General features: G+C 63.0%; 51 protein-coding genes (2 of these 51 cut by a window edge). 26 read left to right on the plus strand and 25 right to left on the minus strand.

All coding sequences use genetic code 11. The annotated features are described in order from the left end of the window. Window positions 1–299 carry the 3' portion of an aldo/keto reductase gene (locus NE850_RS04350; RefSeq protein WP_007177896.1) on the plus strand. It extends 682 nt beyond the left edge of the window, so the window shows 299 of its 981 coding nt (coding positions 683–981); the start codon falls outside the window, past its left edge; its stop codon occupies window positions 297–299. A gap of 16 nt (window positions 300–315) precedes the next feature. Here NE850_RS04350 and NE850_RS04355 read toward each other — a convergent pair whose 3' ends face one another. The 4 genes from NE850_RS04355 to NE850_RS04370 all read right to left on the minus strand — a co-directional run bounded on the left by NE850_RS04355 (window position 316) and on the right by NE850_RS04370 (window position 8222). Continuing rightward, window positions 316–1221 carry a cation diffusion facilitator family transporter gene (locus NE850_RS04355; protein ID WP_007177897.1) on the minus strand — a complete coding sequence of 302 codons (906 nt, stop codon included), beginning with the start codon at window positions 1219–1221 and terminating at the stop codon, window positions 316–318. 170 nt (window positions 1222–1391) lie between these two features. After that, window positions 1392–6233 carry an NAD-glutamate dehydrogenase gene (locus NE850_RS04360; RefSeq protein ID WP_007177898.1) on the minus strand — a complete coding sequence of 1614 codons (4842 nt, stop codon included), beginning with the start codon at window positions 6231–6233 and terminating at the stop codon, window positions 1392–1394. Window positions 6234–6390: 157 nt separating this feature from the next. Then, the gene (locus NE850_RS04365) at window positions 6391–7191 is read right to left on the minus strand and encodes an alpha/beta fold hydrolase (RefSeq protein WP_165189033.1); all 801 of its coding nucleotides are present in this window, start codon (window positions 7189–7191) and stop codon (window positions 6391–6393) included. Next, on the minus strand, window positions 7188–8222 hold the full coding sequence (locus tag NE850_RS04370; protein WP_007177900.1) for a M14 family zinc carboxypeptidase: 1035 nt from the start codon (window positions 8220–8222) through the stop codon (window positions 7188–7190). The genes NE850_RS04365 and NE850_RS04370 overlap by 4 nt, the downstream gene beginning before the upstream one ends. 292 nt (window positions 8223–8514) lie before the next feature. Here NE850_RS04370 and phnC point away from each other — a divergent pair, with 292 nt between their 5' ends. From phnC to NE850_RS04390, 4 genes are all read left to right on the plus strand, one after another. Beyond that, on the plus strand, window positions 8515–9420 hold the full coding sequence (gene phnC / locus NE850_RS04375) for a phosphonate ABC transporter ATP-binding protein (RefSeq protein ID WP_310698475.1): 906 nt from the start codon (window positions 8515–8517) through the stop codon (window positions 9418–9420). Between the two features lie 41 nt (window positions 9421–9461). Continuing rightward, window positions 9462–10439, plus strand: coding sequence for a phosphonate ABC transporter substrate-binding protein (phnD, locus tag NE850_RS04380; protein WP_007177902.1), 978 nt, complete (start codon window positions 9462–9464; stop codon window positions 10437–10439). Next, window positions 10436–11278, plus strand: a complete 843-nt coding sequence (gene phnE / locus NE850_RS04385; protein ID WP_007177903.1) for a phosphonate ABC transporter, permease protein PhnE — start codon at window positions 10436–10438, stop codon at window positions 11276–11278. Before phnD ends, phnE begins: the two co-directional genes overlap by 4 nt. Window positions 11279–11600: 322 nt before the next feature. Next, window positions 11601–12437 carry a DMT family transporter gene (locus NE850_RS04390; RefSeq protein ID WP_310698476.1) on the plus strand — a complete coding sequence of 279 codons (837 nt, stop codon included), beginning with the start codon at window positions 11601–11603 and terminating at the stop codon, window positions 12435–12437. Window positions 12438–12449: 12 nt separating this feature from the next. On the opposite strand, the gene NE850_RS04395 is transcribed toward NE850_RS04390, so the two are convergent. Next, window positions 12450–13955, minus strand: coding sequence for a PLP-dependent aminotransferase family protein (locus tag NE850_RS04395; protein WP_007177905.1), 1506 nt, complete (start codon window positions 13953–13955; stop codon window positions 12450–12452). A gap of 123 nt (window positions 13956–14078) precedes the next feature. Between NE850_RS04395 and NE850_RS04400 the strand changes: the two genes are divergently transcribed. After that, window positions 14079–15362, plus strand: a complete 1284-nt coding sequence (locus tag NE850_RS04400) for a 4-aminobutyrate--2-oxoglutarate transaminase (RefSeq protein ID WP_035517326.1) — start codon at window positions 14079–14081, stop codon at window positions 15360–15362. 10 nt (window positions 15363–15372) lie between these two features. Continuing rightward, window positions 15373–16833 carry an NADP-dependent succinate-semialdehyde dehydrogenase gene (gene gabD, locus NE850_RS04405; RefSeq protein ID WP_007177907.1) on the plus strand — a complete coding sequence of 487 codons (1461 nt, stop codon included), beginning with the start codon at window positions 15373–15375 and terminating at the stop codon, window positions 16831–16833. An 85-nt stretch (window positions 16834–16918) separates the two neighbouring features. Here the strand turns inward: gabD and NE850_RS04410 are convergent, their stop codons facing one another. The 3 genes from NE850_RS04410 to NE850_RS04420 all read right to left on the minus strand — a co-directional run bounded on the left by NE850_RS04410 (window position 16919) and on the right by NE850_RS04420 (window position 19823). Continuing rightward, window positions 16919–17914, minus strand: a complete 996-nt coding sequence (locus NE850_RS04410; RefSeq protein WP_310698477.1) for an NADP-dependent oxidoreductase — start codon at window positions 17912–17914, stop codon at window positions 16919–16921. 476 nt (window positions 17915–18390) lie between these two features. Continuing rightward, on the minus strand, window positions 18391–18720 hold the full coding sequence (locus tag NE850_RS04415) for a DUF4148 domain-containing protein (RefSeq protein WP_007177909.1): 330 nt from the start codon (window positions 18718–18720) through the stop codon (window positions 18391–18393). A gap of 110 nt (window positions 18721–18830) precedes the next feature. Next, window positions 18831–19823 (minus strand): GlxA family transcriptional regulator, encoded by a 993-nt coding sequence (locus tag NE850_RS04420; RefSeq protein ID WP_007177910.1) that lies wholly within the window; start codon window positions 19821–19823, stop codon window positions 18831–18833. Window positions 19824–20166: 343 nt separating this feature from the next. Between NE850_RS04420 and NE850_RS04425 the strand changes: the two genes are divergently transcribed. The 5 genes from NE850_RS04425 to NE850_RS04445 all read left to right on the plus strand — a co-directional run bounded on the left by NE850_RS04425 (window position 20167) and on the right by NE850_RS04445 (window position 24703). Further along, window positions 20167–21120 (plus strand): choline ABC transporter substrate-binding protein, encoded by a 954-nt coding sequence (locus NE850_RS04425; RefSeq protein WP_007177911.1) that lies wholly within the window; start codon window positions 20167–20169, stop codon window positions 21118–21120. Window positions 21121–21161: 41 nt separating this feature from the next. Then, complete coding sequence (locus NE850_RS04430; RefSeq protein ID WP_310698478.1) at window positions 21162–22091, plus strand: 3-keto-5-aminohexanoate cleavage protein; 930 nt, start codon at window positions 21162–21164, stop codon at window positions 22089–22091. Window positions 22092–22178: 87 nt separating this feature from the next. Next, complete coding sequence (locus tag NE850_RS04435; protein WP_007177913.1) at window positions 22179–23144, plus strand: L-carnitine dehydrogenase; 966 nt, start codon at window positions 22179–22181, stop codon at window positions 23142–23144. 97 nt (window positions 23145–23241) lie between these two features. Next, window positions 23242–23742 (plus strand): thioesterase family protein, encoded by a 501-nt coding sequence (locus tag NE850_RS04440; RefSeq protein WP_007177914.1) that lies wholly within the window; start codon window positions 23242–23244, stop codon window positions 23740–23742. 1 nt (window position 23743) lies between these two features. After that, the gene (locus NE850_RS04445) at window positions 23744–24703 is read left to right on the plus strand and encodes an alpha/beta hydrolase (RefSeq protein WP_310698479.1); all 960 of its coding nucleotides are present in this window, start codon (window positions 23744–23746) and stop codon (window positions 24701–24703) included. Between the two features lie 165 nt (window positions 24704–24868). Here NE850_RS04445 and NE850_RS04450 read toward each other — a convergent pair whose 3' ends face one another. After that, entirely contained in the window at window positions 24869–25831 is a 963-nt protein-coding gene (locus NE850_RS04450; RefSeq protein ID WP_007177916.1) for a response regulator, read from the minus strand. 324 nt (window positions 25832–26155) lie between these two features. Then, window positions 26156–26830 (minus strand): HAD family hydrolase, encoded by a 675-nt coding sequence (locus NE850_RS04455; protein WP_007177917.1) that lies wholly within the window; start codon window positions 26828–26830, stop codon window positions 26156–26158. A gap of 172 nt (window positions 26831–27002) precedes the next feature. Between NE850_RS04455 and NE850_RS04460 the strand changes: the two genes are divergently transcribed. Beyond that, entirely contained in the window at window positions 27003–27794 is a 792-nt protein-coding gene (locus NE850_RS04460; protein WP_007177918.1) for a hypothetical protein, read from the plus strand. Between the two features lie 176 nt (window positions 27795–27970). Here the strand turns inward: NE850_RS04460 and NE850_RS04465 are convergent, their stop codons facing one another. After that, the gene (locus NE850_RS04465) at window positions 27971–29740 is read right to left on the minus strand and encodes a hypothetical protein (RefSeq protein WP_232064377.1); all 1770 of its coding nucleotides are present in this window, start codon (window positions 29738–29740) and stop codon (window positions 27971–27973) included. Here NE850_RS04465 and NE850_RS04470 point away from each other — a divergent pair. Then, the gene (locus NE850_RS04470) at window positions 29734–29898 is read left to right on the plus strand and encodes a hypothetical protein (RefSeq protein WP_310698480.1); all 165 of its coding nucleotides are present in this window, start codon (window positions 29734–29736) and stop codon (window positions 29896–29898) included. The genes NE850_RS04465 and NE850_RS04470 overlap by 7 nt on opposite strands. Before the next feature lie 1489 nt (window positions 29899–31387). Here the strand turns inward: NE850_RS04470 and msrA are convergent. Next, window positions 31388–32128 (minus strand): peptide-methionine (S)-S-oxide reductase MsrA, encoded by a 741-nt coding sequence (msrA, locus tag NE850_RS04475; protein WP_310698481.1) that lies wholly within the window; start codon window positions 32126–32128, stop codon window positions 31388–31390. 53 nt (window positions 32129–32181) lie between these two features. Further along, window positions 32182–34050, minus strand: coding sequence for a cytochrome c biogenesis protein DipZ (locus NE850_RS04480; protein WP_165189051.1), 1869 nt, complete (start codon window positions 34048–34050; stop codon window positions 32182–32184). Window positions 34051–34303: 253 nt separating this feature from the next. On the opposite strand from NE850_RS04480, the gene NE850_RS04485 reads away from it, so the two are divergent. The 3 genes from NE850_RS04485 to NE850_RS04495 all read left to right on the plus strand — a co-directional run bounded on the left by NE850_RS04485 (window position 34304) and on the right by NE850_RS04495 (window position 38252). Next, entirely contained in the window at window positions 34304–35050 is a 747-nt protein-coding gene (locus tag NE850_RS04485) for a response regulator transcription factor (RefSeq protein WP_165189053.1), read from the plus strand. After that, on the plus strand, window positions 35047–36543 hold the full coding sequence (locus NE850_RS04490) for a HAMP domain-containing sensor histidine kinase (RefSeq protein WP_007177923.1): 1497 nt from the start codon (window positions 35047–35049) through the stop codon (window positions 36541–36543). Before NE850_RS04485 ends, NE850_RS04490 begins: the two co-directional genes overlap by 4 nt. A 542-nt stretch (window positions 36544–37085) precedes the next feature. Then, on the plus strand, window positions 37086–38252 hold the full coding sequence (locus tag NE850_RS04495) for a porin (RefSeq protein WP_007177924.1): 1167 nt from the start codon (window positions 37086–37088) through the stop codon (window positions 38250–38252). Between the two features lie 28 nt (window positions 38253–38280). Here the strand turns inward: NE850_RS04495 and NE850_RS04500 are convergent, their stop codons facing one another. Beyond that, window positions 38281–39030 (minus strand): hypothetical protein, encoded by a 750-nt coding sequence (locus NE850_RS04500; RefSeq protein ID WP_007177925.1) that lies wholly within the window; start codon window positions 39028–39030, stop codon window positions 38281–38283. 2 nt (window positions 39031–39032) lie between these two features. After that, complete coding sequence (locus NE850_RS04505) at window positions 39033–39260, minus strand: hypothetical protein (protein WP_007177926.1); 228 nt, start codon at window positions 39258–39260, stop codon at window positions 39033–39035. A gap of 185 nt (window positions 39261–39445) precedes the next feature. On the opposite strand from NE850_RS04505, the gene NE850_RS04510 reads away from it, so the two are divergent. Beyond that, a complete protein-coding gene (locus NE850_RS04510; RefSeq protein ID WP_007177927.1) occupies window positions 39446–39766 on the plus strand; it encodes a DUF4148 domain-containing protein in 321 nt (106 codons plus the stop codon). A gap of 239 nt (window positions 39767–40005) precedes the next feature. Then, window positions 40006–40467 (plus strand): TerB family tellurite resistance protein, encoded by a 462-nt coding sequence (locus NE850_RS04515; RefSeq protein ID WP_310698482.1) that lies wholly within the window; start codon window positions 40006–40008, stop codon window positions 40465–40467. Here the strand turns inward: NE850_RS04515 and NE850_RS04520 are convergent. After that, window positions 40440–41321 (minus strand): LysR family transcriptional regulator, encoded by an 882-nt coding sequence (locus tag NE850_RS04520; protein ID WP_007177929.1) that lies wholly within the window; start codon window positions 41319–41321, stop codon window positions 40440–40442. The two genes, NE850_RS04515 and NE850_RS04520, sit on opposite strands and share 28 nt — an antisense overlap. Before the next feature lie 120 nt (window positions 41322–41441). On the opposite strand from NE850_RS04520, the gene NE850_RS04525 reads away from it, so the two are divergent. Next, window positions 41442–42194 (plus strand): TerC family protein, encoded by a 753-nt coding sequence (locus NE850_RS04525; protein ID WP_007177930.1) that lies wholly within the window; start codon window positions 41442–41444, stop codon window positions 42192–42194. An 85-nt stretch (window positions 42195–42279) separates the two neighbouring features. After that, window positions 42280–42573, plus strand: a complete 294-nt coding sequence (locus tag NE850_RS04530) for a zf-TFIIB domain-containing protein (RefSeq protein ID WP_007177931.1) — start codon at window positions 42280–42282, stop codon at window positions 42571–42573. Window positions 42574–42636: 63 nt separating this feature from the next. Here NE850_RS04530 and NE850_RS04535 read toward each other — a convergent pair whose 3' ends face one another. The 5 genes from NE850_RS04535 to NE850_RS04555 all read right to left on the minus strand — a co-directional run bounded on the left by NE850_RS04535 (window position 42637) and on the right by NE850_RS04555 (window position 48161). Next, complete coding sequence (locus NE850_RS04535) at window positions 42637–43296, minus strand: DUF2894 domain-containing protein (RefSeq protein ID WP_007177932.1); 660 nt, start codon at window positions 43294–43296, stop codon at window positions 42637–42639. Beyond that, window positions 43289–43936 (minus strand): OmpA family protein, encoded by a 648-nt coding sequence (locus NE850_RS04540; protein ID WP_007177933.1) that lies wholly within the window; start codon window positions 43934–43936, stop codon window positions 43289–43291. The genes NE850_RS04535 and NE850_RS04540 overlap by 8 nt, the downstream gene beginning before the upstream one ends. Continuing rightward, complete coding sequence (locus tag NE850_RS04545) at window positions 43933–46290, minus strand: DUF802 domain-containing protein (protein WP_310698483.1); 2358 nt, start codon at window positions 46288–46290, stop codon at window positions 43933–43935. The genes NE850_RS04540 and NE850_RS04545 overlap by 4 nt, the downstream gene beginning before the upstream one ends. Window positions 46291–46300: 10 nt before the next feature. Further along, window positions 46301–47062, minus strand: a complete 762-nt coding sequence (locus tag NE850_RS04550) for a DUF3348 domain-containing protein (protein ID WP_310698484.1) — start codon at window positions 47060–47062, stop codon at window positions 46301–46303. A gap of 154 nt (window positions 47063–47216) precedes the next feature. After that, window positions 47217–48161: an aromatic alcohol reductase gene (locus NE850_RS04555; protein ID WP_007177936.1), complete on the minus strand. Its 945-nt coding sequence runs from the start codon at window positions 48159–48161 to the stop codon at window positions 47217–47219. A gap of 298 nt (window positions 48162–48459) precedes the next feature. On the opposite strand from NE850_RS04555, the gene NE850_RS04560 reads away from it, so the two are divergent. Then, entirely contained in the window at window positions 48460–49371 is a 912-nt protein-coding gene (locus NE850_RS04560) for a LysR family transcriptional regulator (RefSeq protein ID WP_007177937.1), read from the plus strand. Between the two features lie 5 nt (window positions 49372–49376). Then, complete coding sequence (locus NE850_RS04565) at window positions 49377–50609, plus strand: FAD-binding oxidoreductase (RefSeq protein WP_007177938.1); 1233 nt, start codon at window positions 49377–49379, stop codon at window positions 50607–50609. Here the strand turns inward: NE850_RS04565 and NE850_RS04570 are convergent. Then, complete coding sequence (locus NE850_RS04570) at window positions 50590–51513, minus strand: LysR family transcriptional regulator (RefSeq protein WP_007177939.1); 924 nt, start codon at window positions 51511–51513, stop codon at window positions 50590–50592. The genes NE850_RS04565 and NE850_RS04570 overlap by 20 nt on opposite strands. A gap of 147 nt (window positions 51514–51660) precedes the next feature. Between NE850_RS04570 and NE850_RS04575 the strand changes: the two genes are divergently transcribed. Beyond that, entirely contained in the window at window positions 51661–52644 is a 984-nt protein-coding gene (locus NE850_RS04575) for an aldo/keto reductase (RefSeq protein ID WP_310698485.1), read from the plus strand. On the opposite strand, the gene NE850_RS04580 is transcribed toward NE850_RS04575, so the two are convergent. Then, entirely contained in the window at window positions 52641–54098 is a 1458-nt protein-coding gene (locus NE850_RS04580; protein WP_310698486.1) for a bifunctional diguanylate cyclase/phosphodiesterase, read from the minus strand. The genes NE850_RS04575 and NE850_RS04580 overlap by 4 nt on opposite strands. Window positions 54099–54407: 309 nt before the next feature. Between NE850_RS04580 and NE850_RS04585 the strand changes: the two genes are divergently transcribed. Next, window positions 54408–55358 (plus strand): LysR family transcriptional regulator, encoded by a 951-nt coding sequence (locus NE850_RS04585; protein WP_007177942.1) that lies wholly within the window; start codon window positions 54408–54410, stop codon window positions 55356–55358. Window positions 55359–55487: 129 nt separating this feature from the next. Here the strand turns inward: NE850_RS04585 and mctP are convergent, their stop codons facing one another. Together mctP and NE850_RS04595 are read right to left on the minus strand one after the other, a co-directional pair. Further along, on the minus strand, window positions 55488–56969 hold the full coding sequence (mctP, locus tag NE850_RS04590) for a monocarboxylate uptake permease MctP (protein WP_007177943.1): 1482 nt from the start codon (window positions 56967–56969) through the stop codon (window positions 55488–55490). After that, window positions 56966–57163, minus strand: a complete 198-nt coding sequence (locus NE850_RS04595) for a DUF3311 domain-containing protein (protein WP_007177944.1) — start codon at window positions 57161–57163, stop codon at window positions 56966–56968. The genes mctP and NE850_RS04595 overlap by 4 nt, the downstream gene beginning before the upstream one ends. Before the next feature lie 259 nt (window positions 57164–57422). Here NE850_RS04595 and NE850_RS04600 point away from each other — a divergent pair, with 259 nt between their 5' ends. After that, a protein-coding gene (locus tag NE850_RS04600; RefSeq protein ID WP_007177945.1) for a cache domain-containing protein crosses the window boundary here: on the plus strand, window positions 57423–57433 show its beginning. 1399 nt of this gene lie beyond the right edge of the window; the window shows 11 of its 1410 coding nt (coding positions 1–11); its start codon is at window positions 57423–57425; its stop codon lies off the right edge, out of view.

Here is a 57433-nt window from a genome sequence, read left to right on the forward strand (position 1 = left end):
AAAGCGCACGCTCCGAGACCGACGAATTCGGCCGCACGCTCTACGCGCAGACGGAAGACGCGGATCGGCGCATCGTCGAACGGGTCAGCGAGATCGCTAGGGAACGCGGCGTGCCGCGCGCGCAAGTGGCGCTGGCGTGGGTGTTGCAGAAGAAGCCGATCACCGCGCCGATCGTCGGCGCGACCAAACTGCATCATCTCGACGACGCGGTGGCCGCGCTCTCATTGAAACTGAGCGTGGATGAAATCGGCCGCCTGGAAGAGTTGTATGTGCCGCATGCAGTGACCGGGTTCGATTGAGCGGTACGTGTGCCCGTTAAACGCGCGGCACGTCCGGTTCGAAAAATACCCAGCGGACTTGCGGAAACGCGGCCTGCAAGTCCGCCTCGATCACGTTGATCGCATCGATCATGGCGCGGCCGCTCGGGTAGTCGATCATCTCCGCCTGCACGGCCACCACGACATGCCGGCCCCATTGCAGCGTGATCATGTTGATGATGCTGCGAATCTCGGCGCGCGCGCGCAGATGGGCCTCGATAGCGCGCCGCACTTCCGGGCCCGCCGATTCGCCGACGATCATCGACTTCACTTCACGCGCCACCAGCCAGGCGATCACCATCAGCAGCAGGCCGACGCCGATGGAACCCAGCGCGTCGTAGACCGTATTGCCGGTCACCATGGTGAGCAACACGGCAACGAAGGCCATCGCCAGACCCGCCAGCGCCGCGATATCCTCGCCCGCCACGACGAGCAGTTCGGATTCGCGCGTCTCCCGGAACCAGCGCCACATGCTTTTGTCGGGATGCGTCTTGCGAATTTCCTTGACGGCGCCCCACAAGGAAAGCGCCTCGAGTACCACGGACACGCCGAGTACCGCCAACGCGACATACTCATACTGCAGCGGCTCGCGCATGAACAGACGGTGCACGCCCTCATACACCGAGAACGCGCCGCCGACAAAGAACAGCAAAAGCGCGACGAGCAGCGAATAGAAATTGATCTCGCGCCCGCTGCCCATTGGATGCAACGGGCTCGCGGGCTTGCGCGCTTCGCGCAGGCCGAATAGCAGGAGCAGTTGATTGCCGCAGTCGGCGGTCGAATGAATGGCCTCGGCGAACATCGAGCCGGAACCGGTAAATGTGGCAGCAGCGAACTTACAGAGGGCAATGCCGAGGTTGGCGGCGAGCGCATAGAAAATGGCTTTCGGCGATTCTTCTTTCATCGTCGTGGCAGGCGTCCGTGGGTTTGCAAAGAGCTTTCGGTAGGCAACAGCCCGTATTATGGCCATGCCGGGCGCCATGCGTCCAACCCCGGTGTCGTTTGGACCGTGCGTGCTCCTGCCTGACTCGACAAACTCGCTCGACGCCTCGGTCTTCGCTCCCGTGTGCCGCGTCAAGCCCTTTCGAGCGCCGCCATCTCCCGCACGATCACCAGCAGCATCGACAGGCTCGCGCCGCCTGTGGCCCGCAGATCGATCAGCAGCCGGGCGTAGCGTTCCAGTTGCGCGGTGCGCTTCTGACGCCATGCCTCGACGAGCGCATCCGGTGTGGAGGCTTCGTTGGCGCCGGCCAGTGCGCTGGTGGTCAACGCGCGCTTCAGACGCGCGAGTTCGGCCAGCGCCGTGGCGCGCGCCAACATGTCCCAGTGCGTGGGCACCGGCAAAGCGGTGGCGCGCTCGCTGATCCAGCTGGAATTGAGCAGCGTACCGAGCGCGAAATAGACACCCGCCACCAGTTCGAGACTGCGCCCGCAGGTCGAAGCCACTTCGGCGATATCGAGCAGCGCGGCCGAGATCTCGCCGCTCGCGACCCGCACCGCCAGTTCGCTATCCACGCCGGCGTCCGCGAACACGCGTTGCCGCTCGGAGAGCGCTTCGAGGTCGGCGCCCGGCAGCAGCGCCGGCCATTGCGACGCCAGCCGTTGCGCCGCGTCCCGGCAACGCGCGAGCAGGCCGGCCACCTCGCCGTCGCTGACCGCACCCGATTGCAATTGCCGCAGGAACCACAGCGCCGAACGCTCGACGAGCCGCGCGACTTCGACGAACATGCGCGCCTGGACGTCGTCGGCAACGCGATTGTCGAGCGCGTCGATACTGCGCCAGACGTGGTCGAGATCGAACACGTCGCGGGCCATGATGCAGGCCCGCGCGATATCGCCAGGCTGGGCGTCGGTTTCCTCCATCAACCGGTGTACGAACTCGCAGCCCACCCGATTCACCAGCGCGTTGGTCAGATGTGTCGCGAGAATTTCGCGGCGCAGCGGGTGGCGCTGCATCGGCTCGCTAAAGCGCTGCCGCAACGGTTTCGGGAAATATTCGACCAGCATGTCGGCGACGAGCGGGTCTTCCGGCATCGACGATTCGAGCAGCGCGTCATATAGCCACATCTTGCTGTACGCGAGCAGCACCGCGCGCTCCGGCGTGGTGAGCCCCTGTTTCGCGGCCTGCCGTTCGGCGAGCTCTTCATCGGTCGGCAAAAACTCGATCACGCGATTCAGGCGCCCGGTCCGTTCGAGGTAGCGCATCAGGCGTGCTTCCGCATCGAGCAATTCGACACCGTACCGGCCGGCGATCGAGAGCGCCTGAGTCTGGTAGTAGTTGTCCTGCAAAACGAGCAAACCGACCTCGTCGGTCATTTCGGCGAGCAGCGCATTGCGCTGCTTCTCCGTCATCTCGCCTTCGGCAACGACCAGCCCCAGCAGAATCTTGATGTTGACCTCGTGATCCGAGCAGTCGACGCCCGCGGAATTGTCGATCGCATCGGTATTGATACGGCCGCCGCGCTGCGCGAACTCGATGCGACCGAGTTGCGTGAGACCGAGATTGCCGCCCTCGGCCACGACCTTGCAACGCAAGTCCGCGCCATTGACGCGGATCGCGTCGTTGGCGCGATCGCCGACCTGCAGATGCGTTTCGCGGCTCGCCTTCACATACGTGCCGATGCCGCCGTTGTAGAGCAGATCGACCGGCGCCTGCAAAATTGCACGCATCAATTCGGCGGGCGCGAGCGCCGGTGCGCTGATGCCGAGCACCGACTGCACCGCCTGCGAAAGCGGAATCGTCTTGGCGCTGCGCGGAAATACGCCGCCGCCCGCCGAGATCAGCGAAGGGTCGTAGTCGGCCCAACTCGATCGGTCGAGCACGAACAATCGCCCGCGTTCGGCAAGACTGACTGCCGGATCGGGATTCGGATCGAGAAAGATATGCCGATGATCGAACGCGGCCACCAGCCTGATATGCGGCGACAGCAGCATGCCGTTGCCGAACACGTCGCCCGACATATCGCCGACGCCCACCACCGTGAAATCCGTGGTCTGCGTGTCCACGCCCATTTCGCGGAAGTGCCGCTTGACCGACTCCCATGCACCGCGCGCGGTGATGGCCATTTTCTTGTGGTCGTAACCGACCGAACCGCCCGACGCAAAAGCGTCGTCGAGCCAGAAACCGTATTCCTGCGAAATCGCGTTCGCGTAGTCGGAGAACGTAGCCGTGCCTTTGTCAGCGGCCACCACCAGGTAGGGGTCGTCGGGATCGTGACGCACTACGTCGGGCGGCGGCACCACGGCCGTGCCCGCGAGGTTGTCGGTCAGATCGAGCAGGCCGCGCAGGAAGGTCTGATAGCAGGCAATGCCCTCATGCATCCACGCGTCGCGTTCGGTTTGCGGCGGCGGATTCTTCACGACGAAGCCGCCTTTGGAACCGACCGGCACGATCACCACGTTCTTCACCATCTGGGCCTTCATCAGGCCGAGCACCTCCGTGCGGAAATCCTCGCGCCGGTCCGACCAGCGCAAACCGCCGCGCGCCACGCGTCCGCCGCGCAAGTGCACGCCTTCCACGCGCGGCGAGTAGACCCAGATTTCGAACATCGGTTTCGGTTCGGGCAAGCCGGGCACCAGCGCGGGATTGAACTTGAAGGACAGATACGGCTTGGGATGACCTTCGGCATCGAAACGATAATAGTTGGTGCGTTGCGTGGCTTTGATCACGCCGAGAAATTGCCGCAGTATCCGGTCTTCGTCGAGATTCGGCACCTGGTCGAGCGCACTGTCGATTGTGCGCAGCCAGCCGTCGACGCGCGCCTCGCGCGTCTCGCCCAGCACCGGGTCGAAGCGGGCCACGAACAGCTCGACCAGCATGCGCGCAATCGCCGGATTGCCGGTCACTGCGCGCTCGATATACGCGTCGCTGAAGGTCGAGCCCACCTGCCGCAAATACTTCGCATAGGCGCGCAGTATCGTCACCTCGCGCGCATCCAGTTGCGCGCGCAATACAAGGCGATTGAAGTCGTCGCTTTCGATCGCGCCGGTCCAGACCTGCTCGAACGCTTCTTCGAAGAGATCCTTGACGCGTTCGATATCGAACTCCGCGTCGTCCGCAAGTTCGAGGCCGAAATCGTGAATCCATGCCGGGGTCGCGCCCAACGCTTCGATCAGATAGGGCCGCTCTTCATCGACACGCACGCCGAGATGTTCGAGCATAGGCAGGCTGCGCGACAGGGCGATCGGTAAACCCGCGCGATACACCTTGAAGCGAAACGCACGCGGGCCCGATTCGATCGGGCGGTACAGGTTCATGGCGAGCCGCTCGCTGCCTTGCACGCGTTCGATCAGTTCGATATCGCGCACCGCCGTGCGGGCCGGATAATCGTCGCGATAGCCGGCGGGGAACGAATCTGCGTAGTGTTGCAGCAGACGGTTGCCCTGCTCTTCGCCGAAGGCATCGAGCAACGCATCGGCGAGATCGTCCTGCCAGCGGCGTGCAACCTGCACGAGCCGCGCTTCCAGCTCGTGCGTATCGACATTGGGCATGCCGCCCGGTTTCGCATGCACGACGAAGTGAATGCGCGCCAGCGTCGACTCCGAAAGCAGCGGCGTGAACTCGACGCTCTCGCCATTGAACGCGTCGGCCAGCAGATTCGCGATACGCTGGCGCAGATCGGTGTTGTACTTGTCGCGCGGCACGAACACGAGGCACGACACGAACCGGTCGAAGCGGTCTCGCCGCACGAACAGACGGGTGCGCTGATGCTCCTGCAAACGCAGCACGCCTAGCGCGATTTCGTAGAGCTGATCTTCTTCGGCCTGAAAAAGCTCGTCGCGCGGATAGGTTTCGAGCACGGTCACGAGCGACTTCGCCAGATGACCTTTGGCCAGAAATCCGGCACGCCGCACGATATTCGCGCATTTGCGCCGCACGATCGGAATCTCCGAGGCCGACACGAAATACGCCGTGGATGTATAGAGACCGATGAACCGACGCTCGCCAGTTACCTTGCCGTCCGCATCGGCCAGCTTGATGCCCACGTAGTCCAGATAGCCCGGCCGGTGCACGGTGGCCCGCGAATTGGCCTTGGTGAGAAAGATCGGCGACGAAGCGGAAATGATCTCGACGGCGGCCGGCGGCAGGGGTGTGACCTCGGCGGCGCCTACCGGCCGCAGTGCATCGCGCAGAATGCCCAGGCCCGAGCCCGGCACCGCGCGCAGACCGTAGCCGGTATCGTGCTGCACCAGTTCGTAATCGCGCTGACCGAGAAAGGTGAAATGATCGGCCACCATCCATTCGAGAAACGCGCGTGCTTCCAGACCTTCCGGTCCCCCCTCGCCGGCTTTCATGCCTTTGATCGTGACGCGCGCGAGTTCGACGATCTTCGGCCAGTCTTCAACCGCCGCCCGCACGTCGCGCAATACCCTCGCGATATCGTCGCGCAGCGCGTCGAGTTTTGCGGCGTCGCCGCAACGGTCTACTTCGAAGTGGATGAACGAAGTCAGGTGCGAACGCGTGTCGGTGGCTTCTTCAGCGCCCTGACTCACCCGCGCGATCGTGCCGTCGGGCGCACGCCAGATGCGAAACACCGGGTGCACGACGGAATGCAGCGCGAGGCCATGCCGGTTGACCGCCATCGAGACCGAATCGACCAGAAACGGCATGTCGTCATTGACGATTTCGATCACGGTGTGATCGGAGTGCCAGCCGTGCTGTTCGAGAATCGGGTTATAGACGCGCAGCCGTTCGGCGCCGGCTACGAAGCGCTGCGCCGTTTGCCAGTGCGCGAGCGCGGCGCCGTAGAGATCGGCAATCGAGCGGCTTTGCAGATCGTCGGCGTCGACGAAATCGTAGTAGTGCCGTAGAAACGGCTCGACGACCTTGAAGGTAGGTTCGGGTAGGCGCCCCCGCGCAAATTCGACGACATCGTTCAGCAAGTGCGTGACAGCTTCTTCGTTCTTTGCTTGCATGATCAACTCCCCGGCTGGCGGCAATGGCGAGTATGGCTTGATTCGCATGCATCGTCTGAAGGGGAATTATGCACCTGCCGACCACCATGCGACGAATGACCGGACTTAGGTTATACCCGCTGCCGCTCGCCGCGCCCTGCGCAAATAATCCCGCTGCTCAAAGCACGGCTTTGGGAACCGCATGCTCCTCGCCGAGCCATGCGCGGACCTGCTCGCGGGTCCACACCGGGTCGTCGTGCGGCAGATCGTGACCGGCCCACGAATGCTCGTAGTGCAAGGCGCCCCACGCCGCCGCGAGCTTTGCCGAACACACCGGGTCGACCAGTTTGTCGGCGCGCGAAGAAAGAATCAGCAACGGGCATTCGGGTCGCGCCGCGCCTGCGGTAAAACGTGCCGCTGCCCAGAGTTGCCGCAATGCATTGCCGCGGCTCACGGGCGCGCTGCGCCGGATCCGGCTCCATGCGTCGAGATCGTCGCCCAGTGTCTCGACGTTATTGCATGTCAGCCGATGAATGCCGTGTTCCGCGCGCGGCGCGTCGCGCCAGCGCGCGGCCACGCCCAGCAGGCCCGGCCATGCCGAAGGACGCAAGCGTTCCTGCGTCAGGCTAAACGGCCGCATGCTCGTATTGATCAGCACCAGCCGTTCGATCTCGTAGGGATACCGTTGCGCCCAGTCCGTCGCCACCATGCCGCCGAGCGACATGGCCAGCACGCAATACGGACCCGGCATGCCGCTTTGCAAGGCGGCATTGCGCACGAAGCCGACCATGTCCGTGACCGTCGACGGCGCGCGCAGGTGCGCGAATTCGCCGTTGCCCGGCAGATCGAGCAGCAGCAGACGGGCAGGCGCGCCCACATGGTGCGGCGCTTCGTTGACCGCTCCTTGCAGCAAGCCGGGCAAGCGGCCCCAGTGGCGGATTTCACGCGTGAGTCCGCGCAGCAGAATCCACGTGCTCATAGGCTTTCCGGGTTATACCAATGGTCGATCGCGTTTTGCAGCAGTTGCTCGCGACGATTGCCTTGCGGCAGCCAGCGTTGCGACGAAAACGCCGCGCGCGCCAGAAAGTCGAGCAGGTTCGCGTGACGCCGCAGCACGCGCGCGGTACGGTGCGCCTTGACCGGATTGAACATGCCCTGCCGCGAAAACAACTGCCGCGGGTTCTTCTTGATCCACAGCCACGAACCCAGTTCCAGGGTCATCGGCAGAAAGACATTGGAAGCGGGCGCGCGATCATACGCGAAGTCCCACAGATCGCCATGCAACAGATATTGATGGCTCTGTGGTTCGAACGCGTAGCCATGATGAGGATGCGCGCGTTCGAACATGGTTTTCAGCATGTACATTTCCGGCAAATGCGGCATCAGCTTGCGCGTGCGCGCGTAAGGAAACCAGATGCTGTCGCTCCAGCCATAGCCCGAATGACAATCGAGCGCAATGCTCAACGGCCGATTGGCCAGTTCGGTTTCGACCACGTGCAGCAGCGCGGCGGCCTCGGGTTCCATCGGCGCACCCGCTCGGCCGCGATACCACGGCAGCCAGGCGCCCACGCGCTGACCGCCCGCCAGTAGCGGCACGCGTTCGTCCGCGTTCTGCGGCGCGTTGCGCATCAGATCGACGCCGTTCGGGTTGGCGCGCGTGGCCGCCCACATGCCGCCCGGATTGACGATCGGCATAAAGATCAGACGAATGGACTGCAGTTGACGCACCAGCAGTTCGTCCCATTCGAGCCGTGCAAGCAGCGCGCGCATGTAGTCGAGCACGAGTTGCGAACCGATCCGCTCGAGCCCGTGAATGCCGCCGAAAAAGCCGATTGCCGGCGCCTGCGGGTCGGTGGATCCGATGCTCGCGGTATGAACGGCGAATTGCCGGCCGCGCACCGTCGTCTCGCAGACGGTGCGGATTGCGAAGCTCGCGCTGCCCTGATCGAGGATCGCCCTGAGATCTTCGTACTCCGCAAAACTGTCGGGAAGGAAGCTCAGAGGCTGCATGACGAACGTCGAAAGGAATTGCAAGGTTAATGGGGACGGCACACCGATTGACGCAATATAGCCTGGCGCAGAGCGATCATGCTGAAGCAGCGTGAGCCGAGCCCGATCGTGTCACACGCATGACATTTTTCACGCCGGCGAATGACTTCGATTTGCCTTTCCGGCGACGCAAAAAAGACACGAAAAGATATAGTCGTCTAGACGTTGCGATGCCTTCACTCAACCGTCACAGACGCTTCCTAGAATGAGCCCCACACATGCCGGCAGTGGCCGGATGCATCAAGGGGTACTTATGGACGCAATTCGGGAAGCAATCCGTATCGAACGGTTGAGCAAGACGTTCAGCAACGGCCGCAAGGCGCTGGACGAAATCGATCTGCGCGTCGAGCCGGGCGAGATGGTTGCGTTGATCGGCGCCTCGGGTTCGGGCAAGTCGACGCTGCTGCGACATATCGCGGGCTTCACGGCTTCGGATGCGCAGCCGTCGCAGATCGAGATTCTGGGCCGGCCGATCCAGCAGAACGGCCGCATAGTGCGGGAAGTGCGCAGCATTCGCCGCGATATCGGCTTCGTGTTCCAGCAATTCAATCTGGTGAACCGCCTCTCGGTCGAAACCAATGTGCTGATCGGCGCGCTCGCGCGGCTGCCCTGGTGGCGCCGTCTCAGCGGGCGTTTTCCACGCGCCGAGCGGGCCTTGTCGATCGCCGCGCTCAACGAGGTCGGCATTGGCGAACATGCGCGCGAACGCGCCGCCAATCTTTCCGGCGGCCAGCAGCAGCGTGCCGCGCTCGCCCGTGCGCTGGTGCAGCGCGCGCGTATCGTGCTCGCCGATGAACCGATCGCCTCGCTCGACCCGGAATCGTCGCGCCGCGTGATGGACATGCTGCGCACGCTGAACATCGAGCATCGGCTCACGGTTCTGGTGTCGCTGCATCAGGTCGAGATCGCCATGCAGTATTGCCCGCGCACGATTGCGCTGCGGCGCGGCAAGGTGGTCTACGACGGCCCTTCCGCCGCGCTCACACCGGCGCTGCTCAAAACGCTCTACGGCGACGAGGCGCGCGAACTGATCGATGAAGCCGCCCAGGGCGCGGACGATATCGAAACTAAAAACACGGCGGACAACACGCCGCTTCAGGACGCTGCACCCACCTCGGGCCGCTACGCGTTCGCTCTCAATCCGGCGCACTCGAACTGAGCGCGCCCATTCATTCTGCTAACTCAACCGGGTCTCAAACAATGACATTCCTGCGTTCATTGATCACGCTGGCCGTCGGCGCGGCTGCCTTCGCCTGTGTCGCCACCGCGCAAGCCGAAGACATCAACCTCGGCATCATTTCGACCGATTCGTCTTCCGTGCTGAAACAACGCTGGGAGCCCCTGATTCAGGACATGAACAAGCAGACCGGGCTGAACGTCAAAGCCTTCTTCGCGACGGACTACGCCGGCATTATCGAAGGCATGCGCTTTAACAAGGTGCAGGTCGGCTATTTCGGCAACGCGTCCGCAATCGAGGCAGTGGACCGCTCGCAAGGTGAAGTGTTTGCGAAGGTCCAGTACGCGAACGGCGACGCCGGTTACTACTCGGTGCTGATCACCAACGTGAACAGCCGCTTCAAGACGCTCGACGACGTGTTCAAGAACACGAAGGACGTCACGCTCGGTTTCGGCGATCCGAACTCTACCTCGGGCACGCTGATTCCCGGCTATTACCTGTTCGCAAAACACAATACGCCGGTCAACACCTCGTTCAAGGCCGTGCTCCCGTCGAGCCACGAAGCCAATCTGCTGGCCGTGGTGAACAACAAGATCGACATCGCGACCAACAACACCGAGATGCTCGACACACTGAAGAAGGAGCATCCGGACAAGTTCGCGCAAGTGCGCGTGCTGTGGAAGTCGCCGCTGATTCCGTCGGACCCGCTGGTGTGGCGCAAGGATCTGCCGCAAGCCACCAAGGACAAGCTGCGCAACTTCTTCCTGAACTATGCGAAGACCGATCCGCACGAAAAAGCGGTAATGGCCGCGATTACCGGTTACGGCGGCTTTGCAGCATCGTCGGATACGCAGTTGTTGCCGATCCGCCAGGTCGCGCTGTTCCAGCAGAAGCAGAAGATCGAGAGCGACGCGCATCTCTCCGATGACGACCGCAAGACCCAGCTGGCCGCGCTCGATGCGAAGCTGAGCGCGCTGAACACCGCGCAATCGAAGCAATGAACACGGTCGATCTGCTCACGTCGCCGGCGCGTGCGAGCGAAGCGCTCGTCGCGCAGGCGGCGCGTCATCCCGCGCCGGAGGCCGGCAAACGCAGCTGGCTGTCGCTGCTCGGCTGGATCGCCGTGCTTGCGGTGTTGGGCGGCGCATGGCACGGCGCCGATATGCGTCCGCTGGATCTGCTCAGCGACTCCGGCAACATGGGCCAGTTCGCCAAAGACTTCTTTCCGCCCGACTTCACCGAATGGCGCAGCTATCTGCACGAGATGTACGTGACGCTCTCGGTGGCGGTGTGGGGCACCGCCCTCTCGCTCGTCTGCGCGGTGCCGTGCGGACTGATGTCCGCCCACAACATCGCGCCGATGTGGATCGTCCAGCCCATGCGCCGCATGATGGACGCGTGCCGCGCGATCAATGAAATGGTCTTCGCCATGCTGTTCATCGTAGCGGTCGGACTCGGTCCTTTTGCGGGCGTGCTGGCGCTGTGGGTGCACACCACCGGCGTGCTCGCGAAGCTTTTCGCCGAAGCCGTCGAGGCTATCGATCCGCGTCCGGCCGAAGGCGTGCGCGCCACCGGCGCCACCAGTCTCGACGAAATCATCTACGGCGTGCTGCCCCAGGTGCTGCCGTTGTGGATCTCGTTCGCGTTATATCGCTTCGAATCGAACGTGCGCTCGGCGATGGTGGTCGGCATGGTCGGCGCGGGCGGCATCGGCGTGGTGTTGTACGAAGCGATCCGCTCGTTCAACTATGCGCAAACCGCCGCGGTAATGATCATGGTGATCGTGGTCGTGACGGTGATCGACCTCGCGTCCGCGTGGCTGCGCGAGCGCGTGACCTGAGGTTGCCTGAAGTTGCCCGACGTCGTTGCCTGAAGTCGTTGCCTGACCTCGCCGGCGTGACGGCCCGGCGCGAAGTCTGGCGAAGCAGCGTTTCGTCGACTTCTTGTCGGCCGTCGCGCCGCGTTTCAATTTGCGTTTCCACCAGAATGCGTCGCAGCCCGCCCGTCCTGGCAGCGTCTCTTTGACGCCACAAATCGCCGCATTTTTCCAAATAAAACCCCTTCAATCAGGTCATCCACTGCTCCGTTCCGGCGTTCTGCTGGAATAATCACGGGCTTGCGGCCCGGCCCCGGGCCTTCGCTTCCCCTCCTCCCGGTCTTCGATGGAAACCTTTGTCGTTTTGCTGGTGCTGCTCTCTGCGCTGCTTCACGCCACGTGGAACGCGTTTCTGCATCTTTCGGAAGATCGCGTCTGGCTGCTCGGCATGATGGCGATTCCGTATCTCGCCGTGAGCGCGGTCGGCGTGGTCGTGCTGCCCATGCCCGCTCCGCAGGCGTGGCCGTATATCTTTGCATCGGTCGTGCTGGAATTCGGCTATCTGCTGGCGCTGATTCGCGCCTATAAAAGCGGCGACTTTGGGCAGATCTATCCGATTGCGCGTGGCCTCTCGCCGATGCTCGTATTCGCTGGCGCACTGGTCTTCGCGCATGAAGCGCTCAAGCCGGTGGCCGCTATCGGCGTGGCGCTGGTGTCGATCGGCATCATCTCGCTGGCGTTTCGCCGCGGCATGCGCTTTTCCGGCGAGAGCGTGCCCTTCGCGCTCCTGACCGGCCTGTTCATCGCGGCGTATTCGGTGGTCGACGGAATCGGCGCGCGCGTAGCGGGCAATGGCCTGAGCTACATCATGTGGGTCTATCTGATCTGGAATATCCCGCAGTTTCTGTTCGCCTGGCATTGGCGCGGCGGCGTGAAGGGGCTTTTCATCGGCCGTGCGCTGGTGCTCAAGGGGATTGCGTCGGGCGTGCTCGCGTTGAGCGCTTACTGCCTGATCATCGAGGCTTACCGCTATCTGCCGATTGCAATGGTCTCCGCACTGCGCGAGATGAGCTCGATCTTCGCGGTGCTGATCGGCTGGCTGTTCATGCATGAAAAACTAACCACACGGCGTATTGTTGCGTGCGCGCTGGTGACGTTAGGCGCAGTGCTGATCAGGATTTGAGCCAGCCCTCCCTCACGCAAACTCCGGCAACGTCACATCGATCGCATCGGCCAGCATGTTGAATGCCGGCGCGATCTCCTCATCCGGCACGCACGCGTAGCCGATCAGCAAACCCGACGGCGCCAGCGACGGTTGCGCGTAATACCCCGACAAAGGCCGCACGACGATATTGCGCTCCAGCGCCGCAGCCGCCACCCGTCGGTCGTCGCTGCCTTCGGGCAACTGCATCACGAGATGCAGGCCGGCGTCGCCGCCCACGGCCGGCAAGGCGTCGCCGTAACGGTGCGCGGCGGCGTCGAGCAGCGTCTGGCGGCGCTGTCCGTAAAGCGTGCGCATCCTGCGGATATGCGACGTGAAATGCCCTTCGGCAATGAACTCCGCGAGCATCGCCTGCTGCAGCAACTGCCCCTCGCGATACAGCTCGGCGCTCGCGGTGGCAAAACTCTCCGCCAGCGCTTCCGGCACGACGAGATAACCAATGCGTAAACCCGGAAACAGCGTCTTGCCGAAACTGCCCACGTAAATCACCTGCCCCGACGTGTCCAGGCCCTGCAATGAGGCGAGCGGCCGGCTGCCGTAGCGATATTCGCTGTCGTAGTCGTCCTCGATGATCCAGCACTGGTTCTGGCGCGCGTATTCGAGCAACATGCGGCGCCGCGCAAGACTCATCACCATGCCGAGCGGGTATTGGTGCGAAGGCGTGACGAGCATCAGCTTGGGCGGCTGGGCGAGGTCGTCGGCGGAAGGATTGATCCCTTCCTCGTCCACGGCGATCGGTCGCGATTGCAGACCGGACACGTGCATCACGCTACGCACGCCCCAATAACAGGGGTCTTCGGTCCAGATCACGTCGCCCGGATCGGACAGCAGGCGCACGGCAAGGTCGACCGACTGGTGAATCCCCGTCGTGATGATGATCTGTTCCGGCGTGCAGCGCACCGAGCGCGAGGTGCGCAGATAGTCGGCCAGCGCGTGCCGCAGCGAAGCCAGCCCGCCGCCCGGCGCATACGTGAGCAGGTCTGGGCGCAACCGCCGCCAATACTTGTTGTGCAAGCGGCTCCATACGCGCGCCGGAAACTTCGTGACGTCCGGCACGCCGGGCATGAACGCGCCCCACTGACGCTTGGACACGCCCGCGCCTGCAATCAGCCGCGCACCGCGCGTGGAAAGCGCACGCTTTGCCTGCAGCTGCGACGACTCTGCGCGCATATCGGGCGCCTCGGCATCGGGCACGCCGACGATCTCGTCCGGGGCGCTGTCGGCAACGAACGTGCCACGCCCGGTGGCCGAACTCACATAGCCTTCGAGCACGAGTTGCTCGTACACCTGCGTCACGGTATTGCGCCCGATGCCCAACTCCTGCGCCAGTAAACGCGACGACGGCACCTTGCTGCCCGGCGGCAATTCGCGCGACAGGATCGCCTGCTGCAACAGCCGATGCAGCTGGCGATAGATCGGCTGGCCATTGCCGCGATCGAGGCGCTGGGCCAGCCAGTCGGACAAAACGCTCGCGCGCATTGATTGGCTCCTATATTTTTATTGAAATGGCTCTGAAGTTAAGAGCCAAATCTCATTATAGTCGTTGCATGTGCCGCGCTGTCGGCGTGGCGTCCGCAAAACCGAGGAGCGAAGGAGATGACCATGAAGAATGCCGAACTGAAGAGCCGCAAAGACGCAGCCACGCCGCGCGGCGTCGGAGTGATGTGCGATTTCTACGCCGAGCGCGCTGAAAACGCGGAGCTGTGGGATATCGAGGGCCGCCGTTTCATCGACTTCGCGGCCGGTATCGCGGTGTGCAATACGGGCCACCGTCATCCTAAGATCGTCGCCGCGATTCGCGACCAGCTCGATCACTTCACCCACACGGCGTATCAGGTCGTGCCGTACGCGTCGTATGTCGAACTGGCCGAGAAGCTCAACGAACGTGCGCCGGGCGACCATCCGAAGAAAACCGCGTTCTTCACGACCGGCGCCGAAGCCGTCGAAAACGCGATCAAGATCGCCCGCGCCGCGACCGGCCGCCCCGGCGTGATCGCCTTCACCGGCGGTTTCCACGGCCGCACGTTGATGGGCATGGCGCTGACCGGCAAGGTCGCGCCGTACAAGATCGGCTTTGGTCCGTTCCCGTCGGACGTGTTCCACGCACCGTTCCCGAATCCGCTGCACGGCGTGACCACCGCCGATTCGCTGAAAGCCATCGAATTCCTGTTCAAGGCCGACATCGATCCGAAACGTGTGGCCGCGATCATTTTCGAACCGGTTCAGGGCGAAGGCGGTTTCTATCCGGCGCCGGCCGAATTCGTGCGCGCCTTGCGCAAGCTGTGCAATGAGCACGGCATTCTGCTGATCGCCGACGAAGTCCAGACGGGTTTCGCACGCACCGGCAAACTGTTCGCCATGAATCACTACGACGTGGTGCCCGATCTGATGACGGTCGCCAAGAGTCTCGCCGGCGGCATGCCGCTGTCGGGTGTGATCGGCCGCGCGGATGTGATGGATGCGGCGGCGCCGGGCGGCCTCGGCGGCACGTATGCGGGCAATCCTCTGGCGGTGGCCGCCGCGCATGCGGTGCTCGATATCATCGACGAAGAGAAGCTGTGCGAACGCGCCACGCTGCTGGGTGACCGCATCAAGGCGAGGCTGATCGCACTGCAAAGCGACGTGCCGCAGATCGCCGACGTGCGCGGCCCCGGCGGCATGGTCGCGGTCGAGTTCTGCAAGGCAGGCACCACCGAGCCGGATGCGGAGTTCACCAAACGCGTACAGACGCGCGCGCTCGAACGCGGCTTGCTGCTGCTGGTGTGCGGCGTCTATTCGAACGTGGTGCGCTTCCTGTTCCCGCTCACGATTCAGGAAGCGGTCTTCGACGAAGCGCTGGCGATTCTCGAAGACGTGATCAAGGACAGCGTCGCCATCACGGCTTGAGGAACGACACATGACCACGTTGACCTTGAAAGACCCGTCGCTTCTGAAAACGCACGCGTACATCGCAGGCGAATGGCAAGGCGCGGACGACGGCTCGACCTTCGAAGTGAAGAACCCCGCCACGGGTGAAATCATCGCGACGGTGCCGCGCATGGGCACGGCGGAAACCCGCCGCGCGATCGACACGGCCAACGCCGCGTGGCCCGCCTGGCGCGCCATCACCGCGAAGCAGCGGGCGGTGATTTTGCGCAAATGGCACGACCTGATGATGGAGAACGCCGACGATCTGGCGAAGATCCTCACCACGGAACAAGGCAAACCGCTCGCCGAAGCCAAGGGCGAAATCCAGTACGCCGCTTCGTTCCTGGAATGGTTCGCGGAAGAAGGCAAGCGCGTGAACGGCGACACGATCCCGACGCCGGCCAACGACAAGCGCATCGTCGTGACGAAAGAACCGATCGGCGTGTGTGCCGCGATCACGCCGTGGAACTTCCCCGCGGCGATGATCACGCGCAAAGTCGGTCCGGCGCTGGCGGCAGGCTGCCCGATCATCGTCAAACCGGCTGAAGCCACGCCGCTCTCCGCGCTCGCCCTCGCCGTGCTGGCCGAACGCGCCGGCGTGCCGCGCGGCGTGTTCAACGTCGTGACCGGCGAGCCGAAAGCCATTGGCGCGGAAATGACGGGCAATCCGATCGTGCGCAAACTGTCGTTCACCGGTTCGACGCCGGTCGGCCGTTTGCTGATGGCGCAGTGCGCGCCCACGGTCAAGAAGGTATCGCTCGAACTCGGCGGCAACGCACCCTTCATCGTATTCGACGACGCGGATCTGGATGCCGCGGTGGCCGGCGCGATTGCATCGAAGTATCGCAATAGTGGCCAGACCTGTGTGTGCACGAACCGTTTCTATGTGCACGACAAGGTCTACGACGCATTCGCCGAGAAACTGCGCGTCGCCGTCGAACAGCTCAAGGTAGGCCGCGGCACCGAAGACGGCGTGACGCAAGGTCCGCTGATCAATGAAGCCGCCGTGCTCAAGGTCGAGTCGCACATCGAAGACGCTCTTGCCAAAGGCGCGCGCATCGTCACCGGCGGCAAGCGTCATGCGCTCGGCCACGGCTTCTTCGAGCCGACCGTGCTCGCCGATGTCACGCCGGCCATGAAGGTGGCGCGCGACGAAACCTTCGGGCCGCTCGCGCCGCTGTTCCGCTTCTCGTCGGACGAGGAAGTGATCCGCCTCGCCAACGATACGGAGTTCGGCCTCGCGTCGTACTTCTACAGCCGCGATATCGGCCGCGTCTGGCGAGTGGCCGAAGCGCTCGAATACGGCATGGTCGGCATCAATACGGGCCTCATCTCGAACGAAGTCGCGCCGTTCGGCGGCGTCAAGCAATCGGGCCTGGGTCGCGAAGGTTCGCATTACGGTATCGACGACTATGTGGTCATCAAGTACATGTGCGTCGGCGGGATCTGAACGCATAGCCTGAAGCGAGAAACGGCCACGCCGGCATGTCCGGCGTGGCCGTTTTATTTGACCTGCAGAGTGCGTAGCGAGTTTTTCACTCTTGCGACTGCGACTGAGACTGCGACTGCGACTGAGACTGCGACCGCCCGAGCATCTCCGACACCTCGACAACGATCTTGCCGCGCACGTGACCTTTCGCGAGCCTGGCGAGTGCGTCTGCCGTCTCATCGAACGGGTAGGTTGCCACCACTTCCACGCGCACCTCGTCCTCGTCGATCAGCGAAGCGATCCTGCCCAACTGCGTGCCGTCGGGCCGCGCGGTGTAGCGCCCCGCATGGGCGCCATGACTGGCCGCCTCGGTTTGCGACGGCTCGTTGAGTGTCGAGATCAACGCACCGCCGGGCGAGACCACGGCCCATGAACGGCGCTGCGTGTCGCCGCCCACAAGATCGAAAACGAGATCCATATCGCGCGCCACCTCTTCGAATCGTTGCGCGTGATAGTCGATCACGTGATCGGCACCGAGCGAGCGCACAAATTCCACGCCGTCACCGGACGCGGTGACGAAAACCTCTGCGCCCTTACGCTGCGCGAATTGCACCGCGAAGTGGCCGACGCCGCCCGCGCCGGCATGAATCAGCACGCGCTGCCCCGCCTCCAGGCCGCCGTGATCGAATAACCCCTGCCATGCGGTCAATGCCGCCAGCGGCACCGCGCCGGCCGTCACCGCGTCCGCGGTGGTGGGACGGCGCGCGAGCGCTTGCGCATCGACGACGACAAATTCCGCGTAAGCGCCCTGCCCCTGTCCGACGAAGCCATACACCTCATCGCCGCGTGTCCATTCCCCGACGCCGGTGCCGACACGCTCGACCACGCCGGCAAAATCGCGGCCGAGCGTGTACGGCAGCCTGTCTTCGCGAATCAGCGGATACTCGCCTGCGCGCGTCTTGATGTCGACCGGGTTAACGCTTGCGGTCTGCACGCGCACGAGTACTTCGGTGGAGCCCGGTTCAGGCACCTCTATCTTTTCCGACTGCAATACCTCAGGGCCGCCGAAGCGATGAATTCGATAAGCGAGCATGGTGCTCATGGTTGCCTCCGTGCAAAGTGCGGTATCAGCTTGCGGGAAGCGCCCGATGCAGGCGCCTTCGATAATTCCCGTCGCAGACCGCGCGCAAGCGGCGTTCCTCGTTTTGAACGGTGTTGGGCATGCAGTCGAACGAGCATCGCTCCCGCCAGTTGGCCAAGCGCTGATGCGCCGCTCAATCCCGGCGTATGGGATCCCGCGCGGGTTCATCGCCGCAGCGATAAAGAGACAAAGTACCGACACGCCGTTCTAATCGTGTCGACTTGTACCAGGTAATGTTGGAGAGTTTTGCGAGGACACTTCGCAGACAAACAGGAAGACTCGCTTATCGGATAGATACTTTCCGGCGTAGCCGGAACCACACTCCCGTCAGTACGAAAGCCGTCGTGATCGCCGTGTGCCGGCGGCCGCCGTTCCGGTCGGCCGCTGCACACGCGGATGACGCGAGCTACTGCGTACTGACAGGTACCGACATCGCATCAGTTGTGGCTGTAGTTGACGACAGGAGCCGAGTACGAGCTATGCGTCGTTTCCGAACGGACGCCAGCCTGCGACGAGCCATTCGTAGCCGAACCATAACCGCTGGTTTGAGCAGCGCCATTCTGTGCTGCTACACGTGCCTCGGCAGCCTGAATATCCGCCGGGTAATCAGTGTCGCTCGCGGTGGCCGGGTTATAGCCGGCCTTTTCCAGCTGAACCAGTTCGGCACGCACTTGAGCGCGCGTAACCGGCTGATTCGATTGAGCAAAAGCGGCGAGCGGCGCGGAGATGAGGGCGGCGATAACAGCGGCTTCGATCAGGGATTTCATGATAACTACCTCCAGAGATTGTTTTTGCCACGCTGCAAACCTGTTTGTCTGCAGCGGATGTAGACAGTCTAGGAGTCAGGGTATCTAGGGTAAACCCCCGATCAGCCAATTCACTGTTGCGGTAAACGGGACAATTGCGCTTCAACGCCTCTACGCGGATCCATGCAAGGCTGCCGGTCGCTTCTCGGGCTCGCGCCGAAGCGCGCGCGATACGTCCGCGAAAAGTGCGAGGGCGACTCGAATCCGCACGCCACACAAATCGACGTAATCGACATGTCGGTCTGTTGCAGCAACTCGCGCGCACGCGCGAGACGCAACTGCTGGTAGAAATGCGTCGGCGTGTCCTTCAGCAAAGCGCAGAAGAGCCGCTCCAGTTGCCGCCGCGTCACGCCGATCTCCTGCGCGAGCCGATCCGGCGTCAGCGGTTCTTCCATATGCTGTTCCATCACGCCGATTACCTGAATCAGCTTGCGGTTGTGCACGCCATAACGTGCGGCAATCTCCATGCGCTGATGATCCGAGCGTTGGCGGATCCGGCTCACCACGAATTGCTCTGAGACCGCCGAGGCCAGCGCGGCACCATGCTCGCGCCCGATCAGGTCGAGCATCATGTCGATCGACGCCGTGCCGCCCGCACACGTAATGCGCCGCGCGCCGATTTCGAACAGTTCCTGACTCGCGTCCAGCGACGGATAGCGCTCGCGAAACGCCGACAGCGCTTCCCAGTGCACGGTCACACTGTCCGCGCTCCCCAACAGCCCGGCTTCCGCGAGCACGAAGCTGCCGGTGTCGATCCCGCCGAGCGTCGCCCCCGCGCGGTCGAAGCGCTTCAGACAATCACCCAGCGCGCGCGTATAGCAGGCGAGAGGCTCGAACCCCGCGACGACGAACAGCGTTTGCGCCGCGCCCACGTCGCCAATGGCCGCATCGGCATTGATGGAAATGCCGTTGCTGGCGGCCACCGGCGCGCCGTCGAGACTCAGAATGCGCCAGCGGTACAGATCGCCCTGAAAGCGGTTCGCCACGCGCAACGGCTCCACCGCCGACATGAAGCCGATCGCCGAATAGCCCGGCAGCAGGAGGAACGACATATCTTCGGGCATCGTGCAAAGACTCGATCAGGAGACGGAAACGCGGCGGACTTGGGTTCCGGCGAGCGTAGCAAGCAGCACGCAAGCCGGCAAGGCACGCCAAAATTCGCGCCTCGACCGCTGCTGCACGCAAGGCGAAGCAACGCAGGTTTTCCCTCATTGTCGCGTGGAAGCAAGAACGGGTCGCTGGCGGTCGCTTTGGCCGGAATATGGGGCATTAACGTTACGTCATCGTGCAGTTCAGGCATCACACAGGCCGTATCGCATGTCCGGGGGCCGCTCCGTCCGGTTTTCATCTGCTCAGGCGCGGCCCGGTTCGAAACACGCTGTTGAACGTGTCAGAAGAGGGAACATCATGAAGTTACGCATCAAAGCCGTGCTTGCCCATCTTGCGTGCCTCGCGGCCGCCGTCGCTGCGCCACTGGCCTTTGCCCAGGATCCGGCCGCCTGCCGCACGGTGCATTTTGCCGATATCGGCTGGACCGATATCACCTCGACCACCGCGCTCGCTTCGACCGTGTTCGAAGGGCTCGGCTATCAGCCGGTGACGACCGTCGCCTCCGTGCCCATCTCGTTCGCGGGCCTGAAGAGCAAACAACTGGACGTGTCGCTCGGCTACTGGTGGCCGGTGCAGGAAAAGGCGATCGCGCCGTTCGTCGATTCGAAATCGATCCAGGTGCTGCAACCGCCTAACCTGACCGGCGCCAAGGCCACCTTCGCCGTGCCGAGCTACGAATACGACGCAGGACTGAAGACCTTCGCCGACATCGCCAAACACCGCGAGCAGCTCGACGGCAAGATCTACGGTATCGAACCCGGCAGCAGCGCGAACGCGGCGATCCAGAAGATGATTGCCAGCAATCAGTTCGGCCTTGGCGGCTTCAAGCTGATCGAATCGAGTGAAGCGGGCATGCTCGTCTCGGTCGATCGCGCGATCCGCGAGAAGAAATGGGTGGTCTTTCTGGGCTGGGAACCTCATCCGATGAACATCCAGATCGATATGAAATACCTCACCGGCAGCGAGGGCGTATTCGGTCCCAACGACGGCGAAGCACGCGTTTATACGCTGACGTCCCCCGACTTTCTGACGCGTTGCCCGAACGCGGGCAAGCTCGTGAGCAACCTACGCTTTTCGACGCAGCTCGAAAACGTGGTGATGCAATCGGTCATGAACAAGGAAAAACCCGCCGACGCCGCCAAGGCGTATCTAAAGAAGAACCCCCAGATACTCGATGCATGGCTTGCCGGCGTGAAGACCTACGACGGCAAGGAAGGCCTGCCCGCGGTCAAGGCTTATCTGGGTCTTTGATCCCGGCAGTCGCGCATTTCAAACCACAGGAATTAGCACGCATGAATCATGAAGTCATCGTGACCTGCGCGGTCACCGGAGCAGGCGATACCGTCGGCAAGCATCCGGCCATTCCCGTCACACCGAAACAGATCGCCGAGGCCGCCATTGAAGCCGCCAGGGCCGGCGCCACCGTTGCGCATTGCCATGTGCGCGATCCGAAAACCGGCCGCGGCAGCCGCGATCCGCAACTGTATTGCGAGGTGGTGGACCGGATTCGCTCGTCGGGCACGGACGTGATCATCAATCTGACGGCCGGCATGGGCGGCGATCTGGAGATCGGTTCCGGCGAAGACCCGATGCGCTTCGGCGCGGGCACGGACCTGGTCGGCGGCCTGACGCGACTCGCGCATGTCGAGGAGCTGCTGCCGGAAATCTGCACGCTCGATTGCGGCACGCTCAATTTCGGCGACGGCGACTACATCTATGTATCGACGCCCGCGCAATTGCGAGCCGGCGCGCGGCGCATCCAGGAACTCGGCGTAAAACCGGAACTGGAGATCTTCGACACCGGCCATTTGTGGTTCGCCAAACAATTACTCAAGGAAGGTTTGCTCGACGCGCCGCCGCTGTTTCAGATTTGCCTCGGCATTCCGTGGGGCGCGCCCGCCGACACCACCACCATGAAAGCGATGGCCGACAACCTGCCGCCCGGTGCGCAATGGGCCGGCTTCGGCATCGGCCGCATGCAGATGCCGATGGTCGCGCAGGCCATGCTGCTCGGCGGCCACGTGCGCGTCGGCCTCGAAGACAACATCTGGCTCGACAAAGGTGTGCCCGCAACCAACGGCACGCTGGTGCAACGCGCGGTGGAAATCATCGAACGGCTCGGCGCGCGCGCGCTGACGCCCGCCGAAGGACGCCGCAAGCTGGGCCTGCCCGCGCGCGGCGAGCGTCAACTGGAGCGGCGCGCGGCGGGACAGTACGCGTGACCGTGCAGCAGACGCGTTGCATGCATGGCAACGCGCCTCGGAATCAGACAACAATCAGACAACACACAGGCAAAGGAAACGTCAGCAATGGCAGTGATCGTCGATATCAAAACATTCGCGGCAATCGGCGTGGGCGTGATCGGCAGCGGCTGGGTGGCGCGCGCGCTCGCGCACGGGCTCGATGTCATCGCGTGGGATCCGGCGCCAGGCGCGGAAAAGCAATTGCGCGAGAACATCGCGAACGCCTGGCCGGCGCTGCAGCGCGCGGGCCTCGCCGCGGGCGCGTCGCCCGAGCGCTTGCGCTTCGTCGACACGATCGAAGCCTGTGTCGGGCAGGCGGATTTCATTCAGGAAAGCGCGCCGGAACGCGAGGAACTGAAGCTCGCCTTGCATGAGCAGATCAGCCGCGCAGCGAAGCCGGACGCGATCATCGCTTCGTCGACGTCGGGTCTTTTGCCGACCGACTTCTACGCACGGGCGGTGAATCCGCAGCGGTGCATTGTCGGCCATCCGTTCAATCCGGTGTACCTGCTGCCGCTCGTCGAAGTGGTGGGCGGCGAAAACACCGCGCCGGCAACCATCGACGCCGCGCTGCAGGTGTATCGTGCTCTTTCGATGCGGCCGTTGCGCGTGCGCAAGGAAGTGCCCGGCTTCATCGCCGACCGCCTGCTCGAAGCGCTGTGGCGCGAGGCGCTGCATCTGGTCAACGAAGGCGTGGCGACCACCGGCGAGATCGACGACGCGATCCGCTTCGGCGCGGGCATCCGCTGGTCGTTCATGGGCACGTTCCTCACCTACACGCTGGCGGGCGGCGACGCGGGCATGCGCCACTTCATGCAGCAGTTCGGACCGGCGCTGGAGTTGCCCTGGACTAAACTGATAGCGCCGAAGCTGACGGACGAACTGATCGACCGGGTGGTGGACGGCACGGCTGAACAGATCGGCCCGCGGTCGATCAAACAGCTGGAACGTTACCGCGACGATTGCATCACGAGCGTGCTGGCGGCGATCGCGGAAGCGAAAACGCGGCACGGCTTACAACCTGGCGATTGATGCGATAAGTCGCGAGGCGCGCCGCCTGCGCCGAAGCGTGGGCGGCACGTCGGCCTGTGGCCGATGCCTTTGATACGAATGACGGAGAGAATTGCCGATGCCGCAACCTGCTGCCCTGCCCTACTATCGCGATACCGTGCGAGCCGAATGGGTCGATTACAACGGCCATTTGCGCGACGCGTTCTATATGCTGATTTTCAGCTTTGCAACCGACGCACTGATCGACCAGATCGGATTGCCGGACGCAGTGCGCAAAGAACGCCTGCGCTCGATCTACACGCTCGAAGCGCATATCAACTATCTGCATGAAATCAAGGAAGGCGCACAGGTGCGCGTCGACATGCGGGTGCTCGGGCACGATGCGAAGCGGCTGCATCTGTACCTCGAAATGTTCGCCGACGATGGCGGCGAGCCGGTCGCCGCGGGTGAGCAGATGTTGCTGCATGTGGATACCGGCGGGCCGCGCGCCGCCGCGTTCGACCCGGATGTCGCGGCGCGCGTGCACGCATTGGCCGACGCGCACGCCGCACTTCCACCAGCCACGTTTGCCGGCCGCGTGATCGGTCTGCCCGCCGGCACGAAACCGGGCGGGACTTGACATGCTCGAGCCAGAAATTGCCGCGTTCGTCGAAAGAACTGCCGCGATATACCCGGGGCAGTCGGCTTCGCTAACGCCGCCCGAACAGCGCGAGATTTACGACCGGTACGCGGCTGCGTTCACGCCCGCGCTACCCGTTGGAATCGCGACTCAGGACGCTGCGTTCCAATCCGGCGCGGGCCATCCGATCGCACTGCGGCTGTACAGCAACCGCGCAAGCCACCACGAAGCGGCGCGTGGCACCGTGCTGTACTTTCACGGCGGCGGCTTCGTGCTCGGCTCGCTGGACAGCCATCAGATCGTGACCGCGCGCATTGCCGCGGACACCGGTCTTGACGTGATCGCGGTCGACTACCGGCTTGCTCCCGAACACCGCGCTCCCGCCGCGCACGAGGATTGTCTGGAAGTCACGCTCGCCGCGCTGAACGGGCGCTTGCCGTTCGATCTGCGTGCCGACGCCGCACTGCAACTGGCAGGCGACAGCGCCGGGGCCACGCTCGCCGCCAGTGTGGCGATGCGCTTGCGCGACCACGGCATTCAACGCCTACGCGGGCTGGCGCTGGTTTATCCGATGCTCGGCACCGACCCTCAGTCGCCCGCGCGCGAAACCGAAGCGCACGCACCCATGCTCAAGCTGGCGGACGTTCATGCTTTCCGCGATCTGTATTGGGGCGCCCACCCACCCTATCCGGCATGGACGATTCCGCTCGAGGCGACACACTTCGACGGACTGCCGCCGGTGCTCGCGATCGCCGCCGAACATGATCCGTTGAGAGACGACGCGCGCGTATTTGCCGAGCGTATCAATGCGGCTGGCGCAGAAGCGCGGCTCTGGATCGGCGCAGGACTCGTGCATGGATGCTGGCGCGCTATGGAATCAAGCCCCGGCGTGCAGAGGTTGCACGCGGAGGTGTGCCGTTTTCTGTCCGCCCGTGCGGTGCCGGCGTCTGCCGACGGCTAGCCCGGAGGCGCGCGCGGCGCCGTGCGCATCACGATCAATGGCATGAACAGACGCGTCGCGCCCTGCCTGATCAGTACGTGCAGCCCGACCGAACACCATGAATGTCGCGGGCACGAAGGCAACCGGAATGGCTCACATGCATGTGGCTCGACGTGCCGGCAAAACTCAGCGATTCCGCTCATTCCGCCATTGCGCGAATGTCACGAGATCCAGGCCTAGGTCGGCCGCGTCGATCGGGGTCCAGCAGTAGAAAACGTCATCCCAGTCCGGAATGGCCTGCGGTGTCAGCGTCCTGAATTCGACGCCGGAACGGTAGGCCAGATTCGGCCAGAATACCGGCATCACCTCGCGCACCGCCATCTGCTTCAACAGGTCGGCCGGGCCGTCTTCGTCCGCCACGATTTCGCCCTGGGAGATCCAGTCGTTCTCGGCCCACGCGACGAAAACGCTCGGGCTTCCGGCACGGTCGAACATGAGAATGGCGTCCTGTTCCGGGCGCCAGTAGTATTCGACGATACTGTGCGCCGCCACCAGTTCGTCGATGACTTTGCGCGTTCTGGGATCGCAATACGTCACACCGTTCTCGCCCAACGCCAGCCAGCCCGCTTCCGAACAATGCCTGTTTTTGGCATCTTTCAGGAAATGGGCCAGCCGGTTGGCGGAATCGATATCCGTTTTTCGCAGATATAAATCGACGATTCCGGCATTGAAGGCTTTGACCGCGACGGTTTCGTCCGCCACGCCGGTCAGCAGCACCTTTGCGCAGCGCAGATTGGAGATGGACGAAAGGAACTCGACGCCGTTCATGCCCGGCATGTCGAAATCCACGACCACCGCCGCCACTTCCGCAAAGCGGGAACTGCGGGCCAGAATGTCCCGCTCCGCCGAGCTTTCCACGTAGCGCTCGAAACCCGTCTCGCTCACACAGGCCGACGCCGGCGCAAACTCCAGCGAATTCTCGCGAGCATGCTGGCGGATGAAGGCAAGCGCGGTTTGAGGCCGCGTGAAAAACAGATTGGTGGCGGGATCCGGAAAGAAACGCCGCAAGGCGTCCAGGTAGCCGTCGTTGTCATCCACGAAAACAACCGTTGACGGATACAGAACAGGTGGTCGGATAAAGTTGTTCATATTTTCACGTGGTTCGTCGTCGCGCCGCCGCTCGAGGATGACCGCGGCAAGTCAGCAGCCGTAAGACAAGGCGAGTCCGTAAGCCACGTCGCGGCGAAGCGGCCCCTGATATGAGGGGCGGCCGATGCCTCGACGATTGCCCTGGACGCCCGCACCCACCTTGCCGCGTCAGGTTTTCCGTGTGTTCGCATATGGAACACGCCGGCGTGCCTCATACCCGCTTATGGGGCAGATTCTCTCATGCTGGTCCCACGAGCCGGTATTCCGCTGAACTATATAGTACCAACGGCAGTGCTGGGAAAATCCGCGAGATACAACCCGTTTTTACGGCCGCGACGCCACCTCGTCCAGATGCTCCAGCAGATCGGCCGGATCGTCGTAGACCCGCAGCGCACCGGCACGTTCGAGTTCCTCCGTGCCGTATCCGCCCGACAGCAGGCCCACGCCCAGCGCACGGCAGCGCCGCGCCGCCAGCATGTCCCAGATACTGTCGCCGACCACCACCGTATTTTCGACGGGCACGCCGAGGCGCCCAGCCGCGGCGACGAACAGATCGGGATCCGGCTTGGCATATTTGACGTCGTCGCGTGTCACGACAACGGCCTTCGCAGGATCGACGCCCAGTGCCTCCAGATTGAGCGCCGCCGTCTCCATGCGGCCGCTGGTCGCGACGGCCCACGGCGTTCCGGCCTGCGTCAGCGCGTCGAGCAAGGCCCGCGCGCCCGGCAACGGGCATACCTGTGCGCGCAATCGCTGATAAGCCGCGGCGTGAGCATGACGAAGACGCTCGACCCGTTCGGCACTGATTTCACCGTGCGTCTCGCGCAGAAGCTGATGAGTGAAGAGGCCGCCGCTCATGCCGATCTTGCGGTGAATTCGCCACACCGACAAGGGAATCCCTTCGCTGTCGAGCGCTTCTTTCCAGGCCAGAACGTGCTGGTAGACGCTGTCGACCAAGGTTCCGTCGAGATCGAAGAGGAAAGACGTCTGGATTCGCATGGTGAGCTCCTGTTGATGACCACGTCCTCCAATATGCCATGTCCCGGGTTCCGCCGGTCGCGCGATCAGGCCTCCTGCTTCGCCGCTTCGAACTTCCAGACGCGACGCGGGCGACAATCCACCCGCAGTGCCGTTCATGCTAGCCTCGTGACTTCCGCTAATGGGACGTTGCATGAAAACACCTCGATTGCGCCTTCATGGCCTGACCCGGCGACACACGATTGCGATGCTTGCTGCTCTGTTGACGTTCTCGATGAGCGCCAACCACTCTGCCCTCGCACAGACCGAAAACACGACCGGGGTCACGTATTCCGGCACCGTCGGCGAAGCGAAGGTCGGCATGACGCTCGTTTTGCACGGCAAAGCCATAGGCGAGGGACATTACTTCTACTATCGCTACCTCAAGGACATTGCACTGACCGGCCAACAGTCCGGCAGCAATCTGACGTTACAGGAAGCGAACGGCACCTTCAATCTGCACTTTGTAGGCAACGGATCGAATGGCGAGAAGCCACTCGATTTTCCCAATAGCGTGGGCCTTGCCGGCACCTGGAGCGGCGGCGGAAAAACTTTGCCGGTCAAACTCGCACTCGAAGGGATGTCACCAGCGGATGCGAATGCGGGGCACCTTTACGCGATGATCACCGACGAAACGGATGAGACATTCGAGGCGCGGGCTCAGGGCTTTTATTTCGCCGCGCTGAAGGGCGATCCGAAGCAGGCCGCGCGCTTCGTTCACTTTCCGCTGCGGGTGAACTGGGGCGCCGCGCGCCACGAGACGATAGATTCGGCGAATCAGCTTGCCGCCAACTGGCATCGCATATTCATGCCGAGGTATCTTGCGGCGCTACGCGATGCGGTTCCGCACGATATGCCGGTTATCAGGAGCCAATACGCCATGCTAGGTGCCGGGCTTGCGTTCTTTACCGATAAGGGTGTCGAGGTTTTGAACGCGAAGCAGTAGGGATCGCTCGCGGATCCGGATGAAGTACTGTCGAATGTGATCGGCTTCAGCGACAGCGTCAGCGCTACACATCGTGATGGTTCGGCATTCCGCCAATGCGAAAATCGACGCGCCGCCATTGATACCGGCGGCGCGTCGATCGCTTTCAGCGCTGGCTGGACTGCTTGCCGGGCTACTTACTGGCCCGTGTAACCGAGCGGAACAGTAGCGTTGGCCTTGGCAACCGTCGCGTTGTTCGACACGATGTACTGCGGCACTTCGGTGAGGGTCAACGCGACCCGGCCGTTGGTGTACGCAAGCGTGCTGACATTGCCGTAACCATCGATCCTGGTCACGTTGCCCGAGGTGCCGGCGTTGTCGACCTGCAGCGAATAGCTGGTCGAATAGGTCTGGCTATACGTGCCGTTGCTCGCCGGCCACTGCGCGTTGTTGTGCGTCCACGCCGCCGTCACGACCTTGCCGTTCCCCAATTGCTGGAACGCATACGCGAAGACTCCCGACGGTGCGCCCTTGATCCGGCCCAGCGTATTCGTGCCGTCGAGAGCCCGGGTCATCGTCGCGAAAGCCATTGCTTCAGGTTTCGGCGAAAGGTTCGTCGCCCCGAACGCGCCTTGTGCGTCGTTCAGATCGAAGAACGAGCCGTAGCCCACTTCACCAGGATAGTCGGCACCGTAGAACAGCGTCGTGACCTGAGCGCCGCCGCCAAGCACGATGATGTGCGCCCGCACGCCAACCGCCGCATGCGCGAACAACTGGTTCTGCGAAGGTACATTGGGACCGTAGTTAAGGCCCGGATCGTAGCTCACGCCGGCTTCGGTGAAGAAGAGCTTCATGTTCGGCTTGCCTGCCTGCATGACCGAGCGCAGCTGCGTCATCTGATTGTCTAGCGCGTTGGCCTGGTTCGCCGGATCCGGATCCGAGTCCTGCAACTCAGGCGGATGGGACGGGTACGTACCCGCATTCCAGTAGCCATGCGTTGCGACCGCGTCGATGTAATTCCACAGACCGAGTGCGCCGAACTTCTGCAGATAACCCGTCGTGCAGGTATCGCAATTCGCGGCAAACGGATTGCCGGTGCCCATCACGACCGCATTCGGATCGGTCGAGTGAATGCCTTGATAAGCAGCCTTGTACATGGCGACGAAGTTCGCGTCGCTATCCGCCCAGCCGAGGCTCGGCTCCCAGGTCACCTGATAGTAGTTCTTCTGCTGGTTCGGATAATTAGCGGCACGAATCAGGCTGGTATCGGTACCGACCTTCGCCATGAAGCTCTGGAATTCAGGCATGTTGGAAGGAGCGTAGTAGCTGTCGTTGAACTGACCGGTTTTCGAATCCCACGCCGGCAGTCCGTCGAGACGCACGATACGCATCTGGTCCGGATTGGCTTTATAGAACGGATCGAGGTCATTCACGCTCGGCGTATAGGTGTTCGGACCGTTGGGTTCCATGGCTGACACCTCGCGATCGTCGATCGTCCAAGAAATGCCCAGAGCGTGCAGCGCGGCGATGTTGCCGTTGAAGCCCTGCATACCGAAGCGGTGCTGATCCTGATGCGCATACGTCACGGTGCCCAGTGCCGAACCCAGATTCGGCAGTACACCGAAGGTCGCGATGCCGACCGGGCGCGTGCCGCTTCTCGGCAACGTACCACCGTTCGAACGCAGCGTGGCGGTGAGTGCGCCATAGCCGGACCACGTCGACGTACACGGAATCGTACTGGTTTGCACGCCTGCCTTGACTGCAAAACTTCCCTGTGTCTTGATCGCGCCAGTCGAATCCGCTACTGACCAGACGACGGTATCCGCGCTCGGTGCGTTCGTCGTAATCGCCAGCTTGAACGAGGCGTTGTTCTGGAACACGCGCAGACCGTCGGTGGTGGGCGTATCGGCGCTGATCACGCCGTTCGCGGTTCCGCCGGCCGTTTGCGTCGGCGTGCTGCATGACATGGTCGAAGTGCCGGGAGCCGGTGCGGGCGTGGGCGTGGGGGTCGGAGTCGGAGTCGGAGTCGGAGTCGGAGTCGGAGTCGGAGTCGGAGTCGGAGTCGGAGTCGGAGTCGGCGTGGGAGCCGGAGTTGGAGTCGGCGTCGGCGCAGGCGCCGGCGTAGGCGCGGGAGCCGGAGTAGGAGTCGGGGTCGGTGTTGCGGCGACCGCCTTAATCCAGCATGACTTGCCGTAGCCGTACGCCGGGTCTGACTGCGACACCGCGCCGACATAGCAGCCGACGCCGTTGCTGAACGTACGCGGCGCGGTCAACATCACCGAAGGCGCGTTGGGTGGAACCGCACCGAACACCACCGAGGCCGTTCCGAGGAAAGAGCAATTGCCATTCTCCTGTGCGCACAACTTGTATTGCTGTCCTGAGACCGTGATGGTTGCCTGAGCTTGCGCACTTTCCGCGGCAAACGATGCCAACACTGTCGCTGATGCAACTCCCAATAGTTTCAAGTATCTCGTCATTGTCCGTAAGTTTCGCTAAAAGCAGGTTTTCCCCGAGAATTCAGCAAGATCGATCAGTCGTCCCGCTTTGGCGTTATTGAGTACAGAGAGAGAGGTGAAGCTGGGAACGCGATGACCGCGTTCATTGCTGATGAAACTGAAGCCTTGATGTGCCGCTATTCAGTGGCAATCGCACTATCCGTCCGCGCGCATGCTGACTATCGCCAACAACAGCGCGATCAGCGTTGCTACCCCTCGTGTCGGGCAACCATTCATTTATTACGTGATACTTACCATTTTATCGAACGATGATTTCTCGACAAATCGCTATCAACATCTGCATATGAAATTTCTACGCAGTCGATCGGGCATAGCGCGCACCAAAATCAGACGGCACGCACCGATTGCGTGAAAATTCCCATCGGCTTCCTGATCGCTGCAAAGCATTTCACCGATCGCCTGACCGGGAAAACGTCACAAGGGATTCATGCATGCCGCCGACGCGACTGGAACATCTGCCGAGGCTCGCTGACAGTCCGGCGCACCTCATTTTGACAAACAGGTTTCGCACCAACAGTTGCAATTTCTAAATTCAGGATGACGAAGAATTAACCCAACTTCTTTTCGTTCACCGTTGACAGTCCGCTATTGATGTGAACTCGTCGGCTCGACAGCTATCGAGGTGCGCCCTCGCCTTGCGAGTCGGGTTCGGACCCAAAAATCCGACTGGTCCGCGATCAGCCCGTCCGCTCGCACTGCAACCAGATGCGTCGCATATGAAGCGTAGCGCTTTCCGCCACGCCCGCTTTACGTACAAAAGCAGCCCAATGGCGAACAACAACCATCGCCGTAACTGTTACATGAGCGATGGCGTTTAGCCAGATCTCCGGTATTAGTTACAGAAGGTTTTTGGCAGACGAATTATAAACGTTTCATCCGCGTAACGTGCCGTGTTTTCAGGCGATAAGTGATAACTACGAGAAAGCCGGAAGCGAGGCGGCCGGAGATTTTCCAAACAGGCGTGAATGGAAAAACTCCGCCTCGTGCTGAGGCGGAAAACGCACATCTTTGATTCGTCAGTCGATTACTGACGCTTTTTTTGGTCCGCGTTCCGTGCGTGCAATTTATATTAGTAATACGAATTCGTTAACCGACGTTCTATTGCGTCGAGGTAGCGAGCAAAACGGGATCGTTGCGATAAATATCCGGGAACATGCGCTTCAGGTCGGCCACCTTCGGCAGATCGTTAACAGCGATATACGGGTAGTCCGGATGCAGTGCGAGGAAGTTCTGGTGATAGCTTTCGGCCGGATAGAAGCCCTTGAAGTTCTCCACATGCGTCACGACCGGCGCTGAAAACACATGTGCGTTATCGAGTTGTGCGATATACGATTGCGCGATGCCGCGCTGCGTCGCATTCACGGGAAAAATCGCCGAGCGATATTGCGTGCCGTGGTCGGGGCCCTGATAGTTCAGTTCGGTAGGATTGTGCGCGACCGAGAAGAATATCTGCAGCAAACGCCCATACGTGATCTGCGTCGGATCGTAAGTAATCTGCACCGACTCCGCGTGTCCCGTGTCCCCTTCACTGACGGTCTCGTATTGCGCCGTGGAAGCCGCGCCGCCGCTATAACCCGAGGCGACCTGCTTCACGCCGCGCACGTGTTCGAACACGCCTTGCACGCCCCAGAAGCAGCCCCCCGCGAATACCGCCGTTTCGCTGTGCGTCGCGGCGGCCTTCTCGTCCTGCACGGGAGCCGGAATCTTTGTGGCGGCCTCAGCCGAATGCGCGACGTGCTGCGCGGCCACGACGCCCAAAGCAACGACGACGAGGCCTGTGAGCCGAGTGACGGAAAAACGCTTCCGCAGCGACGATGGGCCAGTGGGTATCGTGCGCATGATGGTCAGTCCTTGAGATCAGGTTAGTGTCGAATGAGGCCGCTTGTGCCGGCTTATCCGAACGTGAAGGCAAACGCCTGCACCCCCGGGTTGAGAAATTCGATCGAGAAGGTATGGTCCGCAACCTCGCCGCTTTGCCGCACCAGTTGATACAGACGCTGCCCGGTCACAGTGCCGCTACCATCGGGCGCGATGTCTGTGCCGTGCGAGGCGCCGGGCGCGGCACCGTCGAGGCTCACGCGAAACTGCACTGGCTTGCCGTCCTTACCCGGACCGAGCACCAGATGCAGGTCGCGCGCATGAAAGCGATACACAATCCGTCCCGACGCGGCGGCGAGCGTGGCGTGCTCCGCGCCCACATTCCATGAACCGGCAAGACCCCATTCGTTGACGCCGGGCAGCGACGGTGCCGCATAGGTATGCGTCTTGCCCTCGACTTCCCCGCCCGGCGACGCGAAGTTCTCCGCCCGCTGATAACCGACATAGGTTTCCGGCGATTGCATGTCGGCGTTGTCCGCGGCGGCCTGTACGCCTTGTGCGCCAGCGCTCGCAATACCGATTGCAACCTTCGACGCATTCGCGTGACCCGCTTCGGTCAGCAATTGCTGGATCACCCTTTCGGATTCCGCATAGTCGCCTTCGCCGAAATGGTGATAGCGGATCTGACCTTTGGCGTCGATGAAATAGTGTGCGGGCCAGTACTGGTTATTCAGCGCGCGCCAGATCGCGTAGTTGTTGTCGATCGCCACGGGGTAGTCGACGCCGAGGTCATGCGTGGCCTTCTTCACGTTGTCGATATTACGCTCGAAGGCGAATTCCGGCGCGTGCACGCCAATCACGACGAGCCCCTGATCCTTGTATTTCTGCGCCCACGCTTTGACATACGGCAGCGAACGTAGACAGTTGATGCAGGAGTAAGTCCAGAAATCGATCAGCACGACTTTGCCGCGCAGATCCTGCAATGTGAGCGGTGGCGAATTGAGCCATTGGACCGCGCCGTCCAACGGGGGCAGCACGCCTTCGACCGGCAGCGGCGCCGCATCGGCGACGGTGCGCATCATCGCGCCGCCGGACATCGTGGCAGCGGCGGGTTCGGTGTCAGCGGTCGATTGCGTCGCCGGGTCGGCGCTTTTCATCGCGCCGCTGCCGGATACGTCCGACGGGTTTCCCGCAACAGACGACTTGCTCGCCGCCGCTGTCGGCGAAAGCTTGTCGACGAGTCTCTGTTCGAGACCGCCGGTCGCGACCGTCGAGACACGGGCGAGCACGCCGGTGTCGAAACCGAGCGCGATCGCGGCCACGCCACCCAGCATCGCAACGCCGATCCCGCGGCGAATCCACTCGCCCGCGCCCAATGAACGCTTCATTGCCGTGAACACCTTGCCGCCGATCAGCAGCGCCACTGCCAGAGACGTCGCCGCGCCGGCCGCATAAGCCGCCAGCAGCAGCGTGGTGCCGACGCTCGCGCCGCGCAGTGCCGCGCCGGTCAGCACGAGACCGAGAATCGGACCGGCGCACGGTGCCCACAGCAGGCCGGTGGCAATGCCGAGCAAGAACGACGAACCCGCGCGAACCTGCTGGCCGTCGGCCTGCGCGAAATCGGACAGGCGATTGCCGGCGCTGACGAGCGGCCGCATCAGATGATCGGCGAAGCGTGGGAACAGCAACGTCAGCCCGAAAATCGCGAGCAGCGCGATAGCCAGCCAGCGGCCATACTGGTTGGCCTGCGTAACCCAGCCGCCGCCCACGGCGGCCAGCGTCGCGACAACGGCGAACGTCAGCGCCATGCCGGCGAGCAAGGGCAAGCCGCTGCGCACGAAAGGCTGATCGGCGCGCGCGAAAACAAACGGCAGCACCGGCAGGATGCACGGGCTGAGAATGGTGAGAGCGCCGCCGAGATAGGCGAGAACGATGAGTAGCATGGCGATTCCGAACGTTCGTGCAGGTCGGTTACAGTAGGCACGCGGGCTCGGGCGGCAGCCGGCGTACAGCTCATCCAGGGCCTGATATTGCGGAAAGTGCCCACATGCTAGAGCGCCACCGATCCCGAAGTCCTCACGGAAAGTTAAATTAAATGTGATAACTCGCCGCCGGGAAATTTTGCACAATGACGCAATGGCCGCCTTTCCCGGTCCTGCTTTTGAACCACGCCCCGAACTGCCGCTGAAGCCAGCCATGGACAATCCGAAGCGCATCCTGATCGTCGAAGACGACGTCGACATCGCCAACGTGCTGAGCCTTCATTTGCGCGACGAGCGCTATGAAGTCGTGCACAGTGCCGACGGCAATGAAGGGCTGCGCCTGCTGGAACAAGGCGGCTGGGATGCGCTGATTCTCGATCTGATGCTGCCAGGCGTCGACGGACTGGAAATCTGCCGGCGCGCCCGCGCGATGACACGCTATACGCCGATCATCATCACCAGCGCGCGTTCGAGCGAGGTGCACCGCATTCTCGGCCTCGAATTGGGCGCGGACGACTATCTCGCCAAACCGTTCTCCGTGCTGGAACTGGTGGCACGCGTCAAGGCTCTGCTGCGCCGCGTCGACGCTCTCGCGAAAGATTCGCGGATCGAAGCCGGCAGTCTGCGGCTTGCCGGGCTCTCAATCGATCCGCTCACGCGCGAGGCGGCCGCCGACGGCAAGCCGATCGAACTCACGCCGCGCGAATTCGACCTGCTGTACTACTTCGCGCAGCACCCCGGCAAGGTGTTCTCGCGAATGGACCTGCTCAATGCGGTGTGGGGCTATCAGCACGAGGGCTACGAGCACACCGTCAACACGCATATCAACCGGCTGCGCGCGAAGATCGAGGCCGATCCGGCCCAACCCGAGCGCATCCTGACCGTCTGGGGACGCGGCTACAAGCTCGCTGTGCCTGGCGAGACAGCCGCGCCCAACGGCGCACCGAAGGACGCATCGTGAATCTGACGCTGACCCAGCGGCTTTCGCTCGTTTTTTCCGTGCTGTTGCTCGCGTGCTGCGGTGCGTCGGCGTTCCTGCAAATCCGTTCGAGCGATCTGCACGAAAAAGAAGTCATACAAAGTCTGTCGCGCAACCTCGCCGACCATATCGCTCATCGCACCACGCTGATGGATGCCAACGGCTTGCGGCCCGACGCGGTCCGGCAACTGTTCGGGCAACTGATGATGGTGAATCCGAGCGTCGAGGTGTATCTGCTCGACGACCAAGGCCGCATTCAAGGCGACGACGCGCCCGCCGGACACGTGAAGCGCGCGCAGGTGGATCTGACGCCGATCCACCGATTCATTGCGGGCGAGCCGCTGCCGATTCTCGGCGACGACCCGCGCAGCCTCGACGGCAGGAAGGTGTTCAGCGCAGCGCCGCTGCAACTGGGCGGGCAGGCACCGTCCGGGTATATCTACGTGGTCCTGCTCGGCGAAGAACACGACGCGCTCGCCGCGCACGTGGCGGCCAGTTCGGTGCTGCGCACGACGTTGTGGTCGATGGCGCTGGTCGCGCTGTTGGGATTGCTCGCCGGTTTGACCGCATTCGGCCTGATCACGCGGCCGCTGCGCCGCCTCACCGACGCCATGCGCCGCTTCGATGCGGAAGGTGAGCCCGATATCCAGCCGAGTGTGCCGCGCTCGTCGGTGGCCGGACGGCGCGACGAAATCGCGGTCCTCGAAGCCACGTTCGCGCAGATGGCGAACCGCATCGGCGATCAATGGCGCGCGCTGACGCGTCAGGATCAGCAGCGCCGCGAACTGATCGCCAACATTTCGCACGATCTGCGCACGCCGTTGACCTCGCTGCACGGCTACCTCGAAACACTGTCGCTGAAGGCCGACACGCTAGGCGAAACGGAGCGCAAACGTTATCTGGCCATCGCGCTCGCACAAAGCGTCAAGGTGGGCCGGCTCGCACAGGCGTTGTTCGAACTGGCCAGGCTCGAACACGGTAATGTGCAACCGGCGTTCGAACAATTTTCGCTGGTCGACCTGGTGCAGGACGTCTTTCAGAAATTCGAGTTGCCGGCCGAGGCGCGGCACATCCAGTTGCGAGCGGTCATTGCGCCGCGCCTGCCGAATGTCTGCGCCGACCTGGCCATGATCGAGCGCGTGCTGACGAACCTGCTCGACAACGCGATCCGCCACACACCCGCCGAAGGATCGATTGAGATCGATCTCGCGCACAAGGACGGCAAGGTGTCGATCATGCTCAGCGACACGGGGCCCGGTATTCCACAGGAGCAGCGCGAGGGGCTGTTCGAGCGCCCATTCAGCTCCGGCGGCATGCATCGGGGCGGCGGACTCGGGTTGCTGATCGTCCAGCGCATGCTGCAATTGCAGCATAGCCAGATACGCCTGCTCGATAAGGAAGGAACGGGCACGACCTTCTGTTTCGAGTTGCCGACGGCTGTCGTCAGAGCGAGTGCCGCCGGCATCCCTTTGTGACGGCTCGCGCTGGAACTCGCTGCGAGATGCCATGTGCGAGACGGCTCAGACCAGCAAGTCGTCATAAACCGAGCCGAACGACCGTCGGCGAGCGCCTGCTTCGACGCTGCTTCCCGCCCCCTTCTTCGGCCATATCTGCCTGGATATAGCGAACGAAACGCCCGCTGTCCATGACACACACCACCTTACTGTGTGTCATAAAGACGACAAATAACCACTAAATCGTTTACGGACAGATAACGTACCGATATATTCCGCAAGACATAACGGTCAAGGCGGTGCGCTTTTCTCAACGACGCCCACGCTGCGAAATTATTCGCCGATGCTTCGACGCGTCCGTCGTCAGGCAGCGGCGATCACGCACAGCGTGTTCGTTGTCTCGCCCCCCCGTTCATTCGCGTTCTTCAGACATCGATCTCCGCTTGCGCGACCTCGCGCCGCCTTGTCGCGGGTGCCCGATATGTCTGGTGTCGTTTGCAAACCCCGGTCGCGCGCCGCCCCGCAACACGCGCTGCGCCGCCATCCTATAAAAAGAAGGAAAAATGAAAAAGACTCTCCTCGCAACCGCCGTCCTTGGGAGCGTAACGCTCAACGCGCATGCGCAAAGCAGCGTCACGCTGTACGGCCTGATCGATGCCGGCATCAGCTATGTGAACAACGCTCGCGCCGGCACGAGCCACGACCGCCTCGTCAAATATGACGACGGCGTGGCGTCGGGCAGCCGTTGGGGCATTCGCGGCACGGAAGATCTGGGCGGTGGCCTGAAGGCGCTGTTCGTGCTGGAAAACGGCTTCAACAGCGGCAACGGCACGCTGGGTCAGGGCGGCGCCATGTTCGGCCGTCAGGCGTTCGTCGGACTGTCGCAAGACGGCGTCGGCGCGCTGACGTTCGGCCGCCAGTACTCGTTTTCGACAGACTACCTGGGCGGCACGTATTCGAATGGTAGCCAGACCGTCGCGGGCAACTACGCTTATCACATCAACGACGTCGACCAGTTGACGTCCAGCCGCATCAACAACGCTGTCAAGTTCAGCAGCGCGAACTTCTCCGGCTTTACCTTCGGCGCATTGTATGGCTTCTCGAACCAGGCGGGCGCTTTTGCGGGCGCACCGGCAAGCGGCACGGGCGCGGCACCGGTCGCGGGTTCGTCGCGCGCATATAGCTTCGGCGCGAACTATGCGAACGGTCCGATCAGCGTCGGCGCGGCGTACACGGACATTCGCTTCCCGAGCCAGGCTGTCCCGACATTCTCGACCACGATTGCGAACGTCACGACGGGCAACGTGCGCGATCTGCGTACGTACGGTATCGGCGGCCGCTATACGATCGGCGCGGCCACGCTGTGGGCGCTCTACACCAATACGCGTTTCGAAACGCTGACCGGCGCGGCGACCACGTTCACGGCTTACGATGCGGGCGCGAAATACGCGTTCACCGCAGCACTGACGGTCGGCGCGGGCTATACGTACATGCATTTGAGCAACGCGAATACGGGCCACTGGAATCAGGGCGACCTGAGCGTGGATTACGCGCTGAGCAAACGTACCGACGTGTATGCGCTGGGTATCTATCAGATCGCTTCGGGCCACAATACGGCAACGGGCGACGTGCAGGCGCAGATCGGCTCCAGCACGAGCTTCTTCGGTCCGTCGGGGTCGGGCGCGGACAACCAGTTGGCGTTCCGCGTGGGCATCCGCCATCGCTTCTGATTCCCCGGCTTTTCGGGAGTCTCGGCAATCAGACGCCGATCGCCGCCCTCCGAAGCCGCCGACGCTCCAGCCAGTTGCGTAGCTGACCGGCCACGAATGCGCTTATCAGCAGCGACAGGTACAGCATCAAGATGTCGTGTCGCCATGCATCGAGTGCCGGTTGATGCGCAACCAGTTTCGGGTCGGGCCGCAATGGCCCGACACTGGCTGCCATGACCGCCTGCTTCATGTGGATGAAACCGGCGGCGGACAACAATGGCATCAGAACAAGCATTCCTGTCAACACGGGTTTCGCGCGGCGTGCCATAGCGTGATGGCGCATACGCAACCACAGTCCAAGGCAACCATGCAACCAGCCGGGTGCAAGGAGTGCCAGTTGCAAGCCTTGCGTGCCGCTCGTGACTAGCGATATCACAATGCGCTCATAGTTCGGTTCGAGGCCGTAGAGTGAGGCGGCAAGGCGGGTGGACACCGCATGCCGGATCAGCAACAGGGGAAGGCTCAGACCTGCCCACAGCCGAACCCATTCGGTGAGCGGCAACGCCCAGTAGCGGCGCCCGTAGATGGTTCGCAACGCCAGCGAAAAATGCAGCAGGGCCGCGCCATATAGAAGCACCGTTCCCGGCATGCTGTGCCACAGTCGCAGCGCCAGCACGAGACCTCGCCCGGCAAGATCCAGAGACCAGATCCCCAGCGCGTGATTGACCAGATGCAGCAATAGATAGACGAGCAGAACGACACCGGACACGAACTGGAAACGGCGCAGCAAAGTGGGCACGGTCAGTTCCTCGACACAGAACGCACAGGCCGTCTCCCGTACCCGTCACCCGGCTTAGGGTTCGCCGTCTTATCGCGCACCGCGTCGGCAAATTTCTGCAGAGCAGACAGCGAACCGCAAACGCTAAGGTATTCCTCGCGGCCAATTCTGCCGTCGAGGATAACCGCCATCCCCGACTGACGAGCCATGTCGATAATGTCCATTTGAGCACCCCAAATTCGTGTCTTCATGACTCCAAGACTCCGGATTTCGAGCGTTTATTCCCGCCTTTCTGCTCACGCATCCCACCTTCGGCGCGCTGACGCATCGACGCCGGGAATAAGACATTCACTCCGATGGTTTACCGGTGCAGAGCGCGCTGCTGCCGACCTATGTCGAGTTCAAGCATTGCGCTCGTACATTCAGGAGTATCGACATGAAACTGCCCTCGCTGAACCTGCTCGCGATCCGCGCCGTGCCTAAAGCGCTCATCGTGAGCACGGCTTTTCTGGTTACATCAACCGGTGTCTATGCGCAAGCGTCGCCGGAGTCCGGCACGCACCAGATTACGCGTGCCGAAGTGCGGCATGAACTCGAGGAGTTAGAGGCGGCGGGATACGACCCTTCTCGCGGTGACGAAAGCGACTACCCCGCTGACATTCAAGAAGCCGAAAGAAAAGTGGCCGCCATGCATACCGCCCAAATGAATGCGCTAGCGGGCGGCCAACCTGCCATGCAGAGCATGCCAATGCATTGATGGCGATCCTGTGTGTGAACGCGTGGATCGCGGGCTCCCCCTTTGAGCGTCGATCGTCTTTGCGATTGACGCTCTCGTTTATCGGCGACAGGTCGACCATGTCCGGTCTTGACCGCCTACGGGAAAGCTTCGTCTTTTCCGAACCTTCGCTTCGCAATTAACAGATTTATCCGATCCGCAACATACCGCAGACTGGGGCTCATCTTCACTACGGACATCGTCCGCGAAAGGATCTCATCATGCGCACCTATCCGCGTAACAGCCCTCAAGCCGCAGCACGCATCGTCGCGCTGGCCCTCACCTCCGACGGCCACGTCAGCAGTTCGGAAGAACGTGTGCTGGACAGACTGAACATTGCCGGCGAACTCAGTCTCGCACCTGCGCAATTCGAGCAGATCGTGCAGACGTTGTGCGAAGACCACTCGGTCGCACAGCCTTCGCTCGCGCCGCCGGTGGGTCATCTCGACCCGGCCATGCTCACGACCTTGATCGACGAGATCGACGACCCCGTGCTGCGCCGCAAGGTCATTCGCCTGTGTGTGGCCGTGGCGGTCGCCGACGATTATCTGGCGGACGGCGAAATCGCGCTGCTTGCCGCGGTATTGAACGCGTGGGGCCCCAATCTCACGCCTGTTGCGGCTCGTCTGGGTCTCCCGTCACACGTGCTGCGCAGTTATAACCGCGCGGCGGCCACCACCTGAGACGCGAGCCCGTGATGTTGCCCACGACGCGAGCGGATGGCGTGGATCTCCTCGATCACGCCGTCCGCGCGGCCGAGCCAGCGCAGGCCCCGCAGCAGCGTGAGATCCTCCGCGCCCAGTTCCGCGAGCGGAAACACGCCGAGACCGCGCGCGGCGAACACCGCCATCAGCGCACTGTCCTCGAACTCGCCGACGATTCGCGGCCGGATACCCTGCGCCTCGAACCACCGGTCGAGCCGCGCGCGCAACGCGGCGTGCCGAGTGGGCAGAAGCAGGGGCACGTCCGCGAGGCATTGCGGAAAGCCCGCGCGGGCAGACTTGCGGACGATCTCCGTGGGGCCGTACCAATCCACCGGCGAGCCGGCCAGGCGCTGGCTCAAGACGCGCAGATCGGCATTGTGCGGCGCCGGCTGGCACGCGAGCACGAGATCGAGCCGGTGCAGCGCGAGCTCCGACATCAACTCCGCATGCTCGCCCTCGTGACACAGCAGCCTGAGCGACGGCGTACCGAGCACCGGCGCCAGCAGCGCGTGTGCCGCGAGCTTTGAAATGCCGTCGGAAAGACCGACGGCGAGCCGCGCCACGCCTTCCCCGCCCGCCTCGCGCATTTCGTCGAGGAGCGCCTCGCCGAGTTGGAAAATCTGCTCCGCGCGATTGAATGCCGTTTCGCCGGCCTCCGTCATCGTGACGCCCCGCCCCGCCGGTTTCAGCAATTGACGCCCGATTGATTTTTCCAGCTCCCGCACCTGCGCGCTGATGGTCTGAACCGCCATGTCGAGCCGCTCGGCCGCGCGCGCAAAGCCGCCTTCCTTCACGACGATCCAGAAATAGTACAGGTGACGATAGTTGAGCATGGCATGACAGTTCGAAAAAACCGATATGTTACTCAGGGTATCACTGATTTATCCGAACGGGAGAGACAGCGATCATGACGCTATTCCGAGGTTACCCACATTCATTCGACAACCGACACTATGGACTTCCTGCTCGCACTCGCTACCGACCCTGCCGCATGGGCAGCGCTCCTCACGCTGGTCGTGATGGAAATCGTACTCGGCATCGACAACCTGATCTTCATCTCGATCCTCAGCAACAAGCTGCCGGAAGCCCAACGCGCCCGCACGCAGCGCCTTGGCATCATGCTCGCGCTCGTGCTGCGGCTAGGCCTGCTCGGTACGGTCGCGTGGATCGCGCAGTTGACCGCGCCCGCCGTCACGCTGTTCGGCCATGCGTTTTCGTGGCGCGATCTGATCCTGCTCTCCGGCGGTCTGTTTCTCGTCTGGAAAGCGACACGTGAGATTCACCATCACGTGGTCCATGCCGAAGAAGAACGCGACAAAACGGGCAGCACGGTGCAGTTGACCGTGGCGGGCGCGATCGGCCAGATCCTGTTGCTCGATATCGTGTTTTCGGTCGACAGCATCATCACGGCGGTGGGCATGACGGACCATATGCCGATCATGTTCGTCGCGGTGATCAGCGCAGTGCTGGTCATGCTGTTCGCAGCGCGCCCGCTGTCACGCTTCATCGATCGCAATCCGACCATTGTCACGCTCGCGCTGAGTTTCCTGCTCGTGATCGGCATGACGCTGATTGCGGAAGGTTTTGGCTCACATGTGCCGAAGACGTACATCTATGTGGCGATGGCGTTCTCCGGGTTCGTCGAGGCGATGAACATGCTGGTACGCCGCGCGAAATCGAAGCGCACGCTCGGCACCGGGCAATGATCGATAGCGGCAGACAGTTTTTTCCGGATCGGGCGGCTCGCCGGACCGAGCGTTCGATGCCTTTGTACTCTTGAGGAGCGACACCATGAAATGCCCTGTATGCAAGACCACCGACCTGCTGATGACCGAGCGCCGCTCGATTGAAATCGACTACTGCCCGGACTGCCGCGGCGTGTGGCTCGATCGCGGCGAACTCGACAAGCTGATCGCGCAGGACACCGCGAATCTCGACGCGCCGGCCGCCACGCGCGCAAGCCGTGAGAGTCACCGGGATCGGGACCACTCGTACGACAGTCACCGTGGCTACGACGATCATCGAACGGGCTACCGGACGCAAAAGAAGAAGCGCTCGATTTTCGACGTATTCGATTTCGACTGAGCACCGTCTGCCATGATGAACGGTGCTGAACGAAGCGCCGGAAGTATCCCGGCGCATATCACGTTAGCGTGCTTTGCCGCGAGCGCTCTTGCCGGCATTGCCGGCGCGCGGCGTATCCTTACCCGCCGGCGCCGCGCCACCGTTGATCTGCTCCATCCACGACAAGGCGTCGACATAGGATAGAAACTGCTTCAGATAACCCGGCGAAACCTCGCGCATGAGCGAGAGCGCCCGGTGCACGAGGCTGCTCGAATTGAGCGGACCGGCATTCCCAGGCACTTGCTCCAGCGACTGCCGCATCTGCTTCTCGGTACGGACTTTGGACCAGACTTCCCTGAAGTAATCGAGCTCCGCCAACTCTGGATACGAGGCGGATCGCGGCAAGCCGATCGTCGAGAGTGCGGGTTGCCTTGCGATGGAGTCGACCAGGCTCTTCAGCGTTTCATGCGCAGGCTCGTTTGCCGACACCGCGCTGTGCGTGCGTGCGTCGGCGTAGGCAGTCGCGGATGCCGCGCCTTCAATCTGCCTGGCATAGGCTTCCAGCAAACCGGCCAGCCTGTCATCCAGAATACGTCGCGCCTCGCCGCTATGGCCGGCCGCGCGCCGCGCCAGCGCGTTGATGAAATGGAAGCGGACAGGCTCCAGACGATCGGCGCCGCGCTCGCGCCAGGCGTCGAGCGTCGCGCGGGCTGCGCTGATCGGGTCGCTCTCGTCGTTACTCATGAGGCTTCACCGTGGAGGTCGAGGGGCGCGGGACCGGTGCGATTTCCACGCGCCGGTTTTTGGCGCGCCCCTGTTCGTCCGCATTCGAACTCACCGGCTGCCCGGAGCCGAACGCTGCCGCAAAGAGCGACGACGCGGGCACGCCGTCGTCGATCAACGCGCGCGTCACCGTCAGCGCGCGTTGCGCGGACAATTCCCAGTTGTCGGCAAAACGACGATTGCCTTCACGCAAGCGCTGGTCGTCGGTAAAACCGCTCACCATCAGGATTTCGTCATTGGCGCGCAGATACGCGGACAGCGGCCCGGCCAGACTCTTCAGCAGATCCCGGCCTTGCGGCTGCAATTGATCCGAGTTCAACGCGAACAGCACATTGCCGCTAATGCCGATGCGACCATTCACCAGCGTCACGCGCCCGGCTGCGAGCGGGCCGGCCAGCGCCTGCTCCAGCGTCTTGCGGCGCTGCGTTTCCAACTGACGCTGCTTGACCTCCTGCTCCAGTTTGCTCGACAACTCCAGCTGCACGCCGATCACGCCCACGAGGATCAGCACGAAAGCGCCCAGCAGCACCGACATCAGGTCGCCGAAAACCGGCCAGATCGGCGCGACCTGCTCCACGCCGCCGTCGATGTCCTCGCTCATGCCGCTTCAGCTCCCGCCGACGCGCGCCGGCCGGCGAGTTGCTGCAGGTCTTCGACGATCTGCTTCTGCGACATCACGCTCAGATCGATCACCTCCCGCGCCTGCGCCACGTAATAAGCAAGCTGCTCGTCGCTGCGTGCGAGGGATTTGTCGAGCGCGGTTTCGATACGCTGCAGGTGCGCGACCAGCTTGTCGTTCGACTCGCCGAACACTTGCACGGCGGCGCCGAACGCTTCGCCGAGACTCGCCACTTCGACGGCACTGCCGGTGACCTGCGCGGCAACCGAGCCCAGCTTGCCGGTTTCGAGTTCGATCCTGTCGGTGAAGCGTGTCCCCACGCGTTCCAGCAAATCCGCCGAGGTGGCGACGAGCGCGTCGACGGCCGTGCGCTGTTCCGTGGACGCATGATTGACCGCGTCGAGCAGGGTTTCCAACGTTTCCAGCAGGCGGCTGCGCTCCTGCAGCATCGCGGTGTCGCGGACCATGCTGTCGGAGAGCTTCTGGCGCAGTTCGGCGACGACTTCGGCGGCGGCCTTCGGCGCTTCCGAGGCGGCTTGCACGAGTTGGCCGACCTCGGCGATCGTGCTGCTGGCGTGCGCCTGGGTCTGGGCCGATATGTCGCGCGCGGTTTGCGCCAGCGTCTCGCAGATTTCCTGCTGACGGCTCGCAGTGCGCGCGCCCGCCTGTTCCCACTCCTTGCTCAGCGTCGTAGCCATCGCACCGAGTGTCTCGGTCCAGGCTGCCAACCGTTGCTGATCCCGCGAGGCCAGTTCCGCCTGCAGGTTCGCCGCGGCCTTGGGCGCTTCCGCCGCGGCCTGCACGAGCCGGTCGATCCCGGCAATCGTATTGCTCGCGTGCGCCTGGGTCTGGGCCGAAATATCGCGCGCGGTTTGCGCCAGCGTCTCGCAGATTTCCTGCTGACGGCTCGCGGTGCGCGCGCCCGCCTGCTCCCACTCCTTGCTCAACGTCGCGGCCATCGCGCCGAGCGCTTCGGTCCACGCGGCGAGCCGCTGTTCGTCCTTCGAAGCCAACTCGGTCTGCAAGTCCGCATGCGACTGTCCCACGCCGTGCAGCAAAGACGCCGCGTGCTGCTCGAAGGTGGCGGCAGCTGCCGCCAAGGCTTGCTGGTTGCTCGCCGCAAGCTTCTCGCCGACGCTTTGCTGGCGCGACAGCGCCTCGTTCCAGGCCTGCGATACGCCACCCGCCGCACTTTCCAGCCGTGCGGCGACGCCGTCCAGCAAACCGGCCGAACGTTGTTCGAAAGTGCCGGTGAAGCGATCCAGCGACGCGCGCAGGTGCTGCGCCAGTTCCTCGCTCGAACGCTGATGTTCCGCCAGCGCCTTGTTCCAGATGTCCGCGACGGTCGTGGTGCTCGCTTCGAAGCCGCTCGACAGCCCGTCCAGTTGCCGCTGCACGGCTTGCGTGACGGTGTCGTGCAACGCGGCCGTTTCGCGCGCGAGGCCGGCCATCGTGGCTTCCATGACCGGCTGCAATGCCGCGCCGGCGGCGCGCGTGCTGTCGGCCACGCTCGTCTTCAACGACTGCTCGACCGAACTGGCGAGGCGCGTGTAGGCGGCCTCGGCCCTGCCGTGAAAAGCCTCCTGACTCGCGATCTGCCGCTCGTTCAACGCGAGGCTCTGCTGTTCGATGGCCGCCATCATCGTCTGCAGCCGGTCGACCAGCATGGGCATCACCTCGGTCTGACGCTGCAGCAGCCTGAAGGCCTCTTCGCGCTGATGCGTCTGCGAGTAGATGCGCAAGGTCGTCGCGATCTTCACGTCGAGCATTTGCGCCGCCTGCAGACGCTCGCGCCGGCATAGCGCGGACAACAGGCCCAGCATGGCGGAACTCGCCACGCCCGCAATCGAGGTGCCGAACGCAAAACCCAAGCCCTTGACCGGCGCGGCCAGCGAGGCGCGGATCGCCTGCAGGTCGGTCGCGCTTTCCAGCGCCATGCCGGTGCCGCGCAAGGTCGCCACCATGCCGAGGAGCGTGCCCAGCATGCCCAGCAATACCAGCAAACCGACCAGGTAAGGCGTCAGCGCCGGCCCCGGCAAGGCCACGCGCTCGCCCTCCACGCGCAGGCGCACCGCGTTGCGCAAGCTGGGATGCAAAGGATCGAGCCACGCGCCGAGGCTCGGCGGCGGCGCGGACAGCCCCGCGACGGCGCGCGTCAGCGTGCCGGTGGCCTCGCGGTAGCGATGCAATTCGAGCGCGCCCGCCACGTAGCAAACGCCGATCAATAAGGTGACGGCCAGCGCCAGCGGGTTCGAACCAAGGTAGCCGGCGGCGATCCAGCACACAGCGGCCAGACCTGCCAGAAACACAACGAGATCAATACGATATCTGGACATAGCGTCCCAGTTAGCTGGAGCGAAGGGCGGCGAGCAACCCTTCGACCGGTTGTAAACGAATCTCCAGTTCGGCAAGCAACACGCTCTGCATATCCTGGCGAAACAGGTTCAGCCATGCGCCGGGCGTGGGCGCCGCTGCGTCGCTTGCAGTCTCGCTTGCGGCCTCGGCAGCGGCCAGCGCCGCCTGTTCAGCGGCGCGCAAGCGCTCGAAGTGCCCAGCGAGCAGCGCGGGCACGCCGGCCAGCAGACTGCGCTCGCGCTCGCTCAGCGCGCGCTCCATCACCGCGTCCACCACCGCGAGCCGCGCCATGTTGGGCGTTCTGGCCGCCAGCATGGCGCGCAGGCGGCCACGCAGATTGCCGATACCCGTTTCCATCGACTGCTGGATGGCGAGATAGCGCTGCCGAAAAACGGCGTAGTCGGCTGCCGGCTCCGTGGGCACACTCTGGGAGGACGCGTGCATGGAGCCGTGCCGCCTCGCGACTGCGAACACGCTATCGCCCGTAATGGCTTTGGCCAACGAGCTGCGCGCGCGGAGGTAGTCCGCCTCTTCGGCGCTGCCGAAGGCTCGCGCGCCAGCGGCAACGGCAACGGCAGGCGGATTGCCGTTCAGCGCCGAGGACAGCGCGATGGCGTCGGTCCAGCCGAACCATTGGCTGAGCCGGTCCGAAAGCGATTGCCGGGATTCGGGAACATCGACATCCGCCAGGCGCGCCAGTAAGCGAATGAGCGCCGGGCCGCTGAGCGCAGTGCGCTGGGGGGTTTGCAACATACCACCGGAGGCAAAAAAGTCAGCAGTTTACACGCTGACGGGACCGCGGCGGTTGCCGCCCGCTCCGCGGGCCGCGCGCGAGAGGCGTTTCAATGTCGCGAATGCCCCGTCCGGCGGCCTTTCCAGCCCGCTGCTCCGACCGGTTGCGCAACAATTATTGAGGCGACACGCCTTCGCTCGTCAGAAGGTGCTCGCGCATCCATTGCTCCATGCTGCACACGGCCAGGCCGCGCCGCGCGTTGAACGTGCGATCCACGCTCCACGACACGCCCGCGCCCTCGGCGAACACCACGCGGTACTTTCTGAGCGAACTGTCGGGCTCATCGGCCAGTTCGGTTTTCAAATGCGGCACGCTCCATTCGACGCGGCGGGTCTTCCGCCCAAGCATTGCATCGACGCAATCGGCCACCTGGCGATAGCTCACCGTGTCGCCGGCGACGAACACCACCTCGTTGGCAATGCGTGGTTCTGCGAACACGATCTCCGCGGTCAGCATGCCGATGTCGTCGGCCGTGGTGACCGTCACCGCGTTGTCCCAACTGCCGAGCGCATGCACGGTGTTCCGTTCCAGGTCGACCACGCCGAAGGACGGCTCGAACAGAAAAGTCGTGAACATGCCGGTCGACACGATCACCCATTCGGTCCGGTCTTGCGCGCGCAGCAGGTCGCGGACGTCGAGCTGTTCGTCGAACAGATCCTGCGCGCTGCCCCGGCCGATGACGTCATAGTCCACGCCGAATTGCCACGGGAAATAACGCGCGACGCCAGCCTCGAGCGCAGCACGGGCGATCTTGAGCTGCACGCCCTTGCCGCCGACAAACCCGGTGCAGGAGATGACCGTGTCGAAGCGCCGGAACAGCGCGGCAAGCGAAGCCTCGGACTGCGCGGCCAGGTCGCCCGGCACGAGTTCGATGGCAAGCGCGCGCAGTTCGGCCAGCTCCTTTTGCCTGGCGGCATCGTGCGATTGCAGGGTCGAAGGGCGCAACAGAACCGCGACCGACACGCCAGGCGCCGATGCGGTCCGGCGCGCGAGACTGCGCAAGACGGCCATGCCGAGTTCACCGGCGCCGAGAACGAGAATGGATTGAGTGTGCGACATGGGCGGAGCCTTTTCGAAGTTCGGAACAGTGTGAGTGGCGTTCGCCCGCGCGATCCGCCGTCACCGGCAAGACGCTGCGCAGTGGCGTCACGCAGAACGCCGAACGCAGGAGTCAGCCGGACGTTCCGGAGTCTAGGCGCGCGAGTGGCCGGCATTGTTCGCCCGCACGGAATTGATAAAGCGTCCGCGTCGAACCAGCCGGCTTCGACCTGCCATGCGGACGACTCCATGTAAGATGAACGCCCACCTCGACGCGCCTGTGGATGGCGCTGCGCGAACCCGGACAGGTGCCCCGTTCATGGACAAACTTCAAGCAATGACGACCTTCGTACGCATCGTCGAGGCTCAGAGCTTCAGCAAGGCTGCGGAGACGCTTTCGCTGCCTCGTTCGTCGGTCACCACGACCATCAAAAGTCTCGAACGGGAGCTGGGTACGACACTGCTCCGGCGCAGTACCCGTACGCTGAGTCTGACCGATGCGGGCGAGCGGTACTACGCGTCCTGCCGTGCGATTCTCGCGGAGATTGCACGCGTGGAAGGCGAGTTGTCCGCCGACACCGCTTCCCCGCGTGGACGTGTGCGCGCCGACATGCCGGGAGTCATCGGCCGCGCAATGGTCCTGCCGAGGCTGCACGAATTCGCACAGCGCTTTCCCGGCATCGAGCTCGTGCTGGGTCTGAGCGACCGGCCCGCGGATCTGATCTACGACGGCATCGATTGCGTGATCCGCACCGGCGAACTGGCGGATTCGAGCCTGACCGCCCGGCGGCTGGGCGAGCTGAGCTGGATCACCTGCGCTTCGCCGCGTTATCTGACAGCGCATGGCGAGCCCGCAACCGTCGGCGCGCTCACCGATCACCATGCCGTCAACTACATCTCGAACGCGACCGGCCGTCCGCTCGACTGGCGCTTCCATGTGCAGGGCGAAGACCTCACGATCGCCATGCAAAGCCGCTTTGCGGTGAATGAAACAGAGGCCTATCTGCAGTGCGGACTGGAAGGACTCGGACTCATCCAGCTCTCGGAGTTCGTCGCGCTGCCCTATCTGAAATCAGGACGTCTGAAAGAAGTGCTGGCAACCGCGCGATCTTCGGCGGTGCCGGTCTCGATCGTGTATCCGCATGGTCGAAATGCAAGCGGCGCGACCCGAACGTTTGTCGATTGGATCGCGGAAATCTTCGAACAAAGTGACTTCAAGCGAGGCACGTAAATAGAATGAAATTCGATACCGTTGTGCTCGGGGCGGGCATTGTCGGCGTGTGCATTGCCGTGCATCTGCAGAAACGCGGCCGCCAGGTCGCGCTGGTCGATCGCAAGCTGCCCGGCAATGAGACGTCGTTCGGCAATGCCGGGCTGATCCAGCGCGAGGGCGTTTATCCGTACGCGTTTCCTCGCGGGTTCGGCACGTTGCTTCGCTACGCGCGCAACCAGTCGCCGGACGTTCGCTACCATGCCGACGCCATCTTCAGGACGGCGCCGTTCCTGTGGCAATACTGGCGCAACTCTCACCCGGCGAGACACGCCGCCATTGCGAAGTCGTACGCTACATTGATCGAGCATTGCGTGAGCGAGCACCGCGCGCTCGCCGCCGACGCCGGCGCGAGCGCGCTGCTGCGCCCGATCGGCTGGATGAAAGTGTTCCGCACGGAAGCGGTTCGGGATGACGAGACACGCGTTGCCGAACGGTGGCATCGGGAATACGACATCGAGTTCGAAACGCTCGACGCCGCGCGCCTGCAGCAGCTCGAACCCGATCTCGACAAAACGCTTCTCGGCGGCGTGCGCTATCCGGAATCCGATTCCGTGAGCGACCCGAACGCGCTCGTCACCGCTTACGCGAAGTACTTCGAAGCGCTGGGCGGACGGTTTTTCATCGGCGATGCGGACACCCTTCGCGATGGCTGGCAGGTCGATACGGAAGCGGGAACGATCTCGGCTTCATCCGCGGTCGTGGCGTTGGGGCCGTGGTCGGATCGCGCCACTGCGCGATTGGGCTACCACCTGCCGCTTGCGGTCAAGCGCGGATACCACATGCACTACGCGCCGCAGGGGGCGGCCTGTTTGCATCACCCGGTGCTCGACGCGGAGAACGGCTACGTGCTGGCTCCGATGGCGCGCGGCATCCGCCTGACGACGGGCGCCGAAATCGCCGATCGCGACGCGCCGAAAACGCCGACGCAACTCGCCGCCGTCGAGCCGATTGCCCGCACGCTGTTTCCGCTGGGCGAGCGTCTGGACGACGAACCCTGGATGGGCCGGCGCCCTTGCACGCCGGACATGATGCCGATCATCGGGCCCGCGAAAAAACATGACGGCTTGTGGTTCGCGTTCGGCCACGCCCATCATGGTCTGACGCTGGGTCCGATAACTGGCCGCCTGATCGCCGAAATGATGACCGGTGAAGCCACCGTGGTGGACCCGCGGCCGTTCAGCGTGGAACGGTTCTAATGGCGGGCTCGCCATTCGCCCACTCCCGCACTGCCTGCGCGAATAGCCTGAGCGCAGTCGGCGGATGGCGATTGGCGGGGTAATAGAGGCACAGTCCCGGAAACGAAGGACTCCATTCGGCAAGCAGCTGCACGAGCCGGCCCGAAGCCAGATATTCCGCGGCCAACTGGTCCGACACCCAGGCAATGCCGATGCCGGCCAGCGCCGCCTCGACCATCAGGTTCAGATTGCCCAGCGTCATGGGACCATCGACGTCGACACTGGCGCTTTTGCCGCGATATTCGAGGTCCCAACGGTAGAGCGCACCGCTTTCGAAGCGGAAGCGGATACAGCGGTGCTGCGCGAGATCGTGCGGCGCTTCCGGCTTTCCATGGCGCGCGACGTAATCCGGTGAAGCCACCGCGATGAACCGCATGTCCGGGCCGAAGCGCGTGGCGATCATGTCGCGCGGCACGTCCTGCAAGACACGAATGCCCGCGTCGAAACCCTCGGCCACGATATCCACGAGCCGCGTATCCACGACGAATTCCACGTGAATGTCCGGATACGTCGCGAGGAAACCGGGCAACACGTGCTGAACCAGGGGTCTCGCCGCGGATTCGGATGCGCTGACGCGGATCGAGCCCGACGGGCGATTGCGCGCGGAAGCCGCTTCGTTCACTGCGTCTTCGAGATCGGCGATCGCCGGCCCGACGCGCCGCAGGAGTTGCTCGCCCGCTTCGGTCAATGCCACCGAGCGGGTCGTGCGATTGAAGAGCCGCACGTCGAGACGCGCCTCTAGGCCACGCATGGCATGGCTGAGCGCCGATGGCGACACGCCCAGCGTGCGCGCGGCCGCGCTGAAGCTGCGCTGGTGGGCAATCGCGATGAAAGCAGTGAGTTCGGACAGACCGGCGCGCAGCATAGATGAATTTTCCTCATAACCCTTTGCGATTCTAGCCGTATTGTTGAGCGGAGCACATCACCCTAAGCTTGAGGCCGTGAACGTCGCGCGACGCGTCCGCCCCTCCCGGCGGAGCGGCACGCGCGGCATCCGCCAAGGAGAAAGAACGTGCAAAAACGCAAACTGGGCAACGCTGGTCTCGAAGTGTCGGCAATTGGTTTCGGCTGCATGGGTTTGAGCTTCGGCTACGGTCCCGCCACGGAGAAAGCCGCCGGCATCAAACTGATTCAGGCCGCTTTCGAGCAGGGTGTGACCTTCTTCGACACCGCCGAGTGCTACGGGCCGTTCGTCAACGAGGAACTGGTCGGCGAAGCCGTGGCGCCGTTCCGTGACCACATCGTGATTGCCAGCAAGTTCGGCTTTCAGGACGGCGACACGAAGAAGCCGACCGACAGCCGGCCCGAGAATATTCGCGCCGTCGCCGAGGCCTCGTTGAAACGCCTCAAGACCGACCGCATCGACCTGTTCTACCAGCATCGAGTCGATCCGAACGTGCCGATCGAAGATGTCGCGGGCACTGTCAAGGATCTGATCCGGCAGGGCAAGGTGAAGCACTTCGGTTTGTCCGAAGCGGGCGAGCAATCGATCCGCCGGGCGCACGCGGTGCAACCGGTGGCCGCATTGCAAAGCGAATATTCGTTGTGGTGGCGCGAGCCTGAGCAAAAGGTGCTGCCCACCCTGGAAGAACTGGGTATCGGTTTCGTGCCGTTCAGTCCGCTCGGCAAGGGCTTTCTGACCGGCGCGATCGACGCGGGCACCACCTTCGACGCAACCGACTTCCGCAACCTCGTGCCGCGCTTTTCCGAGGAAAACCGCAAGGCCAACGCGGGCCTCGTCGAAGTGCTGGGCCGGCTCGCCGAGTCGAAGGGCGCCACGCGTGCGCAGATCGCGCTCGCCTGGCTACTTGCCCAGAAGCCGTGGATCGTGCCGATTCCGGGGACGACCAAACTGCGTCGCTTGCAGGAAAACGTCGGCGCGGCTGCGCTTGACCTGTCGGCCGACGACCTGAGCGCGATCGAAGCCGCGCTGCGGCCTATCGAAGTGGTGGGCGATCGCTATCCGGCGCAATGGCAGCAGCGTGTGGATCGCTAAGGATTGCTTTGCGGCACGGCGCACCATTTATTGCCGAGGTCCGCGTCCGACAACGCGTCGGCAAAGTCAGCCGGACTGGCGGGATGGCTGAACAGGTGGCCCTGCAACATATCGCAACCCATCTCGAAGAGAACCGTTGCCTGCTCGCGCGTTTCCACGCCCTCGGCTGTCGCCGTCATACCGAGGGCGTGCGCCATTGTCACCACTGCATGCGTGATCGCGACCGACTCGCGATCGTGCGGCAGACCCTGAATGAAAGAGCGATCGATCTTCAGGTTGTGCAAGGCGAAGCGCTTCAGATACGACAGCGACGCATAGCCCGTACCGAAGTCGTCGATAGAAAGCTTGACGCCAAGCTCCGCAAGCGCCGTCACGGTTGCCGACACAGCCGGGTCGTCCGGCATCAACACACGCTCAGTGATTTCCAGTTGCAGCGCCGATGCATCGAGCCCGCTGCGTTCAAGGCACGCGGCAACGTGCCGCACGAGATGTTCGTTGAACTGCAGTGGCGAAATATTCACGGAGACAGCGACATGCGGCGCGAAGCTCCAACGCCATTGACCGGCCTGAGCGCAGGCCTGTTCCAGCACCCAGTCGCCAATGCTCTCCATCAGGCCGCCCTCTTCGGCAACCGGGATGAACTCGGCGGGTGCGACGTCGCCCAACTCGCTGTTGCTCCAGCGCAGCAGCGCTTCGGCGCCAACCGTCTCGCCCGAAGCACTGTCGACTATCGGTTGATAAACGAGCTTCAATTCACCGGCGGCGCGCGCGTGGCGCAATAACGCTTCGATCCTGAAGCGGCGTTGCAACTGGCATTGCATATCTTTCGTAAAAAATTGCGCGCGGCCGCGGCCGTACTGCTTTGCATGACGCATTGCCGAGCCGGCGTCGCGAATCAGTGCGGAAGCGTCGCGAGGTTCATGGACAGAGAGGGCAATGCCGATCGACACGCTCACGTAATACTCCGCGCCGGCGACCTCGAACGGCGCCGTGAACAGGTCGAAGATTCGCCGCGCGAATGCGCCAGGCGCAAGCGGGTTGCCGTGGTCATCGACGACGATAATAAAGCCCTCGCCACCAATCCGGCCCAGCAGACCGTGTTGGCCGATCAATCCGGCGAGCCGGCTCGCGGCGTCGCGCAAGACGCTGTCCCCGAGATCATAGCCGCCGATATCGTTGATCCTGCCGACGCCATCAAGATTGACTGACAGTACGGTAATGCGTGCGGCACGCGGCGATTTCAGCAACTGCTGAAGGCATTCGGCAATGTAGACGCGGTTGTGCAAACGGGTGAGCGAATCCAGTACCAGCGCGTAGCCCGAGTGGTGAATAGCGTTCGGCCGGACAGTATTCGAACTATAGCGCACAGGAAGTGCAGCCTCCTCGTGAGGCAAGCAGGAGACTGAATCCTGCGCACTCGCTTTCATACGCGCAACGGTCGCTGGGTCGATCATCTTGGCACTCCTGTGCTTAACCCTTCGTGCAGGGAGAATAGCCTGAAAGGCGTCGGTCAATTGCAACAGTGCCGACCGCCTCGGCCGCCGTACATGAGCGAAAAGCTCGAATACGCATAGCGGATTGACAGATGGAACAGGAGCATGGAGACTTCGGCGAACGGCATGATACAAACACCCCGGGGGCGGGAAGTCGTGATAGTGCTGTCACGATATCCCAGCGCCGTCTGTGCGCAAATGGCTTGCGTGAGTGAACGCGTAAAGCAAAGGTGAACACGTGGCCGTATGCCGCACGAACCACACAATCAAATGAAAATTCATCAGTTACGTGCGCTTGTCGCCATCGCCGACGCGGGCAGCGTCCGCGGGGCCGCGAAGCTGCTCAATTCCTCGCCCGCCGCCATCACTCAAAGTCTTCAATGTCTGGAGGAAGCCGTACGAATGCAACTCGTCGCACGCACTTCATCAGGCGTGACACTGACGGAATGCGGGCAGGCACTGCTGACACATGCGCGGCTTATCGTCGCGCAAATGACGCGTGCGCATCAAGCCGTCGACGCGATGCGAGGCGATCCGCACGGACGCCTCTCTATCGCCGTGACGGCATGGGTTGCGATGACGTTTCTCCCGGAGGCGGCTGCACGCTTTCGCGAAAGGATGCCGGACATCCAGTTGGAAGTATTCGAGGGCCTGCTCGCAATCGCCAACCCGCGTTTGCGCGACGGCAGCCTCGACATCTATGTCGGCAGGCAAACGCCGGGAACGGCTAACTACGAATTCAATTACCAGCCGCTGTTTTCTTCGAGCCTGGCGGTTGTCGCGCGGCAGGATCACCCGCGCGCGGACAGCCGGTCGCTGACCGATCTGCTCGATCTCGACTGGCTCGTCACACTGGACCCCGAAACAGAAGGACAGGCGCCATACAGGATGTTCGCCCGGCACGGCTTACCCGCTCCGCGCAGCATTCACTTTCTTCACTCGTTGACCGTCGCCGTGCCGTTGCTCAAGCGCATGGACATGGTCAGCATCTTTCCGTGGCCGCTCATCGAGCTATGCGCAGCCCGCGACGGCCTATGCGCGATCCCTGTGCGAGAGCAGCTCGACGAGTCGACGGTCGGGATCATCACGCGCGCGGGTCAGCCTTCGGACGCGGCAGCGAGTTGCTTTACCGACTGCCTGATCGAGACGATCCGCGACGAATCATGGGTCCGAACGCCGGACATTCTCCGCGCAGCGCATTCGGTGGAAATACTGGTTTAGCGGCCGACGCGCAACCCAGGTCCGGTGGGACCGGCGGAGTTGAGCGCTGGGCTCGGAGAAAAGCGCCCACAATAAAAAACGCCGCGAACAACGAAGTTCGCGGCGTTCTTCCACCTGGCCGTCAATCCGTCAGGCAGCAGCCACCACCCTGCGCGGCGACAGAACCGACACGACAAAACTCACGACGATATTGGCCACCAGCGCGATCAGGCCGATATACACCGGATAGACCGCCTCGCCGAAATGCAGCGCGAACACCGGCTTGAGGCCTTGGGAAATCGCCAGCCCGGTGCCGATCACAATCCCGACCAGCCAGCCGAGGAACAGACCCGGCGTGTTCAAACGACGCGTGTACAACGAGAACACGATCGCCGGGAAGATCTGCAGAATCCACACGCCGCCCAGCAGTTGCAGGTCGATCGCGTACTGCGTCGGCAGGAACACGATGAACAGCAGCGCACCGAACTTCACGACGAGCGAAACGATCTTCGCCGTGGAAGCCTCGCCTTCAGGCGAGATATTCGGCGAAACGAGCGGACGCCACAAATTGCGCGTGAACAGATTGGCTGCGCCGATCGACATGATGGCTGCCGGCACCAGCGCGCTGATCGCAATCGCCGCCGCTGCAAAGCCGACGAACCACGACGGGAACAGCGTGTTGAACAGCGCCGGCACCATGTCCGAAGCCGACTTCACATGCACGCCGGCCGCGATCGCCATATAGCCGAGCAATGCGATCAGACCCAGCAGCAACGTATACGCCGGCAGGAAGATCGCATTCTTGCGCACCGTATTCGCCGACGAGGACGACAGCACCGCAGTCATCGTATGCGGATACATGAACGCCGCCAGCGCGGAGCCCAATGCCAGCGATGCATACGCGGTGAATTGCGTCGGCTTCAGTATGATGCCGGTCGCGCCGCCCTTGGCCTTGAAGTACGTATCGGCCGCGTCGAACACATGCGCGTAGCCGCCGAGCCTGGCCGGAATCAGCCACACCGCCGCGATCACGACGATGTAGATCATGATGTCCTTCACGAACGCGATCATTGCCGGCGCGCGCAGGCCGCTCGCATAGGTGTAGAGCGCGAGAATCACGAAGGCGACGATCAGCGGCATTTCGCCGGTCACGCCGAGCCCCTTGATCACCACCTGCATGCCCACCAGTTGCAGCGCGATATACGGCATTGTCGCGATAATGCCGGTCAACGCGACCGCTGCCGGGAACCACTTGCCGCCATATTCGCCCTGCACGTAGTCCGCTGCCGTGATGTGGTTTTTCGCGTGAGCGATCTTCCACAGTTTCGGCATCACCGCAAACACGAACGGATAGACGATGATCGTGTACGGCAGCGCAAAGAAGCCATACGCGCCCACCGAATAGACCAGCGCGGGCACCGCAATCACCGTATAAGCGGTATAGAAGTCTCCGCCCACGAGGAACCACGAAATGACCGTGCCGAACTGGCGGCCGCCGAGACCCCACTCGTGCAACTGCGTGAGATCGCCCCGTTTCCAGCGCGCGGCAAAGAAGCCGATCACCGTGACGAGAACGAAGAACGCGATAAAGACGGTCATCGCAACCGGATTAACAGGATTCAGATCGTTCATTTGACACCTCGGTACACGACGTAAATCAGTAGCGAGGTCAACGGCACCCACAAGAACTGATACCAGTAAAAGAACGGAAAGCCGGCGAACGAAGGACGCGTGTCGTTATAAAACGGCAGCCACAACAACGCGATGTACGGGATCAGCAGGATCAGCCATAGCCATGAACGGCCGGCAGGTTGGGAGGTCTCCACAAACTTCTCCTAAGTCTATTATTGAAGCCGCGCGCCGCGACTCGTGGTCCGGCACGCGGAAACCGGTTACCTGATATTAGCCGGCAAAACCGGAATGTGCTCTTTGCGCCGCGCAAGCGCGCGACGACAGGCGCAACCGCCCGCAAGGCGCACTACGCCGCGGGGATGTAGTATTCGCCTTCGTAAGCGTCCTTACAAGCGCGCAACTACGTAAGTCGGATACGTAATACTACGTAGCCCGTCGGCCGTTTTTTCAACGATGAAACTCAA

The organism is Paraburkholderia sp. USG1, assembly GCF_031570135.1.
GTDB lineage: Bacteria > Pseudomonadota > Gammaproteobacteria > Burkholderiales > Burkholderiaceae > Paraburkholderia > Paraburkholderia dioscoreae.

What these genes read in the sequence shown, in the direction of transcription:
- NE850_RS04355 (WP_007177897.1), bottom strand. Translation starts at nt 1,221, where the DNA reads ATGAAAGAAGAATCGCCGAAAGCCATTTTCTATGCGCTCGCCGCCAAC.
- NE850_RS04360 (WP_007177898.1), bottom strand. Translation starts at nt 6,233, where the DNA reads ATGCAAGCAAAGAACGAAGAAGCTGTCACGCACTTGCTGAACGATGTC.
- NE850_RS04365 (WP_165189033.1), bottom strand. Translation starts at nt 7,191, where the DNA reads ATGAGCACGTGGATTCTGCTGCGCGGACTCACGCGTGAAATCCGCCAC.
- NE850_RS04370 (WP_007177900.1), bottom strand. Translation starts at nt 8,222, where the DNA reads ATGCAGCCTCTGAGCTTCCTTCCCGACAGTTTTGCGGAGTACGAAGAT.
- phnC (WP_310698475.1), top strand. Translation starts at nt 8,515, where the DNA reads ATGGACGCAATTCGGGAAGCAATCCGTATCGAACGGTTGAGCAAGACG.
- phnD (WP_007177902.1), top strand. Translation starts at nt 9,462, where the DNA reads ATGACATTCCTGCGTTCATTGATCACGCTGGCCGTCGGCGCGGCTGCC.
- phnE (WP_007177903.1), top strand. Translation starts at nt 10,436, where the DNA reads ATGAACACGGTCGATCTGCTCACGTCGCCGGCGCGTGCGAGCGAAGCG.
- NE850_RS04390 (WP_310698476.1), top strand. Translation starts at nt 11,601, where the DNA reads ATGGAAACCTTTGTCGTTTTGCTGGTGCTGCTCTCTGCGCTGCTTCAC.
- NE850_RS04395 (WP_007177905.1), bottom strand. Translation starts at nt 13,955, where the DNA reads ATGCGCGCGAGCGTTTTGTCCGACTGGCTGGCCCAGCGCCTCGATCGC.
- NE850_RS04400 (WP_035517326.1), top strand. Translation starts at nt 14,079, where the DNA reads ATGAAGAATGCCGAACTGAAGAGCCGCAAAGACGCAGCCACGCCGCGC.
- gabD (WP_007177907.1), top strand. Translation starts at nt 15,373, where the DNA reads ATGACCACGTTGACCTTGAAAGACCCGTCGCTTCTGAAAACGCACGCG.
- NE850_RS04410 (WP_310698477.1), bottom strand. Translation starts at nt 17,914, where the DNA reads ATGAGCACCATGCTCGCTTATCGAATTCATCGCTTCGGCGGCCCTGAG.
- NE850_RS04415 (WP_007177909.1), bottom strand. Translation starts at nt 18,720, where the DNA reads ATGAAATCCCTGATCGAAGCCGCTGTTATCGCCGCCCTCATCTCCGCG.
- NE850_RS04420 (WP_007177910.1), bottom strand. Translation starts at nt 19,823, where the DNA reads ATGCCCGAAGATATGTCGTTCCTCCTGCTGCCGGGCTATTCGGCGATC.
- NE850_RS04425 (WP_007177911.1), top strand. Translation starts at nt 20,167, where the DNA reads ATGAAGTTACGCATCAAAGCCGTGCTTGCCCATCTTGCGTGCCTCGCG.
- NE850_RS04430 (WP_310698478.1), top strand. Translation starts at nt 21,162, where the DNA reads ATGAATCATGAAGTCATCGTGACCTGCGCGGTCACCGGAGCAGGCGAT.
- NE850_RS04435 (WP_007177913.1), top strand. Translation starts at nt 22,179, where the DNA reads ATGGCAGTGATCGTCGATATCAAAACATTCGCGGCAATCGGCGTGGGC.
- NE850_RS04440 (WP_007177914.1), top strand. Translation starts at nt 23,242, where the DNA reads ATGCCGCAACCTGCTGCCCTGCCCTACTATCGCGATACCGTGCGAGCC.
- NE850_RS04445 (WP_310698479.1), top strand. Translation starts at nt 23,744, where the DNA reads ATGCTCGAGCCAGAAATTGCCGCGTTCGTCGAAAGAACTGCCGCGATA.
- NE850_RS04450 (WP_007177916.1), bottom strand. Translation starts at nt 25,831, where the DNA reads ATGAACAACTTTATCCGACCACCTGTTCTGTATCCGTCAACGGTTGTT.
- NE850_RS04455 (WP_007177917.1), bottom strand. Translation starts at nt 26,830, where the DNA reads ATGCGAATCCAGACGTCTTTCCTCTTCGATCTCGACGGAACCTTGGTC.
- NE850_RS04460 (WP_007177918.1), top strand. Translation starts at nt 27,003, where the DNA reads ATGAAAACACCTCGATTGCGCCTTCATGGCCTGACCCGGCGACACACG.
- NE850_RS04470 (WP_310698480.1), top strand. Translation starts at nt 29,734, where the DNA reads ATGACATGGTCGAAGTGCCGGGAGCCGGTGCGGGCGTGGGCGTGGGGG.
- NE850_RS04465 (WP_232064377.1), bottom strand. Translation starts at nt 29,740, where the DNA reads ATGTCATGCAGCACGCCGACGCAAACGGCCGGCGGAACCGCGAACGGC.
- msrA (WP_310698481.1), bottom strand. Translation starts at nt 32,128, where the DNA reads ATGCGCACGATACCCACTGGCCCATCGTCGCTGCGGAAGCGTTTTTCC.
- NE850_RS04480 (WP_165189051.1), bottom strand. Translation starts at nt 34,050, where the DNA reads ATGCTACTCATCGTTCTCGCCTATCTCGGCGGCGCTCTCACCATTCTC.
- NE850_RS04485 (WP_165189053.1), top strand. Translation starts at nt 34,304, where the DNA reads ATGGACAATCCGAAGCGCATCCTGATCGTCGAAGACGACGTCGACATC.
- NE850_RS04495 (WP_007177924.1), top strand. Translation starts at nt 37,086, where the DNA reads ATGAAAAAGACTCTCCTCGCAACCGCCGTCCTTGGGAGCGTAACGCTC.
- NE850_RS04505 (WP_007177926.1), bottom strand. Translation starts at nt 39,260, where the DNA reads ATGAAGACACGAATTTGGGGTGCTCAAATGGACATTATCGACATGGCT.
- NE850_RS04510 (WP_007177927.1), top strand. Translation starts at nt 39,446, where the DNA reads ATGAAACTGCCCTCGCTGAACCTGCTCGCGATCCGCGCCGTGCCTAAA.
- NE850_RS04515 (WP_310698482.1), top strand. Translation starts at nt 40,006, where the DNA reads ATGCGCACCTATCCGCGTAACAGCCCTCAAGCCGCAGCACGCATCGTC.
- NE850_RS04520 (WP_007177929.1), bottom strand. Translation starts at nt 41,321, where the DNA reads ATGCTCAACTATCGTCACCTGTACTATTTCTGGATCGTCGTGAAGGAA.
- NE850_RS04525 (WP_007177930.1), top strand. Translation starts at nt 41,442, where the DNA reads ATGGACTTCCTGCTCGCACTCGCTACCGACCCTGCCGCATGGGCAGCG.
- NE850_RS04530 (WP_007177931.1), top strand. Translation starts at nt 42,280, where the DNA reads ATGAAATGCCCTGTATGCAAGACCACCGACCTGCTGATGACCGAGCGC.
- NE850_RS04535 (WP_007177932.1), bottom strand. Translation starts at nt 43,296, where the DNA reads ATGAGTAACGACGAGAGCGACCCGATCAGCGCAGCCCGCGCGACGCTC.
- NE850_RS04540 (WP_007177933.1), bottom strand. Translation starts at nt 43,936, where the DNA reads ATGAGCGAGGACATCGACGGCGGCGTGGAGCAGGTCGCGCCGATCTGG.
- NE850_RS04545 (WP_310698483.1), bottom strand. Translation starts at nt 46,290, where the DNA reads ATGTCCAGATATCGTATTGATCTCGTTGTGTTTCTGGCAGGTCTGGCC.
- NE850_RS04550 (WP_310698484.1), bottom strand. Translation starts at nt 47,062, where the DNA reads ATGTTGCAAACCCCCCAGCGCACTGCGCTCAGCGGCCCGGCGCTCATT.
- NE850_RS04555 (WP_007177936.1), bottom strand. Translation starts at nt 48,161, where the DNA reads ATGTCGCACACTCAATCCATTCTCGTTCTCGGCGCCGGTGAACTCGGC.
- NE850_RS04560 (WP_007177937.1), top strand. Translation starts at nt 48,460, where the DNA reads ATGGACAAACTTCAAGCAATGACGACCTTCGTACGCATCGTCGAGGCT.
- NE850_RS04565 (WP_007177938.1), top strand. Translation starts at nt 49,377, where the DNA reads ATGAAATTCGATACCGTTGTGCTCGGGGCGGGCATTGTCGGCGTGTGC.
- NE850_RS04570 (WP_007177939.1), bottom strand. Translation starts at nt 51,513, where the DNA reads ATGCTGCGCGCCGGTCTGTCCGAACTCACTGCTTTCATCGCGATTGCC.
- NE850_RS04580 (WP_310698486.1), bottom strand. Translation starts at nt 54,098, where the DNA reads ATGATCGACCCAGCGACCGTTGCGCGTATGAAAGCGAGTGCGCAGGAT.
- NE850_RS04585 (WP_007177942.1), top strand. Translation starts at nt 54,408, where the DNA reads ATGAAAATTCATCAGTTACGTGCGCTTGTCGCCATCGCCGACGCGGGC.
- mctP (WP_007177943.1), bottom strand. Translation starts at nt 56,969, where the DNA reads ATGAACGATCTGAATCCTGTTAATCCGGTTGCGATGACCGTCTTTATC.